This window comes from Marinobacter sp. DUT-1 (genome assembly GCF_050379415.1).
GTDB lineage: Bacteria > Pseudomonadota > Gammaproteobacteria > Pseudomonadales > Oleiphilaceae > Marinobacter.
Map to the genome: position 1 here is coordinate 1 of NZ_JBNRLS010000009.1, position 42,872 is coordinate 42,872.

45 protein-coding genes and 1 tRNA gene are annotated in these 42,872 nt (G+C 59.2%); 16 read left to right on the forward strand and 30 right to left on the reverse strand.

The features are described 5' to 3' along the window. From ACQUTG_RS18040 to rpsU, 7 genes are all read right to left on the reverse strand, one after another. Positions 1 to 296: hypothetical protein (locus tag ACQUTG_RS18040; RefSeq protein WP_428920699.1), on the reverse strand; the 296-nt coding region annotated here is incomplete at its 3' end. Positions 297 to 303: 7 nt separating this feature from the next. Then, positions 304 to 447 (reverse strand): S24 family peptidase, encoded by a 144-nt coding sequence (locus ACQUTG_RS18045; RefSeq protein WP_428920700.1) that lies wholly within the window; start codon positions 445 to 447, stop codon positions 304 to 306. Positions 448 to 533: 86 nt separating this feature from the next. After that, positions 534 to 1,382 carry a DUF3800 domain-containing protein gene (locus ACQUTG_RS18050; RefSeq protein WP_428920701.1) on the reverse strand — a complete coding sequence of 283 codons (849 nt, stop codon included), beginning with the start codon at positions 1,380 to 1,382 and terminating at the stop codon, positions 534 to 536. A 206-nt stretch (positions 1,383 to 1,588) separates the two neighbouring features. Then, positions 1,589 to 1,665, reverse strand: a tRNA-Ile gene (locus ACQUTG_RS18055). Positions 1,666 to 1,761: 96 nt separating this feature from the next. Continuing rightward, positions 1,762 to 3,615 (reverse strand): RNA polymerase sigma factor RpoD, encoded by a 1,854-nt coding sequence (rpoD, locus tag ACQUTG_RS18060; RefSeq protein WP_428920702.1) that lies wholly within the window; start codon positions 3,613 to 3,615, stop codon positions 1,762 to 1,764. Between the two features lie 119 nt (positions 3,616 to 3,734). Beyond that, the gene (dnaG, locus tag ACQUTG_RS18065; protein ID WP_428920703.1) at positions 3,735 to 5,465 is read right to left on the reverse strand and encodes a DNA primase; all 1,731 of its coding nucleotides are present in this window, start codon (positions 5,463 to 5,465) and stop codon (positions 3,735 to 3,737) included. Between the two features lie 163 nt (positions 5,466 to 5,628). After that, positions 5,629 to 5,844, reverse strand: a complete 216-nt coding sequence (gene rpsU / locus ACQUTG_RS18070) for a 30S ribosomal protein S21 (RefSeq protein WP_007153483.1) — start codon at positions 5,842 to 5,844, stop codon at positions 5,629 to 5,631. A 237-nt stretch (positions 5,845 to 6,081) separates the two neighbouring features. Here rpsU and tsaD point away from each other — a divergent pair, with 237 nt between their 5' ends. Then, a complete protein-coding gene (gene tsaD, locus ACQUTG_RS18075; protein ID WP_428920739.1) occupies positions 6,082 to 7,137 on the forward strand; it encodes a tRNA (adenosine(37)-N6)-threonylcarbamoyltransferase complex transferase subunit TsaD in 1,056 nt (351 codons plus the stop codon). A gap of 8 nt (positions 7,138 to 7,145) precedes the next feature. On the opposite strand, the gene plsY is transcribed toward tsaD, so the two are convergent. After that, positions 7,146 to 7,739: a glycerol-3-phosphate 1-O-acyltransferase PlsY gene (gene plsY, locus ACQUTG_RS18080; protein WP_428920704.1), complete on the reverse strand. Its 594-nt coding sequence runs from the start codon at positions 7,737 to 7,739 to the stop codon at positions 7,146 to 7,148. Between the two features lie 141 nt (positions 7,740 to 7,880). Between plsY and folB the strand changes: the two genes are divergently transcribed. Continuing rightward, complete coding sequence (folB, locus tag ACQUTG_RS18085; protein WP_428920705.1) at positions 7,881 to 8,240, forward strand: dihydroneopterin aldolase; 360 nt, start codon at positions 7,881 to 7,883, stop codon at positions 8,238 to 8,240. Next, entirely contained in the window at positions 8,237 to 8,761 is a 525-nt protein-coding gene (gene folK / locus ACQUTG_RS18090) for a 2-amino-4-hydroxy-6-hydroxymethyldihydropteridine diphosphokinase (protein WP_428920706.1), read from the forward strand. The genes folB and folK (ACQUTG_RS18090) overlap by 4 nt, the downstream gene beginning before the upstream one ends. Here folK (ACQUTG_RS18090) and pgi read toward each other — a convergent pair. The 11 genes from pgi to dksA form a co-directional block, all read right to left on the reverse strand. Continuing rightward, entirely contained in the window at positions 8,744 to 10,405 is a 1,662-nt protein-coding gene (pgi, locus tag ACQUTG_RS18095; RefSeq protein ID WP_428920707.1) for a glucose-6-phosphate isomerase, read from the reverse strand. The two genes, folK (ACQUTG_RS18090) and pgi, sit on opposite strands and share 18 nt — an antisense overlap. A 27-nt stretch (positions 10,406 to 10,432) precedes the next feature. Then, positions 10,433 to 11,281: a pantoate--beta-alanine ligase gene (gene panC / locus ACQUTG_RS18100; RefSeq protein ID WP_428920708.1), complete on the reverse strand. Its 849-nt coding sequence runs from the start codon at positions 11,279 to 11,281 to the stop codon at positions 10,433 to 10,435. Continuing rightward, the gene (gene panB, locus ACQUTG_RS18105) at positions 11,278 to 12,072 is read right to left on the reverse strand and encodes a 3-methyl-2-oxobutanoate hydroxymethyltransferase (RefSeq protein ID WP_428920709.1); all 795 of its coding nucleotides are present in this window, start codon (positions 12,070 to 12,072) and stop codon (positions 11,278 to 11,280) included. Before panB ends, panC begins: the two co-directional genes overlap by 4 nt. A 128-nt stretch (positions 12,073 to 12,200) precedes the next feature. After that, positions 12,201 to 12,713, reverse strand: a complete 513-nt coding sequence (gene folK / locus ACQUTG_RS18110) for a 2-amino-4-hydroxy-6-hydroxymethyldihydropteridine diphosphokinase (RefSeq protein WP_428920710.1) — start codon at positions 12,711 to 12,713, stop codon at positions 12,201 to 12,203. After that, positions 12,710 to 14,074: a polynucleotide adenylyltransferase PcnB gene (pcnB, locus tag ACQUTG_RS18115; protein ID WP_428920711.1), complete on the reverse strand. Its 1,365-nt coding sequence runs from the start codon at positions 14,072 to 14,074 to the stop codon at positions 12,710 to 12,712. The genes folK (ACQUTG_RS18110) and pcnB overlap by 4 nt, the downstream gene beginning before the upstream one ends. Continuing rightward, positions 14,047 to 14,319, reverse strand: a complete 273-nt coding sequence (locus ACQUTG_RS18120) for a hypothetical protein (protein WP_428920712.1) — start codon at positions 14,317 to 14,319, stop codon at positions 14,047 to 14,049. Before ACQUTG_RS18120 ends, pcnB begins: the two co-directional genes overlap by 28 nt. A gap of 437 nt (positions 14,320 to 14,756) precedes the next feature. Continuing rightward, positions 14,757 to 16,157 (reverse strand): sigma-54-dependent transcriptional regulator, encoded by a 1,401-nt coding sequence (locus ACQUTG_RS18125; protein WP_428920713.1) that lies wholly within the window; start codon positions 16,155 to 16,157, stop codon positions 14,757 to 14,759. Between the two features lie 7 nt (positions 16,158 to 16,164). Further along, a complete protein-coding gene (locus ACQUTG_RS18130) occupies positions 16,165 to 19,128 on the reverse strand; it encodes an ATP-binding protein (RefSeq protein ID WP_428920714.1) in 2,964 nt (987 codons plus the stop codon). Next, entirely contained in the window at positions 19,118 to 19,294 is a 177-nt protein-coding gene (locus tag ACQUTG_RS18135; RefSeq protein ID WP_008940627.1) for a hypothetical protein, read from the reverse strand. Before ACQUTG_RS18135 ends, ACQUTG_RS18130 begins: the two co-directional genes overlap by 11 nt. 50 nt (positions 19,295 to 19,344) lie before the next feature. Continuing rightward, the gene (gene gluQRS, locus ACQUTG_RS18140) at positions 19,345 to 20,217 is read right to left on the reverse strand and encodes a tRNA glutamyl-Q(34) synthetase GluQRS (RefSeq protein ID WP_428920715.1); all 873 of its coding nucleotides are present in this window, start codon (positions 20,215 to 20,217) and stop codon (positions 19,345 to 19,347) included. Between the two features lie 56 nt (positions 20,218 to 20,273). Next, positions 20,274 to 20,714, reverse strand: a complete 441-nt coding sequence (dksA, locus tag ACQUTG_RS18145) for an RNA polymerase-binding protein DksA (RefSeq protein ID WP_428920716.1) — start codon at positions 20,712 to 20,714, stop codon at positions 20,274 to 20,276. Between the two features lie 176 nt (positions 20,715 to 20,890). Between dksA and sfsA the strand changes: the two genes are divergently transcribed. Then, entirely contained in the window at positions 20,891 to 21,622 is a 732-nt protein-coding gene (sfsA, locus tag ACQUTG_RS18150; RefSeq protein WP_428920717.1) for a DNA/RNA nuclease SfsA, read from the forward strand. Here the strand turns inward: sfsA and ACQUTG_RS18155 are convergent. After that, positions 21,606 to 21,977: a Rieske (2Fe-2S) protein gene (locus ACQUTG_RS18155; protein WP_428920718.1), complete on the reverse strand. Its 372-nt coding sequence runs from the start codon at positions 21,975 to 21,977 to the stop codon at positions 21,606 to 21,608. The two genes, sfsA and ACQUTG_RS18155, sit on opposite strands and share 17 nt — an antisense overlap. 20 nt (positions 21,978 to 21,997) lie before the next feature. Beyond that, positions 21,998 to 23,575 carry an AAA family ATPase gene (locus tag ACQUTG_RS18160; protein ID WP_428920719.1) on the reverse strand — a complete coding sequence of 526 codons (1,578 nt, stop codon included), beginning with the start codon at positions 23,573 to 23,575 and terminating at the stop codon, positions 21,998 to 22,000. Between the two features lie 121 nt (positions 23,576 to 23,696). On the opposite strand from ACQUTG_RS18160, the gene mrcB reads away from it, so the two are divergent. After that, a complete protein-coding gene (gene mrcB, locus ACQUTG_RS18165) occupies positions 23,697 to 26,015 on the forward strand; it encodes a penicillin-binding protein 1B (protein WP_428920720.1) in 2,319 nt (772 codons plus the stop codon). Next, positions 26,012 to 26,587, forward strand: a complete 576-nt coding sequence (locus ACQUTG_RS18170) for a tetratricopeptide repeat protein (RefSeq protein ID WP_428920721.1) — start codon at positions 26,012 to 26,014, stop codon at positions 26,585 to 26,587. Before mrcB ends, ACQUTG_RS18170 begins: the two co-directional genes overlap by 4 nt. A 54-nt stretch (positions 26,588 to 26,641) precedes the next feature. Here ACQUTG_RS18170 and ACQUTG_RS18175 read toward each other — a convergent pair whose 3' ends face one another. After that, positions 26,642 to 27,553 (reverse strand): DUF4382 domain-containing protein, encoded by a 912-nt coding sequence (locus ACQUTG_RS18175; RefSeq protein ID WP_428920722.1) that lies wholly within the window; start codon positions 27,551 to 27,553, stop codon positions 26,642 to 26,644. Between the two features lie 194 nt (positions 27,554 to 27,747). On the opposite strand from ACQUTG_RS18175, the gene ACQUTG_RS18180 reads away from it, so the two are divergent. The 4 genes from ACQUTG_RS18180 to ACQUTG_RS18195 all read left to right on the forward strand — a co-directional run bounded on the left by ACQUTG_RS18180 (position 27,748) and on the right by ACQUTG_RS18195 (position 30,860). Further along, positions 27,748 to 28,335 (forward strand): RNA polymerase sigma factor, encoded by a 588-nt coding sequence (locus ACQUTG_RS18180; RefSeq protein ID WP_428920723.1) that lies wholly within the window; start codon positions 27,748 to 27,750, stop codon positions 28,333 to 28,335. 10 nt (positions 28,336 to 28,345) lie between these two features. Beyond that, entirely contained in the window at positions 28,346 to 29,017 is a 672-nt protein-coding gene (locus tag ACQUTG_RS18185; RefSeq protein WP_428920724.1) for an anti-sigma factor family protein, read from the forward strand. Beyond that, entirely contained in the window at positions 29,014 to 29,379 is a 366-nt protein-coding gene (locus tag ACQUTG_RS18190; protein WP_428920725.1) for a hypothetical protein, read from the forward strand. The genes ACQUTG_RS18185 and ACQUTG_RS18190 overlap by 4 nt, the downstream gene beginning before the upstream one ends. 140 nt (positions 29,380 to 29,519) lie before the next feature. Further along, a complete protein-coding gene (locus ACQUTG_RS18195) occupies positions 29,520 to 30,860 on the forward strand; it encodes a tetratricopeptide repeat protein (protein WP_428920726.1) in 1,341 nt (446 codons plus the stop codon). A gap of 34 nt (positions 30,861 to 30,894) precedes the next feature. On the opposite strand, the gene hemL is transcribed toward ACQUTG_RS18195, so the two are convergent. The 3 genes from hemL to thiD are packed head-to-tail and all read right to left on the reverse strand — an operon-like array spanning position 30,895 to position 33,555. Then, entirely contained in the window at positions 30,895 to 32,175 is a 1,281-nt protein-coding gene (gene hemL / locus ACQUTG_RS18200) for a glutamate-1-semialdehyde 2,1-aminomutase (RefSeq protein WP_428920727.1), read from the reverse strand. A 13-nt stretch (positions 32,176 to 32,188) separates the two neighbouring features. Further along, positions 32,189 to 32,857: a thiamine phosphate synthase gene (thiE, locus tag ACQUTG_RS18205; RefSeq protein WP_428920728.1), complete on the reverse strand. Its 669-nt coding sequence runs from the start codon at positions 32,855 to 32,857 to the stop codon at positions 32,189 to 32,191. Continuing rightward, positions 32,845 to 33,555: a bifunctional hydroxymethylpyrimidine kinase/phosphomethylpyrimidine kinase gene (thiD, locus tag ACQUTG_RS18210; protein ID WP_428920740.1), complete on the reverse strand. Its 711-nt coding sequence runs from the start codon at positions 33,553 to 33,555 to the stop codon at positions 32,845 to 32,847. Before thiD ends, thiE begins: the two co-directional genes overlap by 13 nt. On the opposite strand from thiD, the gene ACQUTG_RS18215 reads away from it, so the two are divergent. After that, positions 33,526 to 33,648 carry a hypothetical protein gene (locus ACQUTG_RS18215; RefSeq protein WP_428920729.1) on the forward strand — a complete coding sequence of 41 codons (123 nt, stop codon included), beginning with the start codon at positions 33,526 to 33,528 and terminating at the stop codon, positions 33,646 to 33,648. The two genes, thiD and ACQUTG_RS18215, sit on opposite strands and share 30 nt — an antisense overlap. Here the strand turns inward: ACQUTG_RS18215 and hemJ are convergent. Then, positions 33,645 to 34,067, reverse strand: a complete 423-nt coding sequence (gene hemJ, locus ACQUTG_RS18220; protein WP_428920730.1) for a protoporphyrinogen oxidase HemJ — start codon at positions 34,065 to 34,067, stop codon at positions 33,645 to 33,647. The two genes, ACQUTG_RS18215 and hemJ, sit on opposite strands and share 4 nt — an antisense overlap. 3 nt (positions 34,068 to 34,070) lie before the next feature. Then, positions 34,071 to 35,846, reverse strand: a complete 1,776-nt coding sequence (locus tag ACQUTG_RS18225) for a chloride channel protein (RefSeq protein ID WP_428920731.1) — start codon at positions 35,844 to 35,846, stop codon at positions 34,071 to 34,073. A 156-nt stretch (positions 35,847 to 36,002) separates the two neighbouring features. Between ACQUTG_RS18225 and argC the strand changes: the two genes are divergently transcribed. The 4 genes from argC to erpA all read left to right on the forward strand — a co-directional run bounded on the left by argC (position 36,003) and on the right by erpA (position 38,685). Further along, positions 36,003 to 37,040 (forward strand): N-acetyl-gamma-glutamyl-phosphate reductase, encoded by a 1,038-nt coding sequence (gene argC / locus ACQUTG_RS18230; RefSeq protein WP_428920732.1) that lies wholly within the window; start codon positions 36,003 to 36,005, stop codon positions 37,038 to 37,040. Positions 37,041 to 37,049: 9 nt separating this feature from the next. Continuing rightward, positions 37,050 to 37,790, forward strand: coding sequence for a DUF6776 family protein (locus tag ACQUTG_RS18235; protein ID WP_428920733.1), 741 nt, complete (start codon positions 37,050 to 37,052; stop codon positions 37,788 to 37,790). 1 nt (position 37,791) lies between these two features. Further along, positions 37,792 to 38,268 (forward strand): bactofilin family protein, encoded by a 477-nt coding sequence (locus ACQUTG_RS18240; RefSeq protein WP_428920734.1) that lies wholly within the window; start codon positions 37,792 to 37,794, stop codon positions 38,266 to 38,268. 84 nt (positions 38,269 to 38,352) lie between these two features. Then, positions 38,353 to 38,685, forward strand: a complete 333-nt coding sequence (erpA, locus tag ACQUTG_RS18245; protein WP_428920741.1) for an iron-sulfur cluster insertion protein ErpA — start codon at positions 38,353 to 38,355, stop codon at positions 38,683 to 38,685. A gap of 1 nt (position 38,686) precedes the next feature. On the opposite strand, the gene ACQUTG_RS18250 is transcribed toward erpA, so the two are convergent. Both ACQUTG_RS18250 and ACQUTG_RS18255 read right to left on the reverse strand, forming a co-directional pair. Further along, entirely contained in the window at positions 38,687 to 39,784 is a 1,098-nt protein-coding gene (locus tag ACQUTG_RS18250; RefSeq protein WP_428920735.1) for an anhydro-N-acetylmuramic acid kinase, read from the reverse strand. Between the two features lie 4 nt (positions 39,785 to 39,788). Further along, a complete protein-coding gene (locus ACQUTG_RS18255; RefSeq protein WP_428920736.1) occupies positions 39,789 to 41,183 on the reverse strand; it encodes an OapA family protein in 1,395 nt (464 codons plus the stop codon). Between the two features lie 303 nt (positions 41,184 to 41,486). Here ACQUTG_RS18255 and tyrS point away from each other — a divergent pair, with 303 nt between their 5' ends. After that, the gene (gene tyrS, locus ACQUTG_RS18260; RefSeq protein ID WP_428920737.1) at positions 41,487 to 42,689 is read left to right on the forward strand and encodes a tyrosine--tRNA ligase; all 1,203 of its coding nucleotides are present in this window, start codon (positions 41,487 to 41,489) and stop codon (positions 42,687 to 42,689) included. Here the strand turns inward: tyrS and ACQUTG_RS18265 are convergent. Continuing rightward, positions 42,679 to 42,872, reverse strand: a 194-nt coding sequence (locus tag ACQUTG_RS18265) for a hypothetical protein (RefSeq protein WP_428920738.1), incomplete at its 5' end; no start/stop codon positions are given. The two genes, tyrS and ACQUTG_RS18265, sit on opposite strands and share 11 nt — an antisense overlap.

A 42,872-nucleotide genomic window follows, 5' to 3' on the forward strand; every position in this document is an offset into this window, starting at 1 on the left:
GTTCCTGAAACGAGAATTTTTCTATGCTTATTGAATATGTCATGGTGTTTCTCTAGCTCTTTTATTTCGTTTTCCAGTTTAATACGTTTGGGCTGGAAAGTATCCTCGATAAGGATTTTGTCGTTTTTCGATATTATAGTGTTAATTTTTTTGTTTTTTTCATATGTGCTTATAAGGTAGCGCTCGTAAATAAGGTGAATCTTTGATGCAAATTTTGACGCTTGGCCCTTTAAGAAGGATGTGCTAGGAATTGATTTTTTTACGATTTCTTTTGCAATTAATTCTACCGGTTCCATTTTGTACCTATAAGTCCTTTCCAACCCAAACAACTTTTCCAATTACTTCGAGACTTTCGAGATCAACGCTAGATATTTCTTGAGGTGGATACTCTTTGTTATCACTCAAAAGTTGAACTCCATCATTCCAAAGTGTCTGAATCCGCTTCACCAGCAAGTGATCTCCGTTCCGAATTACATAGATATGCCCATCTATCTCCGGATTATCTTGATGAGGTCGTGCTCAAGGGCCCTGAATTATCGGAACATGTGGGCTGAGGACTTTCGACCTATCCCATCATTTACGGTAATTCCACCGCAATATCTAAATTCGTTCCGGCCATTAATTATCTGGTATCTGAACTGAAGATCCCTCAATCGGCTGGAATATCGAGTTTTTATCAAAGCATCCTTGTTATGGATGTGAATTGAGTTTATATGGCCTCTGCAGTAGGTGTTTGTTGCAATTGGGAAAATCAGGGTAGATGAGAGCCAGTCTACAATTTGAAGCCCCGCATGGTTTTCACTATGACCAAAAAGCGGCATTTCTAAGAGTTTTTCGTATCGATCTCCCGAAATCTTGAATTTCTGGGTGAATACAGATTGGGAGACATTTTGGTTCTGCTGTGGGGTGCGGCTGTCGGCAATTATGACACCGCTGCCTTCCTTTTCTTCAAGAAATGCTTGAAATGCTTCGCAAATTTTCTGAATGGAGGCAGAGTAAACTTTCTTTCCGTCGAAAGGTCCCCCGGGCGGCTTTACGTAGACTCTGGATACAATCTTACAGTCCAGTCGATCTAGCAGGTCTAGTGTCTTGTCCAGCCATCCGAAAGTCCGTCTTCTCTTATTTCTGTTTCCTTTTCGGATGTCCGTCCTTAGGTCGGAGCCTTTGATTTCATACAGTATAAGTTGCAGATCATGACGCAGATTAGCTGCGTAACGGGGGTTGAATGTTCGCTTTAGTCTTAAATACTCTCGAGTAAGTTCTGCGACATTCTCTTGAGGGACGATCAGCCCGGAAATCACAATACAGGGTTGAACATTGCAATTAGCAGACGGTAACTGACCTGGGCATCCTGCTTCGTCAACGTAACAGATGTAGTGCATAATTTTTCTTAGTCTAGAAACAACTAAGGCCGCAAAAAGCGGCCTTAGGACTTGTCGCCCAAGCTTTGCTTGGTATCGACGGATACTGATGTATCTGGAGTAAGATTATAGCTATCAAGTAACGCTTGTCAACATTTTCTGTTGACATCTTGTTGACACCACAAAGTATTGTCGGACTGCAATATCGCTGTAAGTGATTGAAAATATGGTGGGCCCAGCTGGACTCGAACCAGCGACCAAGGGATTATGAGTCCCCTGCTCTAACCAACTGAGCTATAGGCCCGTGCAGAATCGCTTTCTGGAGAGATGTTTCCGGATGGGGAAACAGAGCGGGCGCCATTATACCGGTGAGGTGTGGCGCCCGCTACTGTTGTGGTGCTTATCCGTTACCCTGGTCGTCAATAAAGCCGCGCAGGTGATCGGAGCGTGAAGGGTGGCGCAGTTTGCGCAGGGCCTTCGCCTCGATCTGACGGATCCGCTCGCGGGTGACGTCGAACTGCTTACCGACTTCCTCGAGCGTGTGGTCGGTGTTCATCTCGATACCGAAGCGCATGCGCAGTACCTTGGACTCCCGGGCGGTGAGGCCGGCCAGCACGGAGCGGGTGGCTTCCCGCAAGCCTTCGGCGGTGGCGGAGTCCACCGGGGAGAGGGCCTGGATGTCCTCGATGAAATCCCCCAGATGGCTGTCTTCGTCGTCGCCGATCGGGGTTTCCATGGAGATCGGTTCCTTGGCGATCTTCAGCACCTTGCGGATCTTGTCCTCCGGCATCTCCATGCGCTCGCCCAGCTCTTCCGGCGTCGGCTCGCGGCCCATCTCCTGCAGCATCTGCCGTGAGATGCGGTTGAGCTTGTTGATGGTCTCGATCATGTGCACCGGGATCCGGATGGTGCGGGCCTGGTCCGCGATGGAGCGGGTGATGGCCTGCCGGATCCACCAGGTGGCGTAGGTGGAGAACTTGTAGCCGCGACGGTACTCGAACTTGTCCACCGCCTTCATCAGGCCGATGTTGCCTTCCTGGATCAGGTCCAGGAACTGCAGGCCGCGGTTGGTGTACTTCTTGGCGATGGAGATAACCAGACGCAGGTTGGCCTCAACCATCTCTTTCTTGGCGCGGCGGGCCTTGGCTTCACCGATGGAAACGCGACGGTTGATTTCCTTGATGTCGGCTACGTCCAGGTCCACTTCGGTCTGGACGTTATGGATGCGCTTTTGCAGCCGAACGATCTCGTCCAGGCGCTCGCCGATTGCGGCAGCGTATGGCTTCTTGCTCTTGGCGATCTTGTCCGCCCAGTCCAGGTTGACCTCGTTGCCGGGGAAAGACTTGATGAAGTCCTTGCGCGGCATTTTGCAGTCACGCACACAGATCTGCATGATGGCCCGCTCGTTCTCACGCACCAGATCGTTGGTGGAGCGGACAACGTTGACCAGTTCCTCGAAGGCCTTGTTGGCCAGCTTGAACGGTGCGAAGACCTGGCCAAGCTCGTTCAGGGCGTCCTGGGTCTTCTGGTCGGAACGGCCGTACTTCTCAAGTGCCTTGTCAGCGGCGTCCAGTTTCTCTTTCAGCAGCTCAAAACGCAGCCGGGTCTCTTCCGGATCAGGACCGTTGTCGTTGTCATCATCGCTGGAGTTGTCGTCATCCGAATCGTCGGAATCTGTGTCTTCGGCGCTGGTTTCCTCCGGCGCGGGCGTCTCTTCGCCCATGAACGGCTCGGCATCATCCGGGTCCAGGAAACCGGTGACGATGTCGCTGATGCGGCCTTCGTTCTCGATGATGCGGTCGTAAGCCTGGATCACTGTCCCGGCGGTGCCGGGGAAGTGGGCCACTGCGGCCATCACATCCCGGATACCCTCTTCGATGCGCTTGGCAATAACGATCTCGCCTTCGCGGGTCAGCAGTTCCACGGTGCCCATTTCACGCATGTACATGCGGACGGGGTCGGTGGTGCGGCCGGCGTCGGTTTCCACGGCGGCGAGTGCGGCGGCAGCTTCGGCTGCGGCGGCTTCGTCGGCGGTGGAATCACCTTCGGTCATCAACAGGGTATCGGCGTCGGGAGTTTCCTCGCACACCTGGATACCCATGTCGTTAATCATGCGGATGATGTCTTCGACCTGATCGGGGTCGGCGATGTCCTCCGGGAGGTGGTCGTTTACCTCGGCGTAAGTCAGGTAACCTTGTTCCTTGCCTCGTGCAATGAGGTCTTTCAAACGTGATTTTTGCGAATTGCCTGACATAGACACCCTGTGAACTCGCTTTTAAAAGGAAAAAAGTTAAACAGCCATTATAGCTGTCACGTGGTTGCTCTGCCACCGACTGTTTAGATTGTGGCCAATCGGTTAAGTTTCAAGTGCGGTTATCCCTGAGTACCGCCGCTCAGCTCCCGAAGCTCGTTGCGTTCCTCGGCAGAGAGGTTCGCAAAGTTCCTCAGTAGCGTTGCCAGCCGCTGCTGGCGCGAGGTTTCCTCGCTCGGACTGATCAGCTCGTGGGCCGAGGCCAGCGTGCTTTCCCGTGAGGGAATGTGCTCGATACCATCAAACAGATGGTAGAACCGGTCCCTGGCCTGCTGGTCCAGTGCCAACGCACCTATCAGCTTGCGGCGGTCACGGATCTCCCTGTCCATGATCCAGGAAGCCAGGCTCATCGCCTGGGGAAACTGCCGCGATTGCCGGGCCAGTTCGCTGACCTCGGTGGCCAGTTCCGGTGCTTCCACCAGCGCCAGGCAGAGCGTGCTGTCCTTGTTGAGTTTGACGTCCACCCGCTCTTCTGTCGGCCGACCCCGGTACTCGCCGTTTCGCCATTTGCCACGCTGCTGGGACTGGCGGTTCTGCCATTGGTTGCGGCCTCCGCATAAGCGCAGCATTTCATGCCACATGGCATCCCGGAGGGTGCTGCGGGGCATTTTGTTAAGCAACGGTTCAACCCGTGCGCGCAACTCCCCGCGATGTTCCGGTAACTGCAGGTCCAGACCCTCGCCCTGCCGGTCAAACAGATAGCGGGACAGGGGTGTGGCACCTTCAATCCGTTTCTGGAACGCTTCCGTACCTTCCTTGCGGATCAGCGTGTCCGGATCCTCGCCCTCCGGAAGCATCAGGAACTGCAGATGCAGTCCATCCGCCATCAGTTCCAGGGCATTCTCCATGGCCCGGTCGGCGGCCCGGAAGCCGGCGTTGTCACCGTCAAAGCAGAACACCAAATGCCGCACCTGTTTCAGCAGTGCCTGCAGGCTGTCCTGGTTGGTGGCGGTGCCAAGTGTGGCAACGGCGTAATCAATGCCGAACTGGGCCAGGGCGATGACATCCATGTAGCCCTCCACCACGAGGAGCTTGTCCAGCTGGCGGATGGCCTGGCGGGCCTCGAACAGCCCGTAGATCTCCCGGCTCTTGTGAAAAACATCCGACTCCGGAGAGTTGATGTATTTGGCCTTGTCATCCCCCAGGGTCCGCCCGCCAAATGCCACGGTCCGGCCCCGGGTATTGCGAATCGGGAACATCACGCGGTTGCGGAACAGGTCTCTCGGACGCCCGTACCGGTCCGATACCGTGCCGGTCTCGATCAACGGGCCTTTCAGGTCCTGCGCCGCCGCGTCGTAAAGTGCCGTCCCGGTACCGGGGGCGTAGCCCAGTTGGTACCGTTCGATGATCACGTCGTCCAGCCCGCGCTGCTTGAGATAGTCCAGGGCATAGTTGCCGGCGGGGCTGCGCAGGGCATTACGGTAGAACTGGTTGGCGAAGTCGAGCGCATCGGTCAGGGTCCGGGCCTGTTGCATTTCCTGCCTGGCAGCCCGGTCGTAGGGCACTTCCAGTCCGGCCCGCTTGGCGAGCTCTTCCACCGCCTCGGTAAAGCCCAGGCCTTCGAATTCCCGCACAAAACTGATGGCATCGCCATGGGCGCCACAGCCGAAACAGTGATAGAAGCCTTTGTCCGGTCGCACGTTGAAGGATGGTGTTTTTTCATCGTGGAAGGGACAGCAGGCCTTGTAGTTGGCGCCGGCTTTCTTGAGGGTGATCCGGGACCCGATCAGTTCCGCAAGGTCAATGCGGTCCAGCAGGTCTTCAACGAAGCGTTGAGGGATCAGTCCACTCATGGAGACTCCAGGTCTGCCGGCTCTTCAGTGCCGGTACTTCAGGTGTTGGCCATAGCCAAAAATGCCGCCGAAGCCAGGCCTCGGCGGCATTTTCAATCGCTCTGTGCAGCCTGTTGCTGACAGGCAATCAGTGCTTTGCAGTCAAGCGGCGTCTGGCTGTAGCTTAGTACAGACGCTCGAACTTGCGCTGTTCCCGCTGAAGCTTCTTGAGATGACGCTTAACGGCAGCGGCTGCTTTGCGCTTGCGAACAGCGGTCGGCTTCTCGTAGTGCTCACGACGACGCACTTCAGAAAGTACACCGGCCTTTTCGCAGGAACGCTTGAAGCGACGCAGTGCTACGTCAAACGGTTCATTCTCTTTCACTTTAACAGCTGGCATTCGAAAATCACCTACCTGATAGATTCGGTTTTGATTTGCTCCGCACGGCCATGCCTGTGCGGCTCGATACCTGGTCAGATTGGCTAAAACTCGACCAGTGCATAATTTAGGGCGGCAATGATAGCCCCTGGACGATGGCAAGGTCAATGTTTGTTCGATGAAACTGCCTTCCGGTTTCGGGTTTCTGCTAAAATGCGCTCCGTTCTCATTCACGGCAACCTGATGCGGCCCCATTCTATGCTCATTCTCGGTATTGAAACCTCCTGTGACGAAACCGGCGTGGCCCTGTTTGACACCGACAAGGGCCTGCTGGCCCATGCCCTGTTCAGCCAGATCGACATGCATGCCGACTACGGCGGTGTTGTGCCGGAACTGGCGTCCCGGGACCACGTGCGCAAGCTGCTGCCCCTGTGTGATCAGGTGATCGCGGAAGCCGGTTGCACCCGCAAGGATATCGATGGCATTGCCTATACCGCCGGCCCCGGACTGGTGGGTGCGTTGATGGTGGGTGGCTCGGTGGCCCATGCTCTGGGCTTTGCCCTGGGTGTGCCGGTACTGGGTGTCCATCACATGGAGGGGCACCTGTTGGCACCGATGCTGGAGGATAACCCGCCGGCGTTCCCGTTTGTGGCGTTGCTGGTCTCCGGTGGCCACACCCAGCTGGTCCGGGTCGATGGAATCGGTGAGTACGAGATGCTGGGTGAGTCGGTGGATGATGCCGCCGGCGAGGCCTTTGACAAGACCGCCAAGATGCTGGGTCTGGATTACCCGGGTGGCCCCCGCGTTGCCGCCCTGGCGGAGAAAGGGGTGCCTGACCGTTACCGGTTCCCCCGTCCGATGACGGATCGGCCGGGCCTGGATTTCAGTTTCAGTGGCCTCAAGACGTATACCCTCAATACGGTGAACGCAGCCATGGATGCTGGTGAACTTTCCGAGCAGGTGAGGGCCGACATCGCCCTGGCATTCGAGGCTGCAGTGGTTGATACCCTGACCATCAAATGCCGCCGGGCGCTGGAGCAAACCGGTTGCAGGCGCCTGGTGATCGCCGGTGGCGTCAGTGCCAACAAGCGCCTGCGGGCCGGCCTGGAGAAAATGGCGCATAAGCTCCATGCCCATGTGTTCTACGCCCGCCCGGAGTTCTGTACCGATAACGGCGCCATGATTGCCTATGCCGGAGCCCAGCGCCTGCTGGCTGGTCAACAGGATGGCGAGCGCATTGTGGCCGTTCCCAGATGGCCCATGAATACCCTGCCACCGATCAATGAAGCCCGCGCCAACGGGTTGGTGGACTGAGAAAGCGGTCAGAAACCGGCTTCGCGCCCCTGGGCGAGCCGGATCAGGTTATTGCGGTGCCGCACCACGATCAGGATAGTCAGCAGCCCGAACAGGGGCAGGGTTTCCGGCTCGATCAGGGCGCTGATCAGCGGGCCGAAGGCGATCGCCACCAGCGAGGCCAGAGCCGAGATACGCCAGCGCCACATCACGCCGGCCCAGATGGCTGCCATGATCAGGGTCGTGACCGGCGCCAGTGCCAGACCCGCGCCCAGTGCGGTGGCCACCCCTTTGCCGCCCTTGAACCGGTAGAACAGCGGAATCATGTGGCCGGTGACCGCGCACAGGGCAACCATTGCCTGAACCATCACCGAGAGCCCGCCAACGTGGGCGATCCACACCGGCAGCCAACCCTTGAAGGCATCAAGGGCGAGGGTGACCAGCGCCGGTGCCCAGCCGCCGTTACGATAGACGTTGGTAGCGCCGGGATTGCCTGATCCAAGGGCCCTCGGATCGGGCAGCTTCCATAGCCGGCACACCGGCAGCGCAAACAGAACCGAGCCGAACAGGTAGGCAAAGGTGCAAAGGGCAACGGTGGCAACGGCGGGGCTGGTCAGATCCATGGTGTCAGTCCGGAGGCGGAGACGAATCGGTGCAATCTGTGCGAAAATGCCGGCCCGTTTGTCACTGGCCAGCCTGATCACAGTATCCGGTGGTTGTGCGCATTTCAATCAGCAAAGAGTGGAAGACTCCGGGAGATCCCCTTGGCAGACAGTGTCCTGATCGAAGGTCTGGCGGTGGAAGCCGTCATCGGCGTTTATGACTGGGAACGGGACGTGACCCAGCGGGTCCTGATCGATCTCGATATGGCCTGGGATAACCGTGCGCCGGGTCAGTCCGACGATGTTGCCGATGCCCTGGATTACGCCGCGGTCAGCGAGCGGGTGACTCGCTGCCTTCAGGAATTGAAACCCCAGTTGCTCGAGCGGGCGGCTGAAGTGCTGGCGGATCTTCTTATGAAGGAGTTCGGGGTGGGGCAGCTGACGCTGACACTGCGGAAGCCGGGGGCGGTACCCGCGGCCCGGTCAGTGGGTGTGCGAATCGAACGGGGAAACAAACGATGACGGCGACAGCCCGGGTCTATATCAGCATTGGTACCAATATCGATCGGGAACGTTACGTGACCGCGGCCCTGGACGCCCTGGCGGACTGGTTCGGTGATCTGCAGATTTCTCCGGTGTATGAAAGTGAATCGGTCGGTTTTGACGGTTCACCCTTCCTGAACCTGGTGGTGGGAGTCGATACAGACCTCAGTGTTGGTGAGCTGTCCCGACGTTTCAAACAGTTGGAAGCCGAGAACGGTCGCCGGCGCGATGTGCCGAAATTCAGTGCCAGGACCCTGGATCTCGATATCCTGACCTACGGCGACAGCACTGGCACCATCGATGGTGTTGAACTGCCCCGTGGCGAGATTCTGAAGAATGCCTTCGTACTGCGCCCGCTGGCGGATATCGCCCCGGAAGCGGTGCACCCGGTCTGCGGCAAGAGTTACCGGGAGCTCTGGCAGGCCTATGACACCGGCCAGAAGCTCTGGCCGGTGGACTTCATCTGGCAGGGACGGAAGATTTCAGAGGCCGTTGGCTGAGCGGAACTTCCGGATTAGATGGTCGGTGGAGCTGTCACCAGCGGTGCTGATGGCATCCTGGCTCAGCAGTTTGGGCAGAATGCCCTTGCCCAGCTGCTTGCCCAGCTCCACCCCCCACTGGTCAAACGAATCTACATCCCAGATCACGCCCTGAACAAAGGTCCGGTGCTCATAGAGTGCGATCAGGGCCCCCACCGTTTCCGGCGCCACCGTCTCCATGATCAGTGTATTGCTCGGTTTGTTACCGGGAATCACCTTGTGGGGCGCGAGGGTTTCAATGGTTTCCTCGTCCAGACCCTCGCCGGCCAGTTCCGCCCGGGCTTCGGCCAGGGTCTTACCGGCCATCATCGCCCGGGACTGGCTGAGGCAATTGGCGAACAGGTCCGCGTGATGGGTTGCGACCGGATTGTGGGTCTTCAGGGGAATGATGAAGTCCGCGGGAATCAGTCGGGTGCCCTGGTGGATCAATTGGTGATAGGCATGCTGGCCATTGGAGCCGACACCGCCCCAGAGTACCGGGCCGGTCTGGTAATCCACGGGTTGCCCCGCCTCGGTCACGCTCTTGCCGTTGCTCTCCATGTCCAGCTGTTGGAGGTGGTCCGGCAGGCTGCGCAGATAATGGTCGTAGGGCAGGATGGCGTGGGTCTCGGCATCCCAGAAATTGTTGTACCAGACACTGAGCAGCCCCATGACCACCGGCAGGTTGTGCTCCAGCGGTGCTTCCCGGAAATGGCGGTCCATGGCGTGGGCGCCGGCCAGCAGGGCCCGGAAATTGTCCATGCCGATGGTGAGGGCCACGGGCAGGCCGATCGCTGACCAGAGGGAATAGCGGCCACCGACCCAGTCCCACATGGGGAAAACATTGTCGGCATCAATCCCGAAGTCCTCGGCCGCCGGAACGTTGGCAGTTACCGCCATGAAGTGCCGGGCGATGGAGGTTTCATCGCCGCCGTTGTCCAGGAACCATTGCCGCGCCACCTTGCTGTTCTCCAGAGTTTCCTGGGTGCGGAATGACTTGGACTGGATCAGGAACAGGGTGGTTTCCGGATTCACCTGGCGGAGCGTTTCGCAGATATCGGTGCCGTCGATGTTGGCGACATAGTGGCACCGAATGCTGCCTTGCCAGAAGGGTTGGAGCGATTCGCCCACCAGCTTGGGGCCAAGGTAGGAGCCGCCGATCCCGATGCTGACCACATCCGTGAAGGCCCTGCCGCTGAAGCCGGTTCTTGATGCATCCAGAACACCATCGACAAAGGCTTCCATTCGGTCCAGGGTCTGTTGTACCTCGGCGACCACGTCCACGTCATCGATCAGGATGGATTCGTTCCCCGGGTGGCGAAGGGCCGTATGCAGGGCTGGCCGGTTCTCCGTGATGTTTACCTTGGCGCCGCTGAGAAGCTCATCGCGCCGCTCTTCCAGGCGGCAGCTGCGGGCCAGGGCCATCAGTTCGGTCAGGGTCTCATCCGTGAGCAGGTTCTTCGAAAAGTCCAGAGCCAGACCGGCGCCTTCGATGAAGTACCGGTTGGCCCTGTCCGGATCCTGCGCGAAGAGTTCCCGCATGGTCACGCTTCGCAGCTTGTCCCGCCGCTCGTTCAGTGCCTGCCATTCGGGTTTCGAGGTCAGTACTGCCGGTTGTTCGGGCATCAGGGGATCCTTTTCCTTGTATGAGAGTCAGCGGGTCACCGACAGGTTGTCGATCAACCGGGTGGTGCCCAGGAAGGCGGCCACCAGGATGGTCAGCTCATGGTCGTCCGGTGAGGCCGGCTTGAGCGTGAGGCTGTTCACGATGTTGAAGTAATCCGGTCGCAGGCCGGCAGCGCTCAGTGACTGTTGAGCTTCGCTCTCAAGTACCTGGAAGTCAGTACGACCATTGGTGAGTTTTTCGGCGGTGGCCTCCAGCGTCTGGAAAACGACCGGTGCGATTTTGCGTTCCTCTTCAGAGAGGTAGCCATTGCGGGAGCTTTTGGCCAGCCCGTCATCCTCACGGATCGTGGGGGCGCCAATGACTTCCACCGGCATGAACAGGTCCCGGGTCATCTTGCGGATCACGGCGAGTTGCTGGAAATCCTTTTCGCCAAAGACCGCCAGATCCGGCTGTACCATGTTGAACAGCATGGTCACCACGGTGGCAACGCCCTCGAAGTGCCCGGGACGGCTGGCGCCGCAATGGCCGTCACTGACCTCGGGCACGATCACCTTGGTCTGCTGGGCCAGGCCCTCGGGGTAGATCTCTTCCACCGGCGGTGCGAACACCAGGGTGTTGCCGGCGGCTTCGAGCTTTTCCTGATCTTCGGCGAGGGTACGCGGATACTTGTCCAGGTCCTCGTTGGCTCCGAACTGCATCGGGTTGACGAAGATGGTGGTCACCACCACGTCGGCAGATTCGGCCGCTTTACGCACCAGGGATATATGACCCTCATGCAGGTTTCCCATGGTGGGGACCAGGCCGATGGTCTTATCCTGCCGGCGGTAGCCGCGCAGGATGGTGCGAAGTTCTTTGAGCGAATGGATGGTTCTCATGCCTTGAACGTATGCTCCTCGGACGGGAAAGTACGGTCACGGACCTGCTGGACATAAGCAGCAAGAGCCTCCTGAACGGAGTCGGTTCCGGTCAGGAAGTTTTTCACAAAACGCGGCTTGCGACCGGGAGTCAGCCCCAGCATATCGTGCACCACCAGCACCTGGCCGTCGGTGTCAGAACCGGCGCCAATGCCGATCACCGGCGCCTTGACGGCCTGGGTGATGCGGGCGGCCAGCGGCGCGGGCACGCATTCAAGCAGGATGATGTCGGCACCGGCTTCTTCGAGTTCACAGGCGTGCTCGATCATCATCTCCGCCGCTTTCTCGTCCCGGCCCTGGACCTTGTAACCACCGAACTTGTTGACGAACTGCGGAGTCAGGCCCAGATGGGCGCAGACAGGGACACCTCGTTCACTCAATGCGCTGATGGTGTCCTTCATCCAGTCCGTGCCTTCCAGCTTGACCATGTGGGCCCCGGCACGCATCAGCTCCGCGGCATTCTCCAGGGCCGCCTCCACCGTGCCATAGGACATGAACGGCATGTCGGCCATGATCAGCGAGCCGCGGTTGCCCTTGGCTACGCAGCTGGTGTGGTACACCATCTGGTCCATGGTGACCGGCAGAGTGCTGTCATTGCCCTGGAGCACCATGCCCAGGGAGTCGCCGATCAGGATGACATCAACGCCGGCTTCGCTGACGATCTGGGCAAAGGTCGCGTCATAGGAGGTCAGGGCAGAGAAGGCCTCGCCGTTCTGCTTGTATTCCCGCAGGGTATTGATGGTAACAGCCATAGAATCCTAGCCTTTTGGGTGGATGGGCGTGGACTGCGCCGTGGTTCGGGCATTCAGGTGCTAAGGGTAATCCGGGGGTATGCCTGAGGCAATAGTATCACGGAGCGACGGGAATCGGGGGGCGGGGTTCACTCCGGAGCGAAGGGCTCGCGCGGGATCGGCGGCAGCTTGCGAAGGCCGTTGTCCGGGCAGGTTTGCCTGAGCGCAGCCACTGTGCGGCCGTCCGGCAGGGTCAGGTCGGGATTGAGATCCAGCAGTGGCTGGAGGGCAAAATCCCGGTTGGCCAGCTCGCGGTGGGGTACTACAAGTCGTTCGTCGTCTACCGTTTCCTGCCCGAATACCAGGATATCCAGATCCAGGGTTCGAGGCCCCCAGTGACGCAGGCGCTCCCGACCGTGGTCCTGCTCGATGGCCTGCAGGTGCTCCAGGAGGGCGTGGGGTGTCAGATCGGTCCTGAGCCACACGGCGCCATTGACGAAGTCCGGCTGATCCTGAGGGCCTACCGGTCGGCTGGCATAGAAGGGGGATTGGGCGACCAATGTGGTTTCTGGCAGTGCCGCGAGTTCGGCGACTGCCCGGGCCAGCTGGGCAGCGGGGTTCTCCATATTGCTGCCCAGTCCGATAAACACATCTGTGGTCATTGCGTGGCCTGGCGTTTTACCGGCTTGCGACGGCGCCGGCGTTTTTTCGGAGCGTCGCTGCCCAGTTGGGACAGCATGCGTTCCTGGCCGCGTTCATCCGCCTGCTGGAACTCGGTCCACCATTGCCCCAGTCCCGGCTCGATCTCGCCGGCGGCTTCCCGCACCAGCAGGAAGTCGTAGGCTGCCCGGAATCGGGGGTGGGCCATGGTGCCGAAGGCCCGTTTGCCCTGGCGGCGCGGCAGGCGCATCTGCAGTTCCCAGATTTCCTTCATGGGGCCGGAGAAGCGCTTGGGTATGGAAGTAGCCTGCACCTGGCGGCCGATGACCTTGCCGATGGCGCCGTGGAGAGCCGGCTGTACCGGGTCGCCGTTATCCTGGCGGCGGCGCCACTCGGCCTGAAGGGCGGGCCAGAGCATGGCGGCAAACATGAAATAGGGGGTGACGGACTTGCCCTGGGCGATCCGCGCGTCGGTGTTGCGCAGGGCCTGGCGGATCAGGTCGTCCGGCTCGCCGGCCTCGATGGCCTTCACTGTTTCCGGGAACAGCGGTGCCAGCAGGTTGTACTCGTTGAGCAGGTCATAGGTTTTCTCGCCATGGCCTGCAGAAAACAGCTTCAGTACCTCATCAAACAGTCGCGCTGGCGGGATATGGCTGAGCAGCGGAGCCAGTTCGCGGATCGGCGCCTCGGTTTCCGGTTCAATCTCGAAGTCCAGCTTGGCAGCAAAACGGATGGCCCGGAGCATGCGCACGGGGTCTTCCCGGTAACGGGTTTCGGGATCGCCGATCAGGCGGATCTGTCGGTTGCGCAGGTCCTCGATGCCATTGGCAAAGTCGATCACGGTGAAATCGCGGATACAGTAATACAGGGCGTTAACCGTGAAATCCCGACGCAGTGCGTCTTCTTCCTGGTTGCCGTAGACATTGTCCCGCAGCAGCAGGCCGTGCTCGCTGGTCCTGCGATCGTCGTCGGTGCTGTCGTCATCCGCGTCGTTGGCATTGCCGCGGAAGGTGGTGACTTCAATAATCTCCCGGCCAAAGACCACGTGGACAATGCGGAAGCGGCGACCGATCAGACGCGAGTTGCGGAACAGGTCGTGGACTTCTTCCGGGGTGGCGTTGGTGGCAATGTCGAAATCTTTCGGTTTGCCGCCGAGCAGAATGTCGCGAACCCCACCGCCGACCAGGTAGGCCTCGTAACCGGATTTATTCAGGCGATGCAGGACTTTCTTGGCCGGCTCGCTGATCACGGAACGCGAAACATTGTGCTGGTCCCGGGGGATCTCCCGTCGCTGGTAGGTGCGAGGCTTTTTCCGTCCGCCGGGGATGAAGGCTTTTATTCTGTCGACAAGTCGTTTAGGCATTGAAATCCGTATTTGCGGTGAGCAAAAACCGAGAGTTTAACGGTTTGGGCAGGATTTGCACACGCCAGATAATCAAAAGGCGGATTCGTTTGCACGAATCCGCCCTGAAAGCGTTGACGATCTGCATTGTTTTTATTGTTGCCGGGATTTTTCTTCGTTTTTGTACCCCACTGTGTGCCTCCAAGTACGGAGGATCTCAGCAGTGCAAACGGAAAGCTTTGAATACACAGAGCGGTCAGGGACATCGGGTAAGTCTGTCAGCAGATGCAGTGTCGCCTGGAAGGCGATTCTTCTCTACATCTACAACTCACACGTGCCGTGGGACCACTAAAAAGCAAAGTACCCAAAACACTCAGTTCGCTCACGTTCTGTTTTTGTTTTTGTTACCGAACGTCTTCCTGCAGCTTTTTGTATTTGTTTTGACGCTGCGTTTGCCACTTCTTGTTTTTGTTGTTGTGCGCTTAATAGATTGCAGAGTGCGTGCCAGTTTTTGAAAATCTTTTATTAACAGTATCTTACGGTTTTGAAGGAAATAAGTGTTACCCCGTACTTCCGATAAGTGTTACTGAGATCACAGTTGTTTCGAGGGGAGTGTTACCGTGGGGAACATGGGGTAACAACTGAGGCTGAGTTCATCCTTTGGCCCGGGTAGACATGAAAAAGGGGGCAACGGCCCCCGTGATCAGTTGCTGGTTTTCTTGCGGGGTATCCCCAACCGCTGGCGTCGTTCCCACAATGACTTCCGGCTGATACCCAGCTTCTGGGCCAACTCCGTCTCGCTCATCCGGTCCTGGTTCTCCAGGACAAAATGCTGGAAGTAATCCTCGAGGGACAGGTCATTGGCCGAATCCGCATCCCGGGTAGGGGTCTGTTCGTTGTTTCCTTCCACCAGGGTCTCGGGGATGTGCTCGTCGCCCCCTTCACTGTCCAGATCGAGCAGGGATGGCGTAATCACATCCCCGTCACACAGGATGGTGGCCCGCTCTATGGCGTTCTCCAGTTCCCGGACGTTGCCCGGCCAGCGGTGCCGCTCCAGGACTCGCATGGCGTCGGGGCTGAGATTGAGGTTCGGCTTGCCCATTTTCTCGCCCTGGCGCCTGAGGAACTTCCGTGCCAGTCCAAGGATGTCACTCTGGCGCTCGCGCAGGGGCGGAATCCGGATCTGCATCACGTTCAGGCGGTAGTAGAGGTCCTCCCGGAACTCGCCGGTACGGGTCATCGCCTTCAGGTTCCGGTGGGTGGCTGCGATCATGCGCACGTTGACTTTGCGGCTCTGGGTGGAGCCGACCTTGCGGATCTCGTTTTCCTGCAGCACGCGGAGCAGTCGGGCCTGGGCCTCGGCCGGCAACTCGCCGATCTCGTCCAGAAACAGGCTGCCACCGTCGGCCGCTTCAATCAGACCGGTACGGGCAGACACCGCACCGGTGAAGGCGCCTTTTTCGTGGCCGAACAGTTCCGATTCGATCAGGCTCTCAGGAATGGCGGCACAGTTCACCGAGATCAGTGGTTTCGATGCCCGGGGGCTGAGCAGGTGCAGGGCGCGGGCGGCCAGCTCCTTACCGGTTCCCGATTCCCCCTGGATCAGTACCGTGGTTTCCGTCGGTGCCACCTTGCGGATCAGGGTGAACACCTTCTGCATGGCCTCACACTGGCCAAACATGATGTTGGCCGGGTCGCTTTCCTGGGGTTTGTCACCGGCGCCCGTAACGCTCCCGGAGTCAGCATCGGCAGGTCCCTGGCGCGCCAGGATGTTCTCGACTGCTGCGAGCATTTCATCATGGTCAAAAGGCTTGGCGATGTATTCGACGGCGCCCATTTTCATGGAGTCGACCGCCGAGCGCAGGCTGGCATAGCTGGTCATGATCAGCACCGGCGTATTGGGCGCACGGTTGATCAGCTCGGTGCCGGCCGCACCGGGCAGGCGCAGGTCGGAGATGATCAGGTCAAACTGATCCGGTTCATGGTTTTGCTCGGCCTCCTCCACCGACCTGGCGTCGGCCACTTCATAGCCGGCATGCTGCAGCAGCTTGCGCACGGCGGAACGAATGATGTCTTCATCTTCTACAATCAGAATGCGGGGCATAACTGTTTCAGGACCTTTCGTTCTGGCTGGCAGAGGTATCGTCGGCTTCGGCCCGGTACGCCGGGAGTCTCAGGCGCACACAGGTACCGCTGCCGGTCCCGGTATTCGCCGGACTCTCGACCTGGATGTTGCCATAGTGTTCCTCGACGATGCTGTACACCAGGGACAAGCCAAGGCCTGTGCCCTTGTTGGGGGCCTTGGTGGTGTAAAAGGGCTCGAAAATATGGTCGAGCTGGTCTTCCGGGATACCTGAGCCTTCATCAATGACCTCGATAATAGCGGAGTAGCTGTCGCCGTTTCCACTGACCCTGATGGTACCACCCTCGGGCGAGGCATCCCTCGCATTGGCGAGCAGGTTGACGAACACCTGTACCAGACGCTGTTCATCACCGAGTACCAGCAGGTCCTCAGGCACCTCGTTCAGATAGCGGATGCCCATACCTTTGTCGCTCAATGACAGTAGATTGACGGACTCCTCCACACAGCGATGAATGGACACCGGTTCATAGCGATTGGCATGGGCATGGTTACCCGTCCGGGCGAAGTTCATCAGTGACTGCAGGATGGTAGAAATACGTCTGGTCTGTTGCTGGATCTGGTCAGCGGTGTCCAGGATGTCCGGGTTGTCGGTTTCCAGTTTCAGGTTCTGGGCCAGCGAGGAGATGCCAGTGACCGGGTTGCCAATCTCGTGGGCGACGCCGGCGGCCAGGCGACCCACCGAGGCCAGCCGCTCGCTGTGCATCAGTTCGTCTTCCAGCAACCGGGTTTCGGTCTGGTCTTCCACCAGGATGATGCTGCCGCCCTCGGTGTGGTCAGGCCCGCTCAGTGCCGCCTTGTGCAGGTTCAGCCAGTGCGGCTTGCCGCGCAGGTCGAGGCGGTGCTTGTAACGGTGCAGTTCCTCGCCGCGGTTGAAATCCTCCAGCAACAGGTGCCAATGCTCCGGCAGGGCCATCAGTCGGGCGCCCACCACATCGTCGGCGGTGATGCCAGTCAGCTCTTCCATGGCGTGGTTCCACATGAGGATCTCGCCATCTTCACCCACCGAACAGGCAGGAATCGGAAGGTTCTGCAGGGTCTGGCGGTAATGGCGTCGCAGGTTGTCCAGTTCGCCGGCCAGGCCGGTCAGCCGGTTCTGGTAGTCCCCGAGAGCGCGTTCCACATAGCGGATGTCCTGGCCGGTATGGCCCCGGGCCAGAGGCTTGAAGCCAAGGTGGCGGTGCACCATGTCCCGGGCCACTGACGGGCCGAGCAGGCCGGAGAGGTTGATCTCCACCTGATCGCGCAGGCGTCGAAGCTGGTAGGGGCGATATTCAATATTGGGCAGTTTCAGCTGTGCCAGGGCCCTTTCCACTTCCCGCCTGGCCACGCCATGGCCCAGAGGATCCGCGAGCTGGCGGATGAATTCGGTGGAGGAGCTGGCCAGCAGTTCACGCCGCTGGGGCCGCGACAGCGCGCCCATGGAACAGGCCTGGGCCGCACTGGTTTCCTCGGCCGAGCTGGCGCTAAGAATGGAAAACAGGCCGAAGACGGTGACATTCGCGGTGATGCTGATAAACGTGAAGATGTGCCAGTTGCTGTAATCCGGAATCAGCGGTACGTCGAACCACGCCAGAGGGTTGATGGTGTGGGAGAAGGGCAGAACCAGGGTTGCCAGCCAGATCACGAGCCCGGTAATGAGGCCGGCAATCAGACCGCGCCGGTTGCCTTCCGGCCAGTAAATGACACCAAGAGCGCCGGGCAGCAGTTGGAGCATCCCGGATAGCGAAATGGCGCCCAGGATGGCCAGGTCCAGCTCCTGGCCCACGGTTTCATGGAACAGCAGGGCAAAGAAGATGATGACCGCGATCAGCAGGCGCTTGACCCATTGCAGCCAGCGGTAGATGTCCGCCTGGTCTCGGGGTGTCTTGACCGGCAGCACCACGTGGTTGAGGACCATGCCCGCCAGCGCCAGGGTACTGACAATCATCAGGCCGCTGGCGGCGGAGAGACCGGCGATATACATGAGCAACGACAGCAGAGGGCTGTCCAGTGCCTGGGCGACGCCAAGGGCATAGAAATTCGGCTCGATACCCACCCCCAGGGCCTGACCGCCCCAGAGAATCACGGGAACCGGCAGCGCCAGAAGCAGGAGGTACAGCGGCAGGCCCCAGCTGGCCTTGGCCAGGGATTTGGGCGATGGATTCTCGCTGAACGTCATGTGGTACATGTGTGGCAGGACCAGGGCACCCGCGAAGGACATTAACATCAGAGCGCGCCAGCTGCCGTCGTCTATGGCCAGGGTCATGGTTCCGGTGGCGGCTTTGTTCATGGCGAGCCATAGGTCCAACCCTTCCATGCCCTCAAAAACCTGGAACAGGATTACACAACCAAGAGTCAGCAGCGCGCCCACTTTCACCAGAGAGTCAAAGGCAATAGCCAGCACCAGCCCCTGGTGGTTTTCCGAATTCTGGTTGCGGCGGGCGCCGAACAGGATGGCAAACAGCAGCACGATCAGGCAAAACAACAGGCTCATTGCCTTGGGGGAAGTGTCCGGGGCCAGGATGCTGGCTGAAACTGCCACCGCCTGGATCTGCATGCTCAGCAGGGCCAGGATGGCCGCCCCGGAGCAGAGGGTCACCAGGGTGCCTGCCCATTGGCTCCGGTAACGGTAGGCAAAGAGATCGGCCAGCGAGGTCAGCTGGTACGCCCTGGCGATGCGCATGATCGGATTGAGCAACACCGGTGCCAGCAGGAAGGCGCCACTGATGCCGAGGTAATAGGCCAGAAAGCCGTAACCGGTTTCAGCGGCCATGCCGATGGCTGCATAGACCGCCCAGATACCGGCATAGACGCCAAGGCTCAGGGTGTAGACCAGGGGGTGCCGTACCCATTGTTTGGGCAGCATTCCCTGTTCGGTAATCCAGGCCACACCGAAAAGCAGGAGCAGGTAAACCAGGCTGGCCAATACCAGGCCGGTGGCACTAAAACTCATTGGGATCCCGTCGCCATTCAAGCCAGAACCCGATGGCGATCAGTCCCGCCCAGATGACGTAGGGGCTGTACCAGACGTTGCCTGGCGCAGTCCACCAATCCAGGATGTTGGGAGAAAAAATGTATATGGCCAGAACCAGCAGAAAGACCAGACGGTAGATGTACATCAGGCTCAAGGTCCGCACTGAAGTGTAAGAAGGGCTTTATACCATGCCTGTTAGCGGGCTGTCAGGTGGATCGCCTGCCGGCGCCAGTGTCGGCAGGCCCAGGCCAGGATCTCATCCGGGTTTGATGCCTGCAGTGACGCCGGTGGTTCCTGGCCCAGAGCGTCCAGTGCGCGGAACAGGTTCTCGGATGCTCGGTTGTCGTCAAGTGCGGGTGCGTGGGTCTGTTTGCTGAGCTTCTGGCCCTGTTCATTGAGGATCACCGGTATGTGCAGCCACCGGGGTGGCTCGGCACTCAGGGCCCGAAAGATCTGTTGTTGCTGGGCCGTCATGTCGAGCAGGTCCGAGCCCCGGACCACGTCAGTAATCCCCTGGTCGATATCATCCACCACCACAGCCAGCTGGTAGGCGTAAAAGCCCTCTTTGCGCAGGAGGACCGGGTCGTCGAATTCCGCCTGCACTACCTGATGTTGCGGGCCAAGCAACTCATCCTGCCAATGGCACTGCTCGTCGTGCAGGGCAAACCTGACGGCAAAGGGACGGACGCCCGGTTGGAGTCCGGCTTCCCTGCAGTGATGCGGGTGCCGGCCGCCATTGGCCTGAAGCTCCTTGCGGGAGCAGGGGCAGCGATAGGCGTATCCTGTTGCCAGCAGCCGGTTGATGGCATCCTGGTAGGCGTCATGGCGTCGGGACTGGAACCGGATCGGCTCGTCCGGAAACAGGCCGTGGGCTTCCAGGCTTCGGAGAATCTCCCCGGTGGCTTCCGGAGGTTCCCGGAGTGGGTCCAGGTCTTCAATGCGAATCAGCCACTGGCCCCGTTGGACCCGGGCTTCGACATAGCTGGCAACAGCGGTAACGAGAGAGCCGAAATGCAGAGGGCCCGTTGGGGAGGGTGCGAAACGGCCCCGGTAGCGTGGATTGGCCATGGGAAAGTCAGTCTGCCGGTCGCCTTGCGGTTACCGGCAGACAGCTGTTGTCGGGCTCAGATGCCCGTCTGGCGCTCACGGATCTCGGCGAGCGTCTTACAGTCGATGCACAGGGTGGCGGTGGGGCGAGCCTCAAGGCGACGGATACCGATCTCGACACCACACTGATCGCAGAAACCGTAGTCGTCCTTGTCGATCCGGTCGATGGTCTGGTCGATCTTCTTGATCAGCTTGCGCTCACGATCACGGGTACGCAGTTCCAGGCTGAACTCTTCCTCCTGGGTTGCGCGATCACTGGGATCCGCGTAATTTGCTGCGTCTTCCTGCATGTGGTGCATGGTGCGGTCCACTTCTTCCATCAGCTCCTGTTTCCATTGCAGGAGCAGATCCTTGAAGTGCTGCAGCATCTCGGCACTCATGTACTCTTCACCCTTCTTCATTTCATAGGGGGTGAAGTTGGTAAAACGTTCGCGTGACTGTTCTACAGTATTTGCCATTGAACCCGGCCTCTTGTTTGTACTTCACAAGAACGCTTTGCTTCCCATCGTGCCAGCCCGGAGGCTGTGCGATTGTACCCTGGATGAAGCATTCGTCCTGAATCGGGAATTTGCGGAAAATAGCAGATTAGTTACGGGGGTGCCAGCCTTGTGACACTGACTTTTGCGGAGATCACATGAAGTTTTCTGAACCTTTGGTCGAAGGCCGGCTTATTCGCCGCTACAAGCGCTTCCTTGCCGACATACGGTTGCCCGACGGCACTGAAGTGACGGCCCACTGCCCCAATACCGGTTCCATGCGCGGCTGCCAGCCGGAAAACGCCAGGGTCTGGCTCAGCGAGAGCAACAATCCCAAGCGCAAGCTGAAGTATACCTGGGAGCTGGTGGAGACCGGGCCCGGAGTGCTGGCCTGCGTAAATACCGCCAGACCCAATGCCCAGGCGAGGCATGCGATTGAAGCTGGCGTGGTGTTGGAGCTGGCCGGGTATGCAGAATGTCGGTCGGAAGTGAAGTACGGTGGGGAGAAAAGCCGAATCGATCTGCTGCTGTCCGGCCATGGCAGCCGGCCCGATGCCTGGGTGGAAGTGAAGAACGTAACCCTGGACGAGGACGGGGCCGGGTATTTCCCCGATGCTGTCACCACCCGTGGCCAAAAACACCTGCGCGAGTTGATGGGGCAGGTGGCGCAGGGCGAGCGCGGGGTCCTGTTCTTCGTGGTCAATCACACCGGCATCAACGAAGTGCGGCCTGCCGATCACATTGATCCGACTTACGGCCGGCTGCTCCGGGAGGCGGTTGCCGCCGGCGTCGAGGTGGTCGCCTATCGGGCCGCGCTGGTGAATGCTGAAAGTGACCCTTCCGGAAGTCTCGCGCTGACCGGGGCCATTCCGGTCAATCTGGAAGCCTGATCTGCCACTGGCCGTCCTGCTCCCGCAGCTCCAAGGCGGTCAGTGCATCGCCCTGGCAGGGACCGGCGATGCACTCGCCGGTGCCGGTCTTGAACAGGGCGCCATGGGTGGAACACTGGAGGAAGAGGTTGTCCGAATCCATGAACCGGCCCGGCATCCAGTTAAGCTCAATGCCCAGGTGCGGGCATTGGTTCAGATAGGCCCTCGGTTCGTCTTCATCGAGAAACAGGAAGCCGGTGAGGGGCATCCCTGCCGGCTCCCGGGCCTTGACGGTCAACCGGAACTCGATGAACTGGCCCGGCTGCAGATCCGCGGTGGGGCAGACCGATTGCCAGGAATTGATACCTTCTGACATGGAAAACCTTCGCTGCTTTTTCAGTGACCCTGCAGACCGAAATGCTGGCGGATGCGGTCCGCCACCGCTTCGGCCACGTGCTCCTGATCGGTGTGCAGGTGAATCGTGTGCGCCTTCTCCATCGTCGTCAGCGGCTCGAACCAGCTTTGCTGGGCATCCAGCAGTTCCTCCGTGGCCTCGGATGCATCCCCGGAACGGCCCCGGATCCACTGCCGACGCAGGTTCTCGGGCGCTTCGCAGTGCAACAGGGCGAAGGGCACGGCCCGTTTTTCGGCCACAGCGGCAAACAGGTCCCGCTCACTCTGCTTCAGGCAGGCGGCATCAACCACCACCGGAATGCCGGCGGCCAGCAAGTGGTCCGACAGATCGGCCAGGCGCTGGTAGGTCCGGGTTGTAGCCTCCGGCGTGTAGAGGCCTTCACCGGTGTCGGACTTGCTGTCCGCCAGCGGCCCGAGACCATGCAGGCGCTTACGCTCGACGTCGGAGCGCAGCCGGATCAGTCCCAGTTCACCGGCCATGGCGGCGCTGACACAGCTCTTGCCGCTGGCGGACAGGCCAGTGGTCGCCAACAGGTACGGGTTCGGAATGATGCTGTAATCCTCGGCCAGCTGCGCATAGCTCCGGTAGCGCTGCATCAGTTCGGTTTTTTCGTCCTCACCCAGACCCGGATTGCCCAGCGTGAACAGGGCAATCTTGGCCCGGACCATGGCGCGATAGGCCTTGTACAGGGGCAGCAGAGGCAGGGCTTCGAAGTCGCCCCGGTATTCCAGGTAGGTGTTCAGTACCCGGTTGGCCAGAGCCGGTTCATCACGGGATTCCAGGTCCATCAGCAGGAAGGCCAGGTCGTTGATAACGTCGATCCAGCGGAACGGCTCGTTGAACTCGATGCAGTCGAACACGGTGACTTCGCCTTCATGCACCGTGATGTTGGCAAGGTGAAGATCGCCATGACATTCACGGACAAAGCCGTTGTCGTGGCGCCGGGCGATCAGCTCCCTATGCCGTTCAAAGGTGGTCCGGGTCCAGGCTTCGAGGTTGTCCAGCTGCGCCAGGAGGGTCTTGTCGTCGATCAGCGGGCGGATCTGGTCAAAATTCTCCTGCATGGCAGCGTAAACCGCTTCCGGAGTGCCCAATGGCTTGTGCTCCGCAACAGGGGGCAACTGTTCGTGGAATTCTGCGGCCTGCCGGGCCACGCTGGTGAGCAGTTCCGGTGTCAGCTGACCACGTTCCTGGAGGCGATCGAACAGCTTGTCCTGGTCGAACTGGCGCATCCGGATCGCGTACTCGAAAGGTGCTCCGTCTCCGCCGATAACCGGCTGTTCCGGGGTGCCGGTGATAGGAAGCACGTCCAGGTAGAGCTTGCTGGCCAGCCGGCGATTGAGCCGGAGCTCTTCCTCGCAGAAGTACTTGCGCCGTTCCAGGGTGGAGAAATCGAGGAAGCCGAAGTCCATGGGCTTCTTGATCTTGTAGGCGTAGTCGCCGGTGAGGATTACCTGAGAAATGTGAGTTTCGATCACCTGGAAATCCCGGACAGGGTGGTCATACAGCGCCGGATTCTGCAGTGCCTGAATCAGCGTATTGCCGGACGTTTCACTCACGGTGTTCTCCTCGCATTCCCTGAACTCGTTGATTTTTGAAGCCCTATCATAACGGGCAGATTACAGAAATAACACACAGCGGGTCTGACTTACCGGGGTGTCCGTTCGCTATAATCGCGCCATGGCAAAATCAAAGACTCCCCGTAAATCCTCCCGCAAATCCCCGAAATCCAGCCGTCGGCCCTGGTTCTGGCGCCTGTTTTTCAGGGCCTCCCTGATCGGTCTGGTGTTGCTTGCCGGCTGGATGGTGTACCTGGATGCCGTCGTCACCTCCCGTTTCGAAGGCCGCCGGTTCGAGATTCCCTCCCGGGTATACGCACGGCCCCTGGAACTGTATGACGGCGCCAGCGTCAGTACGACGGCCCTACAGAGAGAACTGGAACTTTCCGGTTTCCGCCGGGGAGACGGAGACAAGGCCGGCAGCTATAGCCGCAATGGCAATCGTTTCGTGATCAGCACCCGGGGCTTCCGCTTCCCGGACGGCGAGGAGGCACGACGTCGGATTGCCTTTGGCATCTATGGTGATCGGGTCGAAAACTTCCGGGTCCTGAGTGGTGACCCTGCACCGATCGTGCGTCTTGAGCCGGCCCAGATCGGTGGTATCTATCCGACTCACAAGGAAGATCGCATCCTGGTCGAACTGGACAAAGTGCCGGAGTTGCTGCCGGCAACGCTGATGGCGGTGGAAGACCAGCATTTCTATGACCATTTCGGTATCGCGCCCCTGTCCATCGCCCGGGCCATGCTCGTGAATCTCCGGGCCGGGGAGATTGTCCAGGGGGGGAGCACGCTGACCCAGCAGTTGGTGAAGAACTTCTTCCTGACCCGGGAACAGACCCTGTTGCGCAAGGGTAACGAAGCGCTGATGTCGGTGCTGCTGGAATGGCATTATGAGAAAGACGACATCCTTGAAACCTATCTGAACGAGGTTTACCTCGGGCAGGCGGGCACCCGTAGCATCAACGGCTTCGGTCTGGCCAGTCAGTTTTATTTCGGGGAATCCCTGAACAGCCTCGATATTCACCAGATCGCCCTGCTGGTGGGCATGGTCAAGGGGCCGAGCTACTACAATCCCCGCCGGAATCCCGAACGGGCCACGGAGCGGCGGAACCTGGTGATCTCCGAGATGGAAGAGGCGGGGCTGATTGATCCGAGCCAGGCGGCCCGGGCCCGGGGATTGCCTCTGGGCGTCAGTGAGCAGCCTTCCTACTCCGAGAACCGTTATCCGGCCTACATTGATCTGGTGCGCCGGCACCTGGCCCGGGATTACCGCGAGGAAGATCTGCGCAGTGAAGGCCTCCGGATTTTCACTACCCTCAATCCGGCCATCCAGTATGCAGCCGAATACGCAGTGGAAGAGACCGTGCCCAGGCTTGCCAGCGGTGAAGTCCGGGAAGCACTGGAGGCCGCCCTGGTGGTGACCGCCAAGGACAGTGGTGAGGTGTTGGCTCTGGTCGGCGGCAAGGACCCCGGATTTGCGGGCTTCAACCGGGCATTGGATGCCGAGCGACCAATCGGTTCCCTGATCAAACCGTTCATCTACCTCTCCGCTCTGGATCAGCCGGACCGCTATAGGCTGATCTCGCCAGTCAACGACAAATCCTTCGTACTGGAGTTTGACGACGGCCGTCGCTGGGAGCCCCGTAACTATGACAAGAAGGAGCGGGGTGAGGTGCCCCTGCATGAGGCCCTGTCCCATTCCTATAACCTGCCTGCGGTTCGGGTAGGGCTGGATATCGGTGTCGATGTGGTCGCAGAGACCCTCCAGGCCTTCGGGGTGACGTCGTCCATCTCCCGTTACCCGTCCATGCTGCTCGGTTCGGTGTCGATGACACCGGTAACGGTCGCCCAGATGTACCAGGGGCTGGCCACATCCGGCTTCAATACACCTTTGCGCACCATCCGGGAGGTGACGGATTCCCGGGGAGAGCCTCTGAACCGCTATCCTCTGGAGGTGGATCAGGTGGCCGACCCGGCAGCTGTACACCTGGTACAGTATGCGATGCAGGAAGTCATGCAGGAGGGGACCGGTCGTTCGGCCTATTACACCATTCCCGAACAGTTGACGGTTGCCGGCAAGACCGGAACCACCGACGACGGCCGGGATTCCTGGTTTGCCGGATTCAGCGGGGACCTGCTGGCGGTTGCCTGGGTGGGTCGGGATGACAATGGCCCGACTTCCCTGACTGGCGCGTCCGGAGCGCTGCCGGTGTGGTCGCGGTTCATGGCCGGCGTACCCCAGCATGGTTTCTCTCCGGTGGTGCCGGACGGTGTAAACTACCACTGGGTGAATGCCGAACGGCAGGCGCTCACCGATGAATACTGCGATAATGCGCGCCTTGTTCCGTTCATTGCCGGTAGCGAGCCGGATCAGGAAGTTTCCTGTTCTGGTAATCTGCAGCGTCGAATTCAAGGCTGGTTTGAAGGATTGTTCCAATGAAGATGTCTGTGCTGACCCGTGCCGGCGCCCTGGGCGCCTTTCTTGCTTTGGCAGGCTGTGCCAGTGGCCCCGGTTCCATCTATGTGCCGATCGGCGGCGGTGAGACGTCCAGGGCCCCAGAACCACCCCGGACTTCTACCAGTGAGCCGGAAGAGGCGCCGGTATGGCGCAAGAGCGAGCAACCGAAGGAGCCTGAGGTTGTTGAGGAACGCCGGGACACCGCGCCCAGCTATCAGGACTCGGGAGAGAGTCTGTCCCCGGCCGCCCAGAGCCTTGTCAATGAAGCCGATAACCTGCTGGCCCAGGGCAACACCTCCGGAGCTATTTCCCGTCTGGAGAGAGCGCAGCGCATTGCACCTCGCTCGGCGGAAGTCTACTTCAAGCTTTCCGAAGCCTACGTGGCAGCCAGTCAGTTGGGGAGCGCCGAACAGTTCACTCTGAAAGGGCTGTCGCTGGCAGGTGACAATACCCGTCTGCAAAGGGCAGGGTGGTTGTTGCTGGCGGATATTCGCCGGGCCCGGGGAAATGTGGCCGGGGCGGATCAGGCGGAAGCGAGGGCTGCGGCGCTATAACAAAAAAGCCCCTGCCAGGGCAGGGGCTTTTGATTCTGCTACTGCTACTGCTACTTATGGCACTAACGGAATCGGTTGCGCCTCGGTATTCTCTCCGGCCACAACGCTCACGTTCTGAGTGCCTTGGAATTCCATGGTTGCGGAATCATCCGCTTCGTTGTCGTCCAGCTGGCAGGTATAGCTGATGGTGTAGTTGCCTTCGGTCAGGAAGGCCGCTGTGTAGGTGTGGATGCCATCATTGTCATCGTCGCTGACCGGGACCGCCATCAGAGGACCACTCTCCTCATCATTAACGTTGATGTCCGTCGGAGTAACGTCTGTTCCCTGATAGACATAAACGGCACCCTCGTAGTCACACGCAGCCTCCTGATTAATGGTGCCGTAATCAACCTCGCCGGAAATAGAGCCCACCTCCAGATTGTTCACCAGCCGCAGTGAGGGCCTGAGCAGGTAATCCGCCAGTGATTTACCCTGCGGATTAACAATAGCCTTGCTGACATCAAAGTCGACAGTGAAGTCCGTGGTTGTGTCGGCTGCCACAATAAAGTCGCCTTTCAGCTTGAGGCCGCTCTGCTCACCGGAGGGAACAGCCAGTGAAAGTTCGACATCTGGCTGGTCCTTCTGGACCACGTAGGAATTTTCGGTATCAACCAGCAGGCGAAGCTCTTTGTAGTTGCCGGCCAGCACTTCCTCGTCGGTGATCAGAGGCTCGCTTGCGCCTCCCTGCAAATCGAGCAGGTTCCAGACCTTGGCTTCGTCGAAGGTGAATTCTTCCCACTCGCCACTTTTGTGCTGCAGTCGGATGCCGGTGAAGGCGATGGTCACTTCAGTGAACTCCATGGTTGGTGCGTCGGTCACATCTACAGAAACCGAACCGGTGGCCGGACCACCATCACTACTTCCACCACAAGCGGCAATACCCGCTGCCAGTGCAGATACAGCAAAAATCTGGATTGAACGCTTCATACAACCTCCGTGGTTTTTGGTTGAATCTCCCTCAAACCACGACACAAAATCAGTGAGGGTTCCGGGAATTTTGTTAACCTTTCCTCACTTACCGGCAATGCGCCGGTTTCCGGGGCCCGCCCGTAACTGCAACCACGTGCCAGTCTGGTATAGACTTGCCGCTTCAACAGCGAACCATACGGGTAGTAACGGTTTTGTCGATTCTCTCCTTCAAATCAGGTAAAAAACGGCGTTTCGAGATCCTGATCCAGCCCCATCTTGAGCCCATGTACCGTTTTGCCTTCCGGCTGGCGGGGCAGCAGCACGATGCCGAGGATCTGGTCCAGGATGTTGTGGTCAAGCTGTATCCCCGTCTGGAGGAGTTGGAGACGGTGGACCAGTTGCGCCCCTGGTTGAACCGGGTGCTGTACCGGCATTTTATCGACCAGCTGCGGCGTAAGGGCCGGCAGGGCGACCGGCCCATGAGTGATCTGGTGGAAGCGGACAGCCAGGCGGACTGGCTCGACAGTCTGGATGCCGAAGACACCGGGCCAATGGCCCTGCTGGAGCTGGAGCGACTGGGCCCTGAGCTGGACCGGGTCATTGCGACCCTCGAGCCTGACCAGCGTACATTGTTGCTTCTTCACGATGTGGATGGCTGGCGCCAGGATGAGATCGCCGAAATTCTTGATATCCCCCTGGGGACGGTGAAATCCCGCCTGCACCGGGTCCGTGCTGCATTGAGAAAAAAATTACAGAAAGAGCTGGAACCAACAGCGAGCCCCGGGCGTGTGGAAAACTGAGGTGATAACTATGTCCTGTCCGGAAATCCGCGTAAGCCTTGTTGCTTACCTGAACAATGAGTTGCCAGCCCAGCACCGGGATCAGGTCGCTGAGCACCTGTCGGTGTGTGCAGCATGTTCCCGGGCACTGGAAGCCGAACGGCTGCTGGGTGAAAAACTGCAGGTTCGCCAGCGTATTCCTGAGCCATCCGGGGGGTTTGAGGCCCGGGTACTTTCGGCGGCGACAACAGAGCCGGCCCGACAGGGGCGCTGGAGTCATCGAGTGTTTGGTGGAGCTATCGCGGCGGCGCTGGCGTTGGGTGTGTCGCTGGGTGTGATTCTGAATAAGGGAACCTCTCCCGACCCACAGCAGATGGCAGGGCAGAAGGCTCCGGAGCCTGTTGTGTTCGAGCCTGTAGAGCAGACGGTGAAGCTGGCCTTCCGTTCGGGGCAGGCACTGGATAATGTCACCCTGACGCTCGAGTTGCCGCCGAACGTGGAGTTGTCTCCATGGCCGGGGCGGCAGCAGCTGAGCTGGCAGATCAGCCTGGATGCTGGTGAAAATGTGGTTTCCCTGCCGTTGAGGGTGCTGTTTCCCGGCAGTGGAGAACTGGTCGCCCGCCTGCATACAGGGGAGCAGCAAAAGAGTTTCCGGGTCGAGATACCCGGTGCGATTGGAAATCAGGAGGTGCCGGCATCATGAGATGGTATGTTCCGGTGGTAATGGTAATCGGGTTGTTCGTATCGGAGGCCCACGCGCGTGAGGACCTTGATGTCACCATGCGCATGGTGCTCGATGAACGGGCACTGACCGAATCCGTCGTCCGTGAGATCGAGTTGCCAGAACCTGCGTCCGTTGAACGTCCGGACCAGGCGAGAGAGAGCCGGGGAGCTCCGGGGATGGACATGGCCCGTGATGCCCGTGAACAGGGCCGCGAATTCGGCCAGGAAATGGCCGAAAAGGCCCGTGAATCTTCCCGGGAAAAGCCTGGCAGGCCTGAGTTGCCTGAGCAGGTCCAGGAAGTTCGGGACAATCTTCCCGAGGCAGCCAAACCCCACAAGTGATTCTCCTGCCCGCGACGGTCTGACGGGCAGCCATTTTGCAGTCTCCCTGTTATACTTGCCGCGTTATCGATCGGTAACGCTGGCTCGTTGTCAGCCCGCCGACTCATCCCCCTTATCCGGAACAAAACGGAAGGTGTTGTTTGCTGGCTGCCTGCCTCACCCGTAAGCTGCTGCTGAGTTGTTCACTCCTGTTTGCCTCCTTGCCGTCACTGGCGCAGGACCTCTCCGGGGAATCGCCGGCGCAGGCGGACTTCCGCAAAGGTGTCGAGTTGTTCCAGCAAGGTGACCTGAAGGCCGCTCGGCAACGCCTGGAAGCGGCGCGCGCTGCCGGTCTGGATGCGATGACCCTCCACTACAATCTCGGCGTGGTGTATTACCGTCTGGGTCAGCTGGACGCCGCAGAACAGGCGTTCGCCCGCCTGTTGTCCTCTCCCCATCAAGTCCTGGCGCGTTACAACCTCGGCCTGATTGCCCTGGCCCGGAACGACAAAATGGTCGCTCGTGATTACTTCCTGTCGGTCATTGAGAGCGACGGCCCGGACAAACTGCAGGACCTGGCCCAGGCCAGGCTGGCAGAAACCGGGGCCCGGGTGCCGGTGTCCGGTCAGCGGCACCGTCGCCTTTATCTGGCTGCATCCGGTGGTTACGACAGTAACATCGCCGGTCTGCCGGAGACCGCCACCACCCGGGAGGGTGGGCTGTTCCTGGATGCCGTGCTCGCCGGTAGTGTCCGGGTCAAGGGTGACAAGAGTGCCGGCTGGGACCTGGAAGGTGTTTTTTTGGGCAGGGACTATCCGGACCACGATGACTACAACACCCACTTCCTTCAGGGCAAGTTCGCCTGGTCAGAACAGGGCGGAGGCCAGACCCGGCAATTGGGGGCTGTCCTGAGCCAGTCCTGGTTCGGCCCGGATGCTTTCGAGACACGTTATGGCGTGGAAGGCCTCATCGCCTGGACGCAATGCCCGGTTGGTCTTCCGGTCGATGGTTGCGATGTTTCCCTTGCTGCCGCCAGAGTGGATGGGGGAAGCTCGTTCGAGGCATATGACGGCCAATGGTACCGGCTTCGGGCCCGGACTGGTCGAAGGATCGGGGCGTGGAAGCTGGAAGGCAAGTACCTCTGGGAACTGAATGACCGGAGCGATCTGACGTCGGGAAGCCAATTTGTCAGTGTCTCACCGCAACATCACGCCATCAAGGGAGTGGCACGTTTCAGTGCCCGGTCGGATCTTGTGCTGGGTGCCGTAGGCGGATTCAGGTACAGCCGTTACCAGGATTCTCACCGTTTGCTGGAAGGCGATACGGTGGTGGTTCAACGCCGCACAGACAGGCGTTGGGAAAGCGGAACCTTTGCAGAATATGGCCTGAGCCGGCGCTGGCTGTTGCGAGGCGAATGGTTGTTCCGGGACAACACCAGCGAGATAGACAGTTACGGTTACCAGCGCCACACATTCATGGTGACGCTGGAAGGCATACTCTGAGCCCGGCCCCTCGGCCGGACCCGGAGTCCTGCAATTACAGCGTCGCCATGACTTTGCGGGCCGCGGCGATCGTGTGCTCGATATCTTCGTCGGACAACGCCGCACTGGTGAACCCTGCCTCGAAGGCGGAGGGCGCCAGGTAAACCCCTTCTTTCAGCATACCCTGGAAGAACTTCTTGAAGCGCTCCACGTCGCACGCCATAACCTGGTCGAAGCGGGTGATCGCGGGTTCTTCGGTAAAGAAGAAGCCGAACATGGCACCGGCGCTCTGCACCGTCATCGGAATGCCTGCCTCGTCAGCCGCCTGTTTCAAGCCATCGCGCACCGCATTGGTTTTTTCGGTAAGCCGGTCATGGAAGCCAGGCTCGGAAATGGCGTTAAGCGTAGTCAGGCCTGCAGCCATGGCCAGCGGGTTGCCGCTAAGGGTGCCGGCCTGGTAAACGGGACCCAGGGGCGAGATGTGCTCCATGATTTCCCGCTTGCCACCGAAGGCACCGACAGGTAGTCCGCCGCCGATCACCTTGCCCAGGGCCGTCAGGTCCGGGGTGACACCGTAGAAGCCCTGAGCGCCGCCCAGAGATACGCGGAAACCGGTCATTACCTCGTCAAAGATCAGGACAGATCCATGCTGGTCGCACACCTCCCGCAGTGCTTCCAGGAAGCCCGGGGCCGGGGGGATGCAGTTCATGTTGCCCGCGACCGGCTCCACGATGATGGCAGCGATCTCGTCACCCATCTTCTCGAACGTATCCCGGACTTCGTCGATGTCGTTATAGGTCAGCGTCAGGGTGTGCTCTGCCAGGCTGGCGGGGATGCCCGGGGAGTTGGGGACACCCAGGGTCAGGGCACCGGAACCGGCCTTCACCAGCAGTGAGTCCACGTGGCCGTGATAGCAGCCCTCGAATTTCACGATTTTGTCGCGGCCGGTGTAGCCTCGGGCCAGCCGAATGGTGGTCATGGTAGCTTCGGTGCCGGAGTTCACCATGCGCACCAGGTCAATGGATGGCACCAGTTCGCACACCTTCTTGGCCATTTCGGTCTCGATGGCGGTGGGAGCACCATAGCCAACGCCAAGGTCAACCTGGGTATGCAGCGCCTGCTTGATGCGCGGGTCGGAGTGGCCGAGGATCATCGGGCCCCAGGAGCCGATGTAGTCAATGTAGCGGCGGTCGTCTTCGTCAAACAGGTAGGCGCCTTCGGCATGCTTGAAGAAAATCGGTGTGCCGCCCACGCCACGAAAGGCCCGTACCGGTGAATTCACGCCACCGGGAATGTATTTTTGCGCCTCTTCGAACAAGGTTTCGGAGTGTGTCATGGTTCGGCTCCTGTTAATCCGATAGTGAGAAAAGTGGATGATGGGCAGCAAACAGCCGCCCGAAGGCTCTGGCCTTCTGTTCAATCTGTTCCGGTGTGCCTCCGAACACACCGCCCACCGCGGCCAGCAGGTCGGCTCCCGCCCGGATCAGGGGGGCGCCGTTTTCCGCTGTTACCCCACCGATGGCCGTCACCGGTTTGCCGAGTTGTTTCGCTTCGGTCAGGACAGCCGGATCAGCACCGGGCGCATCCGGCTTGGTACCGGACGAGTAGAAACGTCCGAAGGCCAGGTAATCGGCGCCCTCGGCAAGTGCCTGGCCGGCCAGTTCCAGACTGGCATGGCAGGTGACACCAATAATTGCGTTTTCACTCAGCAGTTGGCGGGCCAGCGCCAGCGACCCGTCGCCCTGGCCGAGGTGTACACCCGCGGCTCCGGTACGCTTGGCCAGCTGGGGATCGTCATTGATGATCAAGGGCACACCTGCATTGCTGCAAAGGGCCTGAAGATCCCGGGCCTGGCCAAGCCGTTCCGGCCAGGGGGCCGCTTTTTCCCGGTATTGTATCAGTACGGCTCCGCCGCGCAGTACGGCTTCCACGGATGCCAGCAGGTGATCAGCCGGCGTGAGCTCGCTGTCGGTAATGGCATACAGCCCGGGACGGAGGCCTTTTTCTAGCGTTCCCACAGGATGCCTCGGTCCGGAACCGGCTGGCCCTTGCCCACATCCAGGGCGTGGAGAATTGCCCGATTGACGTAATTCTGGGCCTGGGAGATGGCGGCGCGGGCCGACAACCCGGATGCCCGTCCGGCCGCAATGGCGGCGGCCAGAGTACAGCCGGTACCGTGATATTCACCACCTACGCGTTCGATCTCCCAGCGCATGGGCTCCGGGTTGTGGTTATAGAGGGTGTTGGTGATGTGCAGACCGGTGCCATGGCCGCCGGTGGCAAGCACCGATTCGCAGCCCAGATCCATCAGATGCTTCGCGGCCTGCTCCGGCTCTTCGCTGCCACCGAGCATGGCCAGTTCAATACCGTTTGGCGTGATCATCTCGGCGAGCGGGAACAGGCGTTCCTTCATGGCGGTGATGAGGGCTTCGTCCGCCAGGTCGCCACCGCCGGCGGCTTTGATGACCGGGTCGGTTATCACCGGAATTCCGGGCCGGGCCTTGATGAATTCCACCAGAACGTCGACAACTCCGGCATTCCCCAGCGCCCCGGTCTTGATGGCATGGATGGGGGCATCCGCTGCAATGCAGTCCAGTTGTTTGCGAATCAGTGCGCTGTCCACAGGCTGGGCATCATAGACATTACAGGTGTCCTGTACGGTCAGGCAGGTCAGCACCGGCAGGGGGTGACAACCCAGGGAGGTGATGGCCTGGATATCGGCCTGGATGCCGGCGCCACCGGAGGGATCGAGTCCGGACAGTACAAGAACCTGGGGACGGGTGTAGCGTTTGATGGCTCTGCTCCTTAAAACGGTTTGACGACAGCGAGTATCACAACGGCAAGCAAGACGAATACGGGCAACTCATTGAACCAGCGATAGAACACATGACTTCTATGGTTCATGTCATCCCGGAACACCTTGACCAGATGGCCGCAATAAAAGTGGTAGATGATCAGCAGGGCTACCAGCACCAGTTTGGCGTGAAGCCAACCCTGGCTGAAATAACCGGTGACATTGTAACTGATCAGCCAGATTCCAAGGGCTACCGTAGCAATCATGGAGGGGGTTGTGATGCCCCGATACAGCTTGCGCTCCATGATCTTGAAACGGTCACGCCCCGGCTGGTCCTCACAGGCAGCATGGTAGACAAACAGCCTCGGCAGATAGAACAGTCCCGCGAACCAGCAAATCATGGCAATTATGTGGAAGGCTTTCACCCACAGCATCCGTCAACTCCGTCGGTATTGGTAGTAGCTTTCAATGTCAGACTTCAATACCACGCCATACACCCTTTGGATCATGGGCGCGACGTGCCGCTGCACGTAAAGGGCCTCGGCATTGGTGGTATCGAACTCGTTCAGGGCCTCCTCGAGAGTCGCCTGGTATTGTACCGGGGCAACGTCCCGACGGTTAGCGGGGATGTCCATAAGATCGATGGATTCCGGCATTTCGGTTTCCTCCTCGGCCACCGTTTCCTCGGTATCCTCAAGGTATCGGGCAAGATCCACCGCCGGAAGCAGGGCAGTGGGTCCATTGCTGCCTTCCACAATAAGCCACTTGGGTTCGGACTTGAGGGCTTTGCGGGCTTCCTCAATGGTGAGATGCCGTTCGGTACGCAGAATGTTGCGGTCCATGATGGCACCGACCGACACCCGACGAAGTGCCTGGATGACGGGCGAGTTCTGATAACTCAGTCCCTGGCTCTTGAGGATGGTGAGGAACAGTGACTTCTTGCCGAAGGCCTCACTGGTGACCAGACTGGCCGTGGTAATGATCAACATGGCGGGCAGGATGACGTTCGGGTTCCGGGTCAGTTCCATCACCGCCATCAGAGCGGCCAGCGGGGCCTGCAGCACTGCACCCATCATTGCCCCCATGCCGAGCATGGCATAAAAGCCTACCGAGGAAGCAATGTCCGGCGCGATCTGTGCACCCACCAGCCCCATGGCGCCGCCAATGGTTGCTCCCATGAACAGGGTCGGGCCGATGACGCCGCTGGGCATGCCGAGCCCAATGCTCAGGGAGGTTATCAGCAGCTTGGCAATGCCCGCTGATAACAATAGCCAGAAGCCCAGATTGCCATTGATGGTTGCGTTGACCGTGTCATAACCGATACCCATGGTCTCCGGAATGAATACCGCGAAGGGCACCATCAGAGCGCCGGCAATACCAATGCGCAGAAACACCGGTTGGTGGTGATGCCGGCCCATGGCATCCACCAGCTGGATGAACAGCGCGGCGGCGATGCCGATGATCACTGCAATGGCGAGGATCCAGGGAATCTCCATCAGCGAATTCATGGTCAGCGCCGGCACACTGAAGGCTGGCTCTGATCCATAGACCGCCTGGGTGACGATGGCCGCGCTCACTGCCGCGAGGATGATCGGTGTGAAGCCGGCAATGGTGTATTCCATCATCACCACTTCCATGGCAAAGATCACACCGGAAATCGGGGTGTTGAACGAGGCGGAGATGGCAGCAGCACAGCCGCAGGCCACAAGGGTCCGGATGCTGTTGTTGGGCAGGCGCATCCATTGCCCCATCAGGCTGGAGAACGCCGCGCCCAGGTGTACTGCCGGCCCTTCCCGACCCGCAGACTGGCCGGTTACCACTGTGGTGACGCCGGAGACAAACTGGACAATGGCGCTACGCAGTGAAATGTAACCCTGGTGGTAATTCAGGCGCTCCATGACGTGGACAATGCCGACCTTGCGGTCGTGTATGGCCAGTCGGTGCAGCATCAGGCCCAGTGCGAGAGCGCCGGCAAGGGGCAATAGCCCGCGAGTCAGGATGTCCAGTTGCTCAAAGGATTCGGAGCCGGGGCCCGGGAGGAAGTGCTCAAGAGGCCACTCGATGGCCAGTCGGAACAGCAGGATCACGCCACCGGTGATCAGGCCGGATAAAAGGCCCAGGACAGCCAGTTGCGGAAGTGCATCGACACCCGAAAGCCTGCGGCGGAATACAGGGATCAGGTTTTCGGTGATCTGGTGCCAGAGGTTCCGCATGATCGCAGGGATTCCGGTTCAGGTATGACAGTCTGTTGACGGGTTTGTGACAACATTGTAGCGGTCGGCATCCGCGCTGCAATAAGTCGTTGGTTTATCATGGTAGACTACACCAACAATCTTCCAATTCCTGATTCGACGTCGCTGGAGAAAATGGTGATTAAAGTAGGCATCGTTGGTGGCACCGGCTATACCGGTGTGGAACTGCTGAGGATCCTGGCGGTCCACCCGGAAGTCACTGTCAGCTGCATAACTTCCCGCTCCGAGGCCGGCATGCCGGTCGCGGATATGTACCCCAATCTGCGGGGGCACTTCGAACTCGAGTTTACCGAGCCCGATGCCGACGTGCTCAAGGCCTGTGACCTGGTTTTCTTTGCCACCCCGCACGGTGTGGCCATGCGTATGGTGCCTGAACTGATGGATGCGGGTGTGCGCGTCGTTGACCTGTCTGCGGATTTCCGGCTCAAGGACCTGGATGTCTGGGCCCAGTGGTACGGCATGCCCCATGAAACCCCGGAGTGGGCGGAGAAGGCGGTATACGGTCTGCCTGAAGTAGTCCGTGACGAGATCCGTGGTGCCCAGTTGGTTGCCAATCCCGGTTGTTATCCGACGGCGGTCCAGCTGGGCTTTCTGCCTCTCCTGGAACAGGGGCTGGTTGATCCTTCGCGCCTGATCGCTGACGCCAAGTCCGGAGCCAGTGGCGCAGGGCGCCAGGGCAAGATTGGCATGCTGCACGGCGAAATTGGCGAGAGCTTCAAGGCTTATGGTGCCTCAGGCCATCGCCACCTGCCGGAGATCCGCCAGGGCCTGACCGGCGCCGCCGGCAGCCAGGTTGGCGTAACTTTTGTGCCGCACCTGATTCCCATGATTCGCGGTATTGAGGCAACGCTTTATGCCGAACTGAAAGACCCGGCCGGCTTTGACAGCCTCCAGTCCCTCTACGAAGAACGTTACCGGGACGAGCCGTTTGTTGATGTAATGCCTTTCGGTAGCCACCCGGAAACCCGCAGTGTCCGTGGTGCGAACCAGTGCCGGATGGCGCTGCATCGTCAGGAGGACAGCAATATCGTTATCATTTCTTCGGTGATTGATAACCTGGTCAAGGGGGCAGCCGGTCAGGCAGTCCAGAACATGAACATCATGTTCGGCTTCCGGGAAACCCTGGGGCTCGAAGCTCCGGCGTTGTTGCCCTAAGGACGATCAGTGAGCGAACCACGCAAACCGGCGGAAGAGTATGTTGTCATCCGCCACCGCCCCGGATACCGGATTCGCCGCACCGCCATCCTGCTGGCGTTTACCGTAGTTGCTGCGCTTGCCGGCTACGCGGCCGGGCTTGCCCAGGGTGGTTTCCGGTCTTCGGATGTCGCGGCTTCCAACGAAGCACTCGAAGAGGAGCTGGATACCCTCCGAAGCAACTATAAGGACGCGCGCCAGCAACTGGTCAACCTGGAGAGGGGTAAGGCGATCGATGCCCAGGCGCTCAAACGGGCACGGATGACCATTGTCGAGCTGGAAACCCGCATCGCATCACTGAAGTCCGATCTGACTTTCTATAAAAATATCATGGCGCCGTCCGAAACCAGCAAGGGGCTGCAGGTCGATAGCTTGGCTCTGGCCCGGGACTACCAGCCCGGTGCCTGGGATTTCAAGCTGGTCCTGACCCAGGTTGGTAATAACAAGAACTACATTTCCGGCGTGGTGGCAGTCAATGTCATCGGCATGCGCGACGAAGAGAAAGAAGTCATTGCCCTGCGTGATCTGTCTCAGGATATTGAGGATCTTGGCGTAAGGTTCCGTTTCCGCTTCTTCCAGAACGTGGAGGGAACGCTGGTGCTTCCGGATGATTTCGAGCCGGTTGAGATCCAGGTGGTGGCCCAGGCCGAGGGCAGCAAATCCTCGCAGGCAGAAAGAACTTTTGACTGGGATGATTTAACGGAGAACTGAAATGCTCGGTAAGAAAAAGCAGCAAAAGCCACGTCGGCCAGCAGGCCATTTTGACACCCTGGTTTCCTCACGGACCACCGTCGAGGGGGATGTAAAATTCTCCGGTGGACTGCATGTGGATGGCCGGATCAAGGGCAAGGTCGTGGCCGAAGAGGGCAGTGATGCCGTATTGCGTATATCGGAAGTTGGCGAGGTCACCGGAGACATCGTTGCTCCCCATGTCATCATCAATGGTACGGTCAACGGTGACGTCTATGCCTCTGACCACCTTGAGCTGGCGGAAAAGGCAGCCATTAACGGCAACGTCTATTACAACCTGATCGAGATGGCCATGGGCGCTACGGTCAATGGCAATCTGGTTCACCAGCGTGAGCCGGTGGGCCTGTTGACCAAGGATCGTTCTGAGCACTCTGCTGCTGCGGTTCGGTCCGATGACGCGGTTGAAGAAGCCCTGGAGGATGGTGGAAAGTCCGAATAGTTGATTGTTTTAGTCAGGAATACCATAATCGTCACTTTGAAAACGATGTTTCCGGAGGCGAGCTTGAGTGTAGTTCAGCAACAAATGGCTACCCCACTGTTTTTCAGTGACAGTGCCGTTGCCAAGGTGCGTGAGTTGATTGAGGAAGAGGGCAACCCCGATCTCAAGCTGCGCGTCTTTGTCACCGGTGGCGGCTGTTCCGGATTTCAGTACGGCTTTTCTTTCGATGAGAATCAGGAAGAGGACGACACCGTCATTGAGCGAGACGGTGTTGTTCTCTTGGTGGACTCGATGAGTTACCAATATCTGATTGGTGCTAGTATCGAGTACCAGGAGGGGTTGCAAGGCTCCCAGTTCGTGGTGCAGAACCCCAACGCCACCTCTACTTGCGGCTGCGGCAGCTCCTTCTCGATCTGACTCAGGCCGGGTAAATGGCTCCCAGAACCCGGGGGCCGTTTGCACCGGTTACTTCCGGAAGATTCCCCGGGTTTCTTTCCACAGCCTGCTTTGCCAGCCAGGCGAATGCCACCGGCTCCACCCATTGGGGATCCAGTCCCAGTTCCGACGTCACCGCCAGACGTGCCGGGGCCAGAGCCTCTGTCAGCGCGCGCATCAGTTCCGGATTACGAGTTCCACCACCGCAGGCATAAACAGTATCCACGCCGGTGTCCGGCATCTGATCTGCAATGGTCAATGCGGTGAGTTCCAATAGCGTCCGTTGGATATCTTCCGGTTTCAGGTCCGGATGGCGGGCGATCATGGTTTTCACCCAGCCGAGGTTGAATTTTTCCTTGCCAGTGCTCTTTGGCGGAGTGCGCTTGAAGTACGCATCGGAAAGCATGTCATCCAGCAATGATTGGTCGACGTTCCCTTCCACGGCCCAATGTCCATCCGCATCGTAGGGGCGACCGGTCTGGTCCTGGCACCAGGCGTCCATCAGGGCGTTGGCAGGGCCGGTGTCGAAGCCATTGACTACGCCCTTGCCCCGGGCCGGTAGCCAGGTGATATTGGCAATGCCTCCGAGATTGAGAATGCACCGGTTCTCCGATTCGGATCCGAAGAAGGCCTTGTGGAACGCCGGAACCAGGGGTGCGCCCTGTCCTCCGGCCGCCATGTCGCGACTGCGAAAGTCGCCAACGGTGGTGATTCCGGTGACTTCGGCAATGATTGCGGGGTTGCCGATCTGGAAGGAGAAAGGGGCCGAACCGGACGGCTGGTGACGGATGGTCTGGCCGTGACTGCCAATGGCCCGGATGCCGCCCGGCGCCAGGCCAGAATCGGAAATCGCTTTTGCGGCAGCCTGACCGAACAATTGTCCGGTCAGGGTGTCGAGTTCCCCGATCTCATCCGGACTGGCCTGGTTCTGACTGGCATGGATCAAACGTTGGCGGAGTTCGTCCGGATAGCTGATGCAATGGGTTGCGTGAATCTGGACGGCGCGATCCCGAAAAGACACCAGCACGGCATCGATGCCGTCCATGCTGGTGCCGGACATAAGCCCGAGCCAGGCTTCCATCGGTTCAGTCTTCCCGTGCCAGGGCCAGTTGTTGATAGTTCTCGCGGAATACGTCGAACTGGGCTACCCGCTGCTCGGTGACCTGTTTGAACCGGGCGATCTCGGAGGCGGGCACCGGCTTTGCATCCGGAAGGTCTACGGTGCGTGAGTTACGCGGTGAGCCATTGAGGCGGAACTCATAGTGCAGGTGTGGGCCGGTGACCATGCCGGAAGAGCCAAGATAGCCAATTGTCTGACCCTGTTTGACCCTGACACCTTTTTTCATGCCTCGTGCAAGACCCTTCATATGGGCATACAAGGTGGTGATGTTGTTGCCGTGCTGCAGGATGATGGTACGGCCATAGCCACCTTTCCAGCCCGCAAAGCGAACGGTGCCGTTCCCTGCCGCTTTGATCGGTGTGCCCGGAGGCGCGGCGTAATCGGTACCTTCATGGGGGCGAACTACGTCCAGCACCGGATGCCGGCGCTGCAAGTTGAATGACGAGGATACCCGCGCGTTGATCGGGGTGCGCAGAAACGCCTTGCGCATGCTCTTGCCTTCAGGAGTGTAATAATCGCTGTCACCATTGCTGTCGGTATACAGCAGGGCCAGATTCTCCTCACCCCGGTTTACGAAGCGTGCCGAGAGGATTCGGCCGGTATCGAATTTCTCTCCGTCGACGTAGAGTTCCTCGTAGACCACTTCGAACCGGTCGCCCTTGCGAACGTCATAAACGAAATCGATATCCCAGCCGAAGATGCCGGCCAGTTCCATGGTCAGGCGATCATTCAGCCCGGCTTGGCGGGCAGCCAGGTACAGGGAGCCGTCAATCACGCCGGACGCAAAAGCCGGACGAGCCTCCGGCTCCCGCATGTGGGTCTTGCCGCTGAAACCTTTTTCATTACGGGTGATCTTGAGGGTTTCAAGCAGGTTCCGCTTAAGTTCGACACCCGCCAGTGTGCCTTCTTCATCCGTGGCAAAACGGATGGTTTCACCCGCGTACAGACGCTGCAGTTTGTCGGCTTCCCCCTCGCCATGAATGACAGAAAGCATGATGCCGTCGTTGAAGCCGGCTTTCTTGAACAGCGAGGAGAGCGTATCACCTGATTTGATCTTGAAGGTCTGCCATTCCAGCTGTGGTTCCGCCGGAGCGGAGGCAACGGTTTCTACCGTTGTTTCCTGCGCGGACTCTTCCGACAGTTGTGGCTCTGCTGGTGCAGAGGTAACTGGCTGCGCTTGGTTGGGAGTGTCTGCCAGTTTGCCGTCCGTCTCGGATACAGTGCCCTGCTCAAGGTCCAGTGCATAGGACATGCGCTTGGCTTCAACATTGCTGCTCGGGCTCATCAGCACGGCAGCAGTCACTACAACGGTTGCAGCGGCGGCGAGGGTAATATGGGTCTTGGGAAACTTTTTCAGCACGAATCGCACCCGTTTTAATCGGTATTCCGGTAGGTTGAACTACCTAATTAAAGCTGTTGTTCAAGTATAGACCAACAGATTACCGTATAAAATGCATGCGGGACAGCGTGGAACATTACGGTTGCTGCTCCATCCTCCGGATTTCTTGCGACGTCACTGCTATAATACGCCGCCCTGTTCACTCAGGGCTGTGTAATATTTGAGCGCCTTACTTTAACAAGTGCGCGGCAGAATCGCAGATTTCTTTTGTTGAAGTCTGTAACGGTCTGAATCTTTCACCACATAAACGGGGACGTGTAGTTCATGGCATCTATAGATGAAGCGTTGGCCGTCATCAAGCGCGGCGTTGACGAACTGATTCCGGAAGAGGAGCTCGTTGAGAAGCTGAAGCAAGGTCGGCCCCTGCGTATCAAGGCGGGATTCGATCCCACGGCACCGGACCTTCATCTCGGCCATACCGTCCTTATTAACAAGTTGCGCCAGTTCCAGGATCTCGGGCATGAGATCATTTTCCTGATCGGCGACTTCACCGGGATGATCGGTGATCCCACTGGTAAGAGTGCTACGCGGCCGCCCCTGACCGAGGAGCAGGTTCGCGAGAATGCTGTTTCCTATAAAGAGCAGGTATTCAAGATTCTGGATCGCGAGAAAACACATGTGGTTTTCAATTCGGACTGGATGAGCAAGATGACAGCTGCCGACATGATCAAGCTGGCCGGCCAGTACACGGTCGCGCGGATGTTGGAGCGTGATGACTTCACCAAGCGTTACCGCGCCGAGCAGGCCATTGCCATTCACGAATTCCTGTATCCGCTGGTTCAGGGCTACGACTCCGTTGCGCTGAAAGCCGACGTCGAGCTTGGCGGTACCGATCAGAAGTTCAATCTGCTGATGGGGCGCATTCTCCAGAAGCATTATGGTCAGGAGCCCCAGGTTATCCTGACCATGCCGATCCTGGAGGGGCTGGATGGTGTCCAGAAGATGTCCAAGTCCCTGGGCAACTACGTCGGTGTTAATGACGCTCCCGGTGAAATGTACACCAAGCTTCTTTCCATGCCGGATGAGCTGTTGTGGCGTTACTTTGAGTTGCTGAGCTTCCGGCCGCTGGCTGAAGTGGAAGAGTTTCGCAAGGCTGTAGAGGGCGGTGCCAATCCGCAGGACTACAAGAAATTGCTGGCGGAAGAGATTATCACCCGTTTCCATGGTGAGGAGGCCGCGAAGACGGCACACAAGTCTGCCGGTAACCGGGTCGAGCTTGGTGAAATTCCCGAGAATGTTCCGGAAGTGAAGGTGTCTCTTGAAGGGCAGGGCGAAATGCCGATGGCTGCCGTTCTTCGTCTGGCCGGGCTGGTAAAGAATGGCGCTGCCGCCAGGGATGTCCTGGGACGGGGAGCTGTCTATGTAGATGGCAGGCAGTTCGAAGGTGATCGCATGTTTGTAGAGGGTGATGATTGCGTCATCCAGGCTGGCAAGAAGAAGATTGCCAGGGTTTTGATTACTGCGTAATCGATTTGGTTGCGCTGCAACCAGGGGAGTGGCGAATTTGGATTTTTTTCAGATTCGTCGTTGACAGTTTTCCTGAGGGCTGTAGAATGCGCACCACTTCTGAGGGACAAGCCACTGACGCAGCGGCGGCCCGAGGGAGTAACTGCTTGAAAGTTTTGAAGAAAATGGTTTCAAGATTTCTTC

Coding starts and splice junctions, on each gene's coding strand:
- hemJ (WP_428920730.1), bottom strand. CDS start 34,067: ATGCTGTGGGTGAAAGCCTTCCACATAATTGCCATGATTTGCTGGTTC.
- pgi (WP_428920707.1), bottom strand. CDS start 10,405: ATGCCCGAACAACCGGCAGTACTGACCTCGAAACCCGAATGGCAGGCA.
- ACQUTG_RS18050 (WP_428920701.1), bottom strand. CDS start 1,382: ATGCACTACATCTGTTACGTTGACGAAGCAGGATGCCCAGGTCAGTTA.
- ACQUTG_RS18135 (WP_008940627.1), bottom strand. CDS start 19,294: ATGTACATCTACCGTCTGGTCTTTCTGCTGGTTCTGGCCATATACATT.
- pcnB (WP_428920711.1), bottom strand. CDS start 14,074: ATGCCTAAACGACTTGTCGACAGAATAAAAGCCTTCATCCCCGGCGGA.
- panC (WP_428920708.1), bottom strand. CDS start 11,281: ATGAGAACCATCCATTCGCTCAAAGAACTTCGCACCATCCTGCGCGGC.
- ACQUTG_RS18240 (WP_428920734.1), top strand. CDS start 37,792: ATGCTCGGTAAGAAAAAGCAGCAAAAGCCACGTCGGCCAGCAGGCCAT.
- panB (WP_428920709.1), bottom strand. CDS start 12,072: ATGGCTGTTACCATCAATACCCTGCGGGAATACAAGCAGAACGGCGAG.
- ACQUTG_RS18120 (WP_428920712.1), bottom strand. CDS start 14,319: ATGTCCCTGACCGCTCTGTGTATTCAAAGCTTTCCGTTTGCACTGCTG.
- dksA (WP_428920716.1), bottom strand. CDS start 20,714: ATGGCAAATACTGTAGAACAGTCACGCGAACGTTTTACCAACTTCACC.
- gluQRS (WP_428920715.1), bottom strand. CDS start 20,217: ATGGCCAATCCACGCTACCGGGGCCGTTTCGCACCCTCCCCAACGGGC.
- mrcB (WP_428920720.1), top strand. CDS start 23,697: ATGGCAAAATCAAAGACTCCCCGTAAATCCTCCCGCAAATCCCCGAAA.
- plsY (WP_428920704.1), bottom strand. CDS start 7,739: ATGGATCTGACCAGCCCCGCCGTTGCCACCGTTGCCCTTTGCACCTTT.
- ACQUTG_RS18170 (WP_428920721.1), top strand. CDS start 26,012: ATGAAGATGTCTGTGCTGACCCGTGCCGGCGCCCTGGGCGCCTTTCTT.
- folK (WP_428920710.1), bottom strand. CDS start 12,713: ATGACCACAGATGTGTTTATCGGACTGGGCAGCAATATGGAGAACCCC.
- ACQUTG_RS18225 (WP_428920731.1), bottom strand. CDS start 35,846: ATGCGGAACCTCTGGCACCAGATCACCGAAAACCTGATCCCTGTATTC.
- ACQUTG_RS18185 (WP_428920724.1), top strand. CDS start 28,346: ATGTCCTGTCCGGAAATCCGCGTAAGCCTTGTTGCTTACCTGAACAAT.
- dnaG (WP_428920703.1), bottom strand. CDS start 5,465: ATGAGTGGACTGATCCCTCAACGCTTCGTTGAAGACCTGCTGGACCGC.
- ACQUTG_RS18250 (WP_428920735.1), bottom strand. CDS start 39,784: ATGGAAGCCTGGCTCGGGCTTATGTCCGGCACCAGCATGGACGGCATC.
- hemL (WP_428920727.1), bottom strand. CDS start 32,175: ATGACACACTCCGAAACCTTGTTCGAAGAGGCGCAAAAATACATTCCC.
- ACQUTG_RS18125 (WP_428920713.1), bottom strand. CDS start 16,157: ATGCCCCGCATTCTGATTGTAGAAGATGAAGACATCATTCGTTCCGCC.
- rpsU (WP_007153483.1), bottom strand. CDS start 5,844: ATGCCAGCTGTTAAAGTGAAAGAGAATGAACCGTTTGACGTAGCACTG.
- sfsA (WP_428920717.1), top strand. CDS start 20,891: ATGAAGTTTTCTGAACCTTTGGTCGAAGGCCGGCTTATTCGCCGCTAC.
- ACQUTG_RS18190 (WP_428920725.1), top strand. CDS start 29,014: ATGAGATGGTATGTTCCGGTGGTAATGGTAATCGGGTTGTTCGTATCG.
- erpA (WP_428920741.1), top strand. CDS start 38,353: ATGGCTACCCCACTGTTTTTCAGTGACAGTGCCGTTGCCAAGGTGCGT.
- folK (WP_428920706.1), top strand. CDS start 8,237: ATGACGGCGACAGCCCGGGTCTATATCAGCATTGGTACCAATATCGAT.
- ACQUTG_RS18130 (WP_428920714.1), bottom strand. CDS start 19,128: ATGAGTTTTAGTGCCACCGGCCTGGTATTGGCCAGCCTGGTTTACCTG.
- tyrS (WP_428920737.1), top strand. CDS start 41,487: ATGGCATCTATAGATGAAGCGTTGGCCGTCATCAAGCGCGGCGTTGAC.
- ACQUTG_RS18155 (WP_428920718.1), bottom strand. CDS start 21,977: ATGTCAGAAGGTATCAATTCCTGGCAATCGGTCTGCCCCACCGCGGAT.
- ACQUTG_RS18175 (WP_428920722.1), bottom strand. CDS start 27,553: ATGAAGCGTTCAATCCAGATTTTTGCTGTATCTGCACTGGCAGCGGGT.
- rpoD (WP_428920702.1), bottom strand. CDS start 3,615: ATGTCAGGCAATTCGCAAAAATCACGTTTGAAAGACCTCATTGCACGA.
- tsaD (WP_428920739.1), top strand. CDS start 6,082: ATGCTCATTCTCGGTATTGAAACCTCCTGTGACGAAACCGGCGTGGCC.